The organism is Actinacidiphila sp. bgisy145 (assembly GCF_057708125.1).
This window is the reverse complement of sequence record NZ_JBYIRL010000044.1, coordinates 1-53,867: the sequence shown is the minus strand read 5'-3', so window position 1 is coordinate 53,867 and position 53,867 is coordinate 1. Positions and strand designations below refer to the sequence as shown.

58 protein-coding genes, 1 pseudogene and 1 riboswitch (1 of these 60 running past the window's edge) are annotated in these 53,867 nt (G+C 74.7%); of the genes and pseudogenes, 36 read left to right on the top strand and 23 right to left on the bottom strand.

The features are described from left to right. Positions 1-296: the 5' end (the start) of an ABC transporter substrate-binding protein gene (locus AC3ERT_RS30710; protein ID WP_435178075.1), read on the bottom strand. Its footprint begins 754 nt before the window's first position; only the first 296 of its 1,050 coding nucleotides appear in the window; it begins with the start codon at positions 294-296; its stop codon lies off the left edge, out of view. Positions 297-774: 478 nt separating this feature from the next. Between AC3ERT_RS30710 and AC3ERT_RS30705 the strand changes: the two genes are divergently transcribed. Further along, the gene (locus tag AC3ERT_RS30705) at positions 775-1,575 is read left to right on the top strand and encodes an IclR family transcriptional regulator (RefSeq protein ID WP_435130673.1); all 801 of its coding nucleotides are present in this window, start codon (positions 775-777) and stop codon (positions 1,573-1,575) included. Positions 1,576-1,614: 39 nt separating this feature from the next. Here AC3ERT_RS30705 and AC3ERT_RS30700 read toward each other — a convergent pair whose 3' ends face one another. From AC3ERT_RS30700 to AC3ERT_RS30690, 3 genes are all read right to left on the bottom strand, one after another. After that, entirely contained in the window at positions 1,615-1,869 is a 255-nt protein-coding gene (locus tag AC3ERT_RS30700) for a DUF6480 family protein (protein WP_335972311.1), read from the bottom strand. Between the two features lie 209 nt (positions 1,870-2,078). Further along, positions 2,079-3,281 (bottom strand): SPFH domain-containing protein, encoded by a 1,203-nt coding sequence (locus tag AC3ERT_RS30695; RefSeq protein WP_435130674.1) that lies wholly within the window; start codon positions 3,279-3,281, stop codon positions 2,079-2,081. A 90-nt stretch (positions 3,282-3,371) separates the two neighbouring features. Then, entirely contained in the window at positions 3,372-3,605 is a 234-nt protein-coding gene (locus AC3ERT_RS30690) for an NfeD family protein (protein WP_335972313.1), read from the bottom strand. 295 nt (positions 3,606-3,900) lie between these two features. On the opposite strand from AC3ERT_RS30690, the gene nhaA reads away from it, so the two are divergent. Then, positions 3,901-5,892, top strand: coding sequence for a Na+/H+ antiporter NhaA (gene nhaA, locus AC3ERT_RS30685; RefSeq protein WP_435130675.1), 1,992 nt, complete (start codon positions 3,901-3,903; stop codon positions 5,890-5,892). Between the two features lie 75 nt (positions 5,893-5,967). Here nhaA and AC3ERT_RS30680 read toward each other — a convergent pair whose 3' ends face one another. Next, positions 5,968-6,195, bottom strand: a complete 228-nt coding sequence (locus AC3ERT_RS30680; protein WP_335972315.1) for a DUF6296 family protein — start codon at positions 6,193-6,195, stop codon at positions 5,968-5,970. A 93-nt stretch (positions 6,196-6,288) separates the two neighbouring features. Between AC3ERT_RS30680 and AC3ERT_RS30675 the strand changes: the two genes are divergently transcribed. The 7 genes from AC3ERT_RS30675 to nicT all read left to right on the top strand — a co-directional run bounded on the left by AC3ERT_RS30675 (position 6,289) and on the right by nicT (position 13,617). After that, complete coding sequence (locus AC3ERT_RS30675) at positions 6,289-7,194, top strand: NAD-dependent protein deacetylase (protein ID WP_435178073.1); 906 nt, start codon at positions 6,289-6,291, stop codon at positions 7,192-7,194. Between the two features lie 374 nt (positions 7,195-7,568). Beyond that, positions 7,569-8,936: a bifunctional o-acetylhomoserine/o-acetylserine sulfhydrylase gene (locus AC3ERT_RS30670; protein ID WP_335972317.1), complete on the top strand. Its 1,368-nt coding sequence runs from the start codon at positions 7,569-7,571 to the stop codon at positions 8,934-8,936. 2 nt (positions 8,937-8,938) lie between these two features. Further along, on the top strand, positions 8,939-10,177 hold the full coding sequence (metX, locus tag AC3ERT_RS30665; RefSeq protein ID WP_435178071.1) for a homoserine O-acetyltransferase MetX: 1,239 nt from the start codon (positions 8,939-8,941) through the stop codon (positions 10,175-10,177). Further along, positions 10,176-10,331: riboswitch (cobalamin riboswitch) on the top strand. It overlaps the preceding gene by 2 nt. A gap of 39 nt (positions 10,332-10,370) precedes the next feature. Then, positions 10,371-10,589 carry a CbtB domain-containing protein gene (locus AC3ERT_RS30660; protein ID WP_435130679.1) on the top strand — a complete coding sequence of 73 codons (219 nt, stop codon included), beginning with the start codon at positions 10,371-10,373 and terminating at the stop codon, positions 10,587-10,589. A gap of 27 nt (positions 10,590-10,616) precedes the next feature. Then, the gene (locus tag AC3ERT_RS30655) at positions 10,617-11,483 is read left to right on the top strand and encodes a CbtA family protein (RefSeq protein ID WP_435178069.1); all 867 of its coding nucleotides are present in this window, start codon (positions 10,617-10,619) and stop codon (positions 11,481-11,483) included. A gap of 48 nt (positions 11,484-11,531) precedes the next feature. Next, positions 11,532-12,371, top strand: a complete 840-nt coding sequence (locus AC3ERT_RS30650) for a (2Fe-2S)-binding protein (protein WP_435178067.1) — start codon at positions 11,532-11,534, stop codon at positions 12,369-12,371. 172 nt (positions 12,372-12,543) lie between these two features. Further along, the gene (gene nicT, locus AC3ERT_RS30645) at positions 12,544-13,617 is read left to right on the top strand and encodes a Nickel transporter NicT (protein ID WP_335972995.1); all 1,074 of its coding nucleotides are present in this window, start codon (positions 12,544-12,546) and stop codon (positions 13,615-13,617) included. A gap of 10 nt (positions 13,618-13,627) precedes the next feature. Here the strand turns inward: nicT and AC3ERT_RS30640 are convergent, their stop codons facing one another. The 3 genes from AC3ERT_RS30640 to AC3ERT_RS30630 form a co-directional block, all read right to left on the bottom strand. Next, a complete protein-coding gene (locus AC3ERT_RS30640; protein WP_435178065.1) occupies positions 13,628-14,491 on the bottom strand; it encodes a putative protein N(5)-glutamine methyltransferase in 864 nt (287 codons plus the stop codon). 192 nt (positions 14,492-14,683) lie between these two features. Continuing rightward, positions 14,684-17,212: a glycoside hydrolase family 2 protein gene (locus tag AC3ERT_RS30635; RefSeq protein ID WP_435178063.1), complete on the bottom strand. Its 2,529-nt coding sequence runs from the start codon at positions 17,210-17,212 to the stop codon at positions 14,684-14,686. Positions 17,213-17,404: 192 nt separating this feature from the next. Then, on the bottom strand, positions 17,405-17,971 hold the full coding sequence (locus AC3ERT_RS30630) for a TetR/AcrR family transcriptional regulator (protein ID WP_335972323.1): 567 nt from the start codon (positions 17,969-17,971) through the stop codon (positions 17,405-17,407). A gap of 139 nt (positions 17,972-18,110) precedes the next feature. Here AC3ERT_RS30630 and budC point away from each other — a divergent pair, with 139 nt between their 5' ends. The 8 genes and pseudogenes from budC (at position 18,111) to AC3ERT_RS30590 (ending at position 25,274) form a co-directional block, all read left to right on the top strand. Next, complete coding sequence (gene budC, locus AC3ERT_RS30625; protein ID WP_435178061.1) at positions 18,111-18,878, top strand: meso-2,3-butanediol dehydrogenase; 768 nt, start codon at positions 18,111-18,113, stop codon at positions 18,876-18,878. A gap of 22 nt (positions 18,879-18,900) precedes the next feature. Further along, positions 18,901-19,866 (top strand): alpha/beta hydrolase fold domain-containing protein, encoded by a 966-nt coding sequence (locus AC3ERT_RS30620; RefSeq protein WP_335972325.1) that lies wholly within the window; start codon positions 18,901-18,903, stop codon positions 19,864-19,866. Between the two features lie 101 nt (positions 19,867-19,967). Continuing rightward, positions 19,968-20,414, top strand: a pseudogene (locus tag AC3ERT_RS30615) (glutaminase); the annotation flags it as partial. 88 nt (positions 20,415-20,502) lie between these two features. After that, the gene (locus tag AC3ERT_RS30610) at positions 20,503-21,360 is read left to right on the top strand and encodes a glutaminase (RefSeq protein ID WP_435178059.1); all 858 of its coding nucleotides are present in this window, start codon (positions 20,503-20,505) and stop codon (positions 21,358-21,360) included. Between the two features lie 111 nt (positions 21,361-21,471). Next, positions 21,472-22,569 (top strand): baeRF3 domain-containing protein, encoded by a 1,098-nt coding sequence (locus AC3ERT_RS30605; protein WP_435178096.1) that lies wholly within the window; start codon positions 21,472-21,474, stop codon positions 22,567-22,569. 241 nt (positions 22,570-22,810) lie between these two features. Beyond that, entirely contained in the window at positions 22,811-23,251 is a 441-nt protein-coding gene (locus AC3ERT_RS30600) for an XRE family transcriptional regulator (protein WP_335972327.1), read from the top strand. 207 nt (positions 23,252-23,458) lie between these two features. Next, positions 23,459-24,061, top strand: coding sequence for a ParH-like protein (locus AC3ERT_RS30595; RefSeq protein ID WP_435178057.1), 603 nt, complete (start codon positions 23,459-23,461; stop codon positions 24,059-24,061). After that, complete coding sequence (locus AC3ERT_RS30590; protein WP_435178055.1) at positions 24,054-25,274, top strand: MAB_1171c family putative transporter; 1,221 nt, start codon at positions 24,054-24,056, stop codon at positions 25,272-25,274. The genes AC3ERT_RS30595 and AC3ERT_RS30590 overlap by 8 nt, the downstream gene beginning before the upstream one ends. Before the next feature lie 158 nt (positions 25,275-25,432). Here AC3ERT_RS30590 and AC3ERT_RS30585 read toward each other — a convergent pair whose 3' ends face one another. Next, positions 25,433-26,026, bottom strand: coding sequence for an SRPBCC family protein (locus AC3ERT_RS30585; protein WP_435178053.1), 594 nt, complete (start codon positions 26,024-26,026; stop codon positions 25,433-25,435). A gap of 238 nt (positions 26,027-26,264) precedes the next feature. Here AC3ERT_RS30585 and AC3ERT_RS30580 point away from each other — a divergent pair, with 238 nt between their 5' ends. Beyond that, positions 26,265-26,729: a universal stress protein gene (locus AC3ERT_RS30580; protein WP_335972331.1), complete on the top strand. Its 465-nt coding sequence runs from the start codon at positions 26,265-26,267 to the stop codon at positions 26,727-26,729. Between the two features lie 93 nt (positions 26,730-26,822). Here AC3ERT_RS30580 and AC3ERT_RS30575 read toward each other — a convergent pair whose 3' ends face one another. Next, positions 26,823-27,419: a winged helix-turn-helix domain-containing protein gene (locus AC3ERT_RS30575; RefSeq protein WP_335972332.1), complete on the bottom strand. Its 597-nt coding sequence runs from the start codon at positions 27,417-27,419 to the stop codon at positions 26,823-26,825. A gap of 118 nt (positions 27,420-27,537) precedes the next feature. Continuing rightward, positions 27,538-27,666: a hypothetical protein gene (locus AC3ERT_RS30570; RefSeq protein WP_335972333.1), complete on the bottom strand. Its 129-nt coding sequence runs from the start codon at positions 27,664-27,666 to the stop codon at positions 27,538-27,540. Between the two features lie 163 nt (positions 27,667-27,829). Between AC3ERT_RS30570 and AC3ERT_RS30565 the strand changes: the two genes are divergently transcribed. Continuing rightward, positions 27,830-27,973: a hypothetical protein gene (locus AC3ERT_RS30565; RefSeq protein ID WP_335972334.1), complete on the top strand. Its 144-nt coding sequence runs from the start codon at positions 27,830-27,832 to the stop codon at positions 27,971-27,973. A gap of 103 nt (positions 27,974-28,076) precedes the next feature. Here AC3ERT_RS30565 and AC3ERT_RS30560 read toward each other — a convergent pair whose 3' ends face one another. Further along, complete coding sequence (locus AC3ERT_RS30560; RefSeq protein WP_335972335.1) at positions 28,077-29,306, bottom strand: acyl-CoA dehydrogenase family protein; 1,230 nt, start codon at positions 29,304-29,306, stop codon at positions 28,077-28,079. 217 nt (positions 29,307-29,523) lie between these two features. Here AC3ERT_RS30560 and AC3ERT_RS30555 point away from each other — a divergent pair, with 217 nt between their 5' ends. The 7 genes from AC3ERT_RS30555 to AC3ERT_RS30525 all read left to right on the top strand — a co-directional run bounded on the left by AC3ERT_RS30555 (position 29,524) and on the right by AC3ERT_RS30525 (position 37,030). Then, positions 29,524-30,171, top strand: a complete 648-nt coding sequence (locus AC3ERT_RS30555; RefSeq protein WP_335972336.1) for a TetR/AcrR family transcriptional regulator — start codon at positions 29,524-29,526, stop codon at positions 30,169-30,171. A gap of 253 nt (positions 30,172-30,424) precedes the next feature. Beyond that, on the top strand, positions 30,425-31,663 hold the full coding sequence (locus AC3ERT_RS30550) for a Mur ligase family protein (RefSeq protein WP_335972337.1): 1,239 nt from the start codon (positions 30,425-30,427) through the stop codon (positions 31,661-31,663). A gap of 89 nt (positions 31,664-31,752) precedes the next feature. Further along, positions 31,753-32,481, top strand: coding sequence for a type 1 glutamine amidotransferase (locus AC3ERT_RS30545; RefSeq protein ID WP_335972338.1), 729 nt, complete (start codon positions 31,753-31,755; stop codon positions 32,479-32,481). A gap of 216 nt (positions 32,482-32,697) precedes the next feature. Further along, positions 32,698-33,723 (top strand): 6-phosphofructokinase, encoded by a 1,026-nt coding sequence (locus AC3ERT_RS30540; protein WP_335972339.1) that lies wholly within the window; start codon positions 32,698-32,700, stop codon positions 33,721-33,723. Positions 33,724-33,822: 99 nt separating this feature from the next. Next, positions 33,823-34,803 carry a cytochrome c oxidase assembly protein gene (locus AC3ERT_RS30535; RefSeq protein WP_335972340.1) on the top strand — a complete coding sequence of 327 codons (981 nt, stop codon included), beginning with the start codon at positions 33,823-33,825 and terminating at the stop codon, positions 34,801-34,803. 15 nt (positions 34,804-34,818) lie between these two features. Further along, entirely contained in the window at positions 34,819-35,694 is an 876-nt protein-coding gene (locus AC3ERT_RS30530) for a hypothetical protein (protein ID WP_435178050.1), read from the top strand. A 289-nt stretch (positions 35,695-35,983) separates the two neighbouring features. Then, positions 35,984-37,030 (top strand): NAD-dependent epimerase/dehydratase family protein, encoded by a 1,047-nt coding sequence (locus tag AC3ERT_RS30525; RefSeq protein WP_435178048.1) that lies wholly within the window; start codon positions 35,984-35,986, stop codon positions 37,028-37,030. Between the two features lie 42 nt (positions 37,031-37,072). Here the strand turns inward: AC3ERT_RS30525 and AC3ERT_RS30520 are convergent, their stop codons facing one another. Next, a complete protein-coding gene (locus tag AC3ERT_RS30520) occupies positions 37,073-37,888 on the bottom strand; it encodes a DUF1707 SHOCT-like domain-containing protein (protein WP_435178046.1) in 816 nt (271 codons plus the stop codon). Between the two features lie 163 nt (positions 37,889-38,051). Here AC3ERT_RS30520 and AC3ERT_RS30515 point away from each other — a divergent pair, with 163 nt between their 5' ends. Continuing rightward, positions 38,052-38,900: a TIGR02452 family protein gene (locus AC3ERT_RS30515; protein ID WP_435178044.1), complete on the top strand. Its 849-nt coding sequence runs from the start codon at positions 38,052-38,054 to the stop codon at positions 38,898-38,900. A gap of 134 nt (positions 38,901-39,034) precedes the next feature. Beyond that, positions 39,035-39,532, top strand: a complete 498-nt coding sequence (locus AC3ERT_RS30510; protein ID WP_435178094.1) for a YbaK/EbsC family protein — start codon at positions 39,035-39,037, stop codon at positions 39,530-39,532. Positions 39,533-39,539: 7 nt separating this feature from the next. Here AC3ERT_RS30510 and AC3ERT_RS30505 read toward each other — a convergent pair whose 3' ends face one another. The 7 genes from AC3ERT_RS30505 to AC3ERT_RS30475 all read right to left on the bottom strand — a co-directional run bounded on the left by AC3ERT_RS30505 (position 39,540) and on the right by AC3ERT_RS30475 (position 44,487). Continuing rightward, entirely contained in the window at positions 39,540-40,337 is a 798-nt protein-coding gene (locus AC3ERT_RS30505) for an urease accessory protein UreD (RefSeq protein WP_435178042.1), read from the bottom strand. Next, the gene (ureG, locus tag AC3ERT_RS30500; RefSeq protein ID WP_335973001.1) at positions 40,334-41,011 is read right to left on the bottom strand and encodes an urease accessory protein UreG; all 678 of its coding nucleotides are present in this window, start codon (positions 41,009-41,011) and stop codon (positions 40,334-40,336) included. The genes AC3ERT_RS30505 and ureG overlap by 4 nt, the downstream gene beginning before the upstream one ends. Positions 41,012-41,042: 31 nt before the next feature. Then, positions 41,043-41,747, bottom strand: coding sequence for an urease accessory protein UreF (locus AC3ERT_RS30495; protein WP_435130756.1), 705 nt, complete (start codon positions 41,745-41,747; stop codon positions 41,043-41,045). A gap of 6 nt (positions 41,748-41,753) precedes the next feature. Continuing rightward, on the bottom strand, positions 41,754-43,475 hold the full coding sequence (locus AC3ERT_RS30490; protein ID WP_335972347.1) for an urease subunit alpha: 1,722 nt from the start codon (positions 43,473-43,475) through the stop codon (positions 41,754-41,756). After that, positions 43,468-43,812, bottom strand: a complete 345-nt coding sequence (locus AC3ERT_RS30485) for an urease subunit beta (RefSeq protein WP_335973009.1) — start codon at positions 43,810-43,812, stop codon at positions 43,468-43,470. The genes AC3ERT_RS30490 and AC3ERT_RS30485 overlap by 8 nt, the downstream gene beginning before the upstream one ends. Positions 43,813-43,826: 14 nt before the next feature. After that, positions 43,827-44,129, bottom strand: coding sequence for an urease subunit gamma (locus tag AC3ERT_RS30480; protein WP_335972348.1), 303 nt, complete (start codon positions 44,127-44,129; stop codon positions 43,827-43,829). 67 nt (positions 44,130-44,196) lie between these two features. Further along, positions 44,197-44,487 carry a type II toxin-antitoxin system Phd/YefM family antitoxin gene (locus tag AC3ERT_RS30475; protein WP_335972349.1) on the bottom strand — a complete coding sequence of 97 codons (291 nt, stop codon included), beginning with the start codon at positions 44,485-44,487 and terminating at the stop codon, positions 44,197-44,199. A gap of 57 nt (positions 44,488-44,544) precedes the next feature. On the opposite strand from AC3ERT_RS30475, the gene AC3ERT_RS30470 reads away from it, so the two are divergent. From AC3ERT_RS30470 to AC3ERT_RS30460, 3 genes are all read left to right on the top strand, one after another. Next, on the top strand, positions 44,545-45,210 hold the full coding sequence (locus AC3ERT_RS30470) for an ATP-dependent Clp protease proteolytic subunit (protein ID WP_335972350.1): 666 nt from the start codon (positions 44,545-44,547) through the stop codon (positions 45,208-45,210). A gap of 6 nt (positions 45,211-45,216) precedes the next feature. Next, positions 45,217-45,555, top strand: a complete 339-nt coding sequence (locus tag AC3ERT_RS30465) for a hypothetical protein (protein ID WP_435130701.1) — start codon at positions 45,217-45,219, stop codon at positions 45,553-45,555. Positions 45,556-46,092: 537 nt separating this feature from the next. Beyond that, positions 46,093-46,590, top strand: coding sequence for a C40 family peptidase (locus AC3ERT_RS30460; protein ID WP_435178039.1), 498 nt, complete (start codon positions 46,093-46,095; stop codon positions 46,588-46,590). 71 nt (positions 46,591-46,661) lie between these two features. On the opposite strand, the gene AC3ERT_RS30455 is transcribed toward AC3ERT_RS30460, so the two are convergent. Beyond that, positions 46,662-47,330 (bottom strand): ADP-ribosyltransferase, encoded by a 669-nt coding sequence (locus AC3ERT_RS30455; RefSeq protein ID WP_435130702.1) that lies wholly within the window; start codon positions 47,328-47,330, stop codon positions 46,662-46,664. Positions 47,331-47,454: 124 nt separating this feature from the next. Here AC3ERT_RS30455 and AC3ERT_RS30450 point away from each other — a divergent pair, with 124 nt between their 5' ends. Continuing rightward, a complete protein-coding gene (locus AC3ERT_RS30450) occupies positions 47,455-48,144 on the top strand; it encodes a GNAT family N-acetyltransferase (RefSeq protein ID WP_435178037.1) in 690 nt (229 codons plus the stop codon). Between the two features lie 9 nt (positions 48,145-48,153). Here the strand turns inward: AC3ERT_RS30450 and AC3ERT_RS30445 are convergent, their stop codons facing one another. After that, positions 48,154-48,582 carry an ATP-binding protein gene (locus AC3ERT_RS30445; protein ID WP_335972355.1) on the bottom strand — a complete coding sequence of 143 codons (429 nt, stop codon included), beginning with the start codon at positions 48,580-48,582 and terminating at the stop codon, positions 48,154-48,156. Between the two features lie 284 nt (positions 48,583-48,866). Between AC3ERT_RS30445 and AC3ERT_RS30440 the strand changes: the two genes are divergently transcribed. Both AC3ERT_RS30440 and AC3ERT_RS30435 read left to right on the top strand, forming a co-directional pair. Then, on the top strand, positions 48,867-49,721 hold the full coding sequence (locus AC3ERT_RS30440; protein WP_335972356.1) for a helix-turn-helix domain-containing protein: 855 nt from the start codon (positions 48,867-48,869) through the stop codon (positions 49,719-49,721). Continuing rightward, positions 49,718-49,966, top strand: a complete 249-nt coding sequence (locus AC3ERT_RS30435; protein WP_335972357.1) for a DUF397 domain-containing protein — start codon at positions 49,718-49,720, stop codon at positions 49,964-49,966. The genes AC3ERT_RS30440 and AC3ERT_RS30435 overlap by 4 nt, the downstream gene beginning before the upstream one ends. On the opposite strand, the gene AC3ERT_RS30430 is transcribed toward AC3ERT_RS30435, so the two are convergent. Further along, positions 49,941-51,113 (bottom strand): 8-amino-7-oxononanoate synthase, encoded by a 1,173-nt coding sequence (locus tag AC3ERT_RS30430; RefSeq protein WP_435178091.1) that lies wholly within the window; start codon positions 51,111-51,113, stop codon positions 49,941-49,943. The two genes, AC3ERT_RS30435 and AC3ERT_RS30430, sit on opposite strands and share 26 nt — an antisense overlap. A gap of 243 nt (positions 51,114-51,356) precedes the next feature. Here AC3ERT_RS30430 and bioB point away from each other — a divergent pair, with 243 nt between their 5' ends. Continuing rightward, the gene (gene bioB / locus AC3ERT_RS30425) at positions 51,357-52,580 is read left to right on the top strand and encodes a biotin synthase BioB (protein WP_435130704.1); all 1,224 of its coding nucleotides are present in this window, start codon (positions 51,357-51,359) and stop codon (positions 52,578-52,580) included. Then, a partial coding sequence (locus AC3ERT_RS30420; protein WP_435178035.1) for an adenosylmethionine--8-amino-7-oxononanoate transaminase occupies positions 52,573-53,867 on the top strand: 1,295 nt, incomplete at its 3' end. The genes bioB and AC3ERT_RS30420, both read left to right, overlap by 8 nt.

Genomic DNA, 53,867 nt, shown 5'->3' with positions numbered 1-53,867 from the left:
AGGATGGACTGCCGCTCCTCGATCCAGGTCAGCGCGATCACCCGGGTCGCCTCGCCGCGTGAACGCGCCCACAGCGCGGGGACGTTGCCGCCTTCGCGGAAGAGCGCGGCGAGTTCGTGGGTGAAGTGGCTGAGCGGCAGCCCGTCGCCGTCCTTGTCCGCGGCGGCGTCGCGCAGCGAGCGTACGGCGATGCCGTCGGGGGCGAACTCGGCCGCCAGGGTGCCCCGGTCGGCGGCGATGCCGGTGGCGGTGGGCACGGGGCAGCGGGTGAACCAGATCTCGTCCGTTGCGGACATGGGGGCTCCAGGCGGGAGTTGGGCGCGGGAGGCGGCGGACCTGGGCACGGCGTGCACGGGCCTGCGGGGTGCTTCGGCGGGGGGTGCGGCGGGGGCGCCGCGGGGGTCTGACGGGGGGCGCGCGGCCGGGCTCGGCCGGGGGCCGGGCGGCCCCGGGGCACCGCAACGCGGGAAGGGGTACGGCAGCCGGGGTCAGCGACAGCTGGCGCCGCGGGACCTGCCGAGGTCCAGGTACAGCCGCGCGCACAGGGTCGGGCGGAAGGCGCTGAGCAGGCCGGACGTACTGGTCACGGGTGGCTCCCTTCCGTCTTGGGTGTGCGGCGTGCGGTCTGCAACGGAGGCTGGCACACCGATGCCGCCGCGGGCAACATTTCCCACGATGTGGGATGCGGTTGTCGGCGAGAGTTCACCGCGGGAGACATGGCGCAATGTTCCGGCAACAGTTGCCAGATGGTGGCAGCCTCCGCATGCTTGGGCCATGACGACGGATGCGCGCCCCAAGGCCGCCGACGCGCCCCCAGGAGCCCAGGCGGTCACCCGCGCGCTGCGGCTGCTGCACTGCTTCCGGGACAACGCGGGCGAGCTGAGCGCCTCCCAACTCGCCCGCCGGATGGACCTGTCGGTGTCCACCGCGCACCGACTGGCCCGCACCCTGGTGGCGGCCGGCTTCCTGGAGCAGGACGCGCACACCGCCCGCTACCGGCTCGGCCCGTCCGTCGCCGAACTGGGCCAACTCTCCCTGCACCAGCGGGGGATGCACCTGGCCGAGCCCGAACTCGACGCGCTGGCACGGGCCACGGGCACCACGGCCGACCTCGCGATCCGCAGCGGCGACCACGCGGTGATCCTGGTGGGCAGTTCGGTGAACCCGACGGCGGGCCTGGGCCTGCGCCGCCCGCTGCACTCCACCGCCCTGGGCAAGGTGCTGTTGGCGTGGGCGCCCCCGGGCGGCCCCGACCTCGCGGCGCTGCCCCCGCTGCGGGCGCACACCGACCGCACCATCACCGAACTGGACACGCTGCGCGCCGAGTTGGACCGGGCGAAAGCGGCCGGCTATGCGCTCAACGACGGCGAGTCGGCGTACGGGGTGCGCACCGCGGCCGTACCGGTGCTGGACGCCGACGGGCACGCGCACGCCGCGCTCGCGGTGCGCTCCACGCCCGACGTGCTCACCGACGCCCGGCTGCCCTGGTTCGTCGCCCGTGCCCGGGCCTGCGCCGCGGCGCTCGAGGTCCTGCTGCTGCCGCCCGCGCAGCGCCGCTCCGCACTGGCCGACTGACCGGTCAGCCCCGAGCGGCGGGCGGGCCGGGCGGACCGGTCAGCTCGACGGCCAGATGATCATCTGGAGCGCCCAGCCCAGCAGCCCGGCGACGAAGAGCACCACCACCGCCATGATCAGGCTGATCGGCAGGGCGCCCCACCCGCGGCTGAGCGCCTCGCGCTCCGGGCCGTCCAGGTCCGAGACCCCCGACTCCGCCGGCGGCGTCTCGCCGGGCCGCGGCCGGGCGTCCCCGGAGATGCTCAGCCCCTCGTCGGCCACGTGCGGGTTGCCGTGGGCAGTGGTGGTCGCCATGTCGCCGCTCCGTCCGGTCGCGCGGGTCCGCGGGAGGGACCCCGGGAAGGTCGTACCCCCAGGCGCGTACCCCGTGAAAGCCGGACAAACCTCACGAAGTCCACCACCGGGCGCCGTACCGCGCGCCCCCGCGAACGGGTACGGCGCCCGCCCCTCCCCCGTGCAGGGGCGGGCGGACGCCGTACCCGTGGCGCCGGCAGCTCGGCAGCTCAGTCGATGTCGACCGGACCGTCGGACGACGACGAGGAGGACGAGGAGGACGCGCCGCGCCCGCCCTTCCCGCCGACCTGCCCGCGCAGCGCCAGCCCGGCGCCGGGCGCCTCGCCGCCCTGCTCGCCGCCGAGGTTCTTGCGGACCGAGTCCAGGATCGTCAGCCCCTGGCTGACCAGCCCCGCCGCGATCTCGCTGAGGCCGTCCGCGCCGTTGAGCACATTGACGTTGGCGCCGGACAGGCCCGCCGACGCCTCCTTGACGATCTGCGGCAGCTGGTCGATGAGCATCCGGTCCAGCGCGACCCGGTCGTGCGACGCCGCCGCGGCGGCCTGGATGCGCATCCGCTCGGCGTCGGCCACGGCCAGCACCCTGATCCGCTCCGCCTCGGCCTCGGCCGGCTTGACGATCTCCGCGACCAGCTGCTGCTGGCGCAGCTCGGCCGCGCGCAGCGCCAGTTCGGTCTGCGCGGCGAGCACCTCCTGCTGGGCGTGTGCCTGGGCGAGCGGCCCCGCCTGGGCGGCCTGGGCCTGCGCCCGGTCCACCTCGGCGTTGTACTCCGCCTGCACGACCGCGGTCTGCCGCGCGTACTCGGCCTGGTTGCGCGCCGCGACCTGCTGGGCCTCCACCGACGCCTGGGTGGCCTGGGCCTGCGCGATCTGCGCCTGCCGCTGGATGGCGGCCTTGTGCGGCGCCGACATCGCGTCGATGTATCCGGTGTCCCCGTCGTCGATCGACTGGATCTGGAGCGAGTCCACCGTCAGCCCGATCTTGGCCATCTCGGACTTGGAGGTCTCCAGCACCTCCGTGGCCAGCTTCTGCCGCTCGGTGACGATCTCCTCGACCGTCATCGAGCCGATGATCGACCGCAGGTGGCCGGCGAAGATCCGGCCGGTCAGGACCGCCATCTGGTCCTGGTCGGACAGGAAGCGCTGCCCGGCGTTGACGATGCTCTCGTGGTCGTTGCCGACCTTGAACGCGATGACCGCCTTGACCGTCAGCGCGATGCCCTGCCGGGTCACGCACTTCTCGGAGACCTCCGCCTCGCACATGGCGAGGGTCAGGAACCGGGTCTTGCGGAACACGGGGAGGACGAACTTGCCGTGGCCGGTCACCACCCGGAAGGGGGCGCCTCCCAACCCCCGCCGGCCGCCCGAGATGAGCATCGCCTCATCGGGCGCGGGTACGCGATATCCCAACATCCATAGTCCCCTTCTGTGCGCGGCCGAACCGGCGCCCCGGGTGCGCACCCGCGCGGCCCACGCGCGGCACGTGCCCCCGTCGCACCCGGCTCAGCCCGCCGGTGCGTCTACTCCGTCGAGCCACTGGATGACATCGACCTGGCGGCTGCCGCGGGATTCCACCACGAGCACGGTCGCCCCCTCGGGCAGGGGTTCGTCCGACCAGGCGAGAAAGGTCTCGGAGCCGCCTCTGACCCGCACCAGGACCTCGCCGGGACCGGCGGGTCCCCGGGTGCCGATCAGCAGTTCCCCCGTGCGGCCGATCACGGCGTCGTCCCGTGCCATCCCCGGCCGCCCCCTTGTCGTCGTGGTGGTGCGAATTCCGACCGTGACCATCCTCCCACCTGGGACCCCCCGGGGATCACCAGCGGTCGCTACGGAATACGCGCGCCGCGCCCGCGCGGTTCCCGCCCGGAGCCGGCAGTTGCCGCCAGCCCGCCGCGGGCGGCTGGAATGATCGGCGGGCCCGGCCGGTTCGGGTGTCTGGCGCACCGGATGCCGCCGGCGCGGTGTGCGCGTGCCGGACGGCACCCGGACGTGCCAGGGTGAGATCAGCGCAGTTCACACAGTGGGAGGCTGGATGTTCCGGAGCTTCAGGGCTCCCTCGCCGGATGATCCGGACCGGTCGCGGGAGCAGGACCGCCCGGATCTGCCGGACGCGGCGGACCGGGCCGGTCCGCCGGACCAGGACGACGACGCGGACCGCAGCGAGCGCGACCGCGACAGCACCGCGTCGCCCTGGGCGTACATCCGCACCGAGACCGGCAGCGCCGCGGTGCTGCTCGCCGCGACCGTCGCGGCGCTGGTGTGGGTCAACGCGGCGCCGGGCGACTACGCCTCGGTGTGGGCGACCCGGCTGTCGGTGCAGTGGGGCGGCCACGGCGTCGACCTGGACCTGCGCGAGTGGGTCAACAGCGGCCTGATGACGCTGTTCTTCCTGGTGGTGGGGTTGGAGGCGCGGCGCGAGTTCGACATGGGCGAGCTGCGCGACCGGCGCCGGATCGCGCTGCCGCTGCTGGCCGGGGTCAGCGGCATGGTCGTGCCGGTGGCGATCTACCTCGCGGTGAACTCCGGCGGGCACGCCGGCCACGGCTGGGGCGCCGCGATGTCCACGGACACCGCGTTCGCGCTGGGCATGCTCGCGCTGCTCGGCGCGCGCTTCCCGCGCCGGCTGCACACCTTCATCCTCACCGTGGCCGTGGTCGACGACTTCGTGGCGCTCGCGGTGATCGCGGTCGCCTACAGCGAGCACATCTCCTGGACCCCGCTGGCGGTCGGCATCGGCCTGCTGGCGGTGGTGGCCGTGATCCGGCGGGCCGGGGTACGGCGCGGCGGCCCGTACGCGGTGCTCGGGATCGCGGCGTGGACGGCGTTCGTGCACTCCGGGGTGGACCCGGTGGTGGTCGGCCTGGTGATCGGCCTGCTGGCGTTCGCGTATCCGGCGCCGCGCGAGGCGCTGGAGCGGGCCAGCGGCCTGTTCCGGTCCTTCCGCGAGCAGCCCACGCCCGAGCTGGAGCGGGAGGCGCGGCTCGGCCTGGCCTCCGCGCTGTCCCCCAACGACCGGCTGCAGCGGCTGTGGCACCCCTGGTCCAGCTATGTGATCGTGCCGCTGTTCGCCCTCGCCAACGCCGGGATCGAGATCAACGGCTCGCTGCTGGCGCGGGCGTACACCTCCCCGATCACGCTGGGCATCCTGCTCGCCTACGGCCTGGGCAAGCCGATCGGCATCGTGGGCTCCACCGCGCTGGCCACCCGGCTCAGCCGGGGCCGGATGCGCCCGCCGGTCGGCTGGGGCGCGGTGACCGGGGGCGGCACCATCGCCGGGATCGGCTTCACCGTGTCGCTGCTGATCGCGACGCTGGCGTTCACCGGCCAGCAGCTGGACGAGGCGAAGATCGGGGTGCTCAGCGCGGTGGTCTTCGCGATGCTGAGCACGTCCGTGGTCGCGCTGGTCACCTCGCGGCTGCCGGCGGCCCGGCGGGCGCGGGCGCTGCTGGGCACCGCGCAGTCGGTGGTGGACCTGGCCGAGCCGGTCGACCCGGAGCTGGACCATGTGCGCGGCCCGCTCAACTCGCCGGTGACCGTGGTCGAGTACGGCGACTTCGAGTGCCCCTACTGCGGGCAGGCCGAGGGCGTGGTGCGCGAGCTGCTCGCCGACTTCGGGGACGTGCGCTACGTCTGGCGGCACCTGCCGCTGACCGATGTGCACCCGCACGCGCAGCTCGCCGCGGAGGCGTCGGAGGCGGCCGCGCTCCAGGGCGGTTTCTGGGAGATGCGGGACCTGCTCATCACCAGCCAGGACGAGCTGGGCGTGAAGGACCTGCTCCGGCACGCGGACCGGCTGGGACTGGACGTGGACAGGTTCCGGCACGCGCTCAAGGCCCGCAAGGGCGCCGCGCGGGTCGCGCGGGACGTGGAGTCGGCGGACCTGAGCCGGGTCTCCGGCACGCCGACGTTCTTCATCAACGGCCGCCGGCACCACGGCGCGTACGACATCGCGAGCCTGTCCGCGGCCGTGGTGGCCGCGCGCGACCGGGCGGTGCTGGTGGACGGCGCCGGGCGCCAGGGGTGAACGGCGGCGGCATGCCGACGGCCGGGCCGGGCACGGCGCTGTTGCCGTGCCCGGCCCGGCCGTCGGGGGCGGGCCTCAGGCCGCCCGGACCGCGTGCGGCGGCACCGGTTGCTGGTGGCCGCCACTGGCCATCATCCGGACCTCGCCCTCGGCGCTGATCTCGGCACGCACGATGCCGGTCTCGTCCTCGTAGACGGGGTAGCCGCCCGCGCCCGACGCGTCGGTGCGGTGGACGACGACGACGTCGTCCTCGACGGCGGGGGCCTGGAAGACCAGTTCGTAGACGGCGGGGTACTCCTCCATGGGCACACACCTCCCCAGGGCAGTACTCCATCATCCCGCAGATCGGCGGTTTCCGCCTCCCGGGGCGGGCCGCCGCGGACGTAGGCTGCCGGCATGGACACCGGCGTGGGCGCAGTCACGGGCACGGACGCGGGCACCGGCACGGACGCAGGGATCGGCGCCGAGGCCCTGGCGGCGCTGGCGCCCCTGCTGCCGCTGGTGTCGCGCGGCGGCGTCGTGGTGCTGAGCGGGGCGGGGCTGTCCACGGAGTCGGGCATCCCCGACTACCGCGGCGAGACCGGCCGGCGGCGGCGCGGCAGCCCGATGACGTACCAGGAGTTCACCGGCAGCGCGGAGGGCCGCCGCCGGTACTGGGCGCGCAGCCACGTCGGCTGGCCGTCGATCGCCGGGGCCCGGCCGAACGCGGGCCACCGGGCCGTGGCGCGGCTGGCCGCGGCCGGGCTGGTGACGGGCGTGGTCACGCAGAACGTGGACGGGCTGCACGCCGCCGCGGGCACGGCCGACGCGGTCGAGCTGCACGGCAGCCTGCACGCGGTGGTCTGCCTGGACTGCGGGGCCCGCGGGCCGCGTACGGACCTGGCCGAGCGGCTGGACGCGGCGAACCCGGGATTTCGCGCGCTCGCGGCCCGGATCGCCGCCGACGGGGACGCGGAGCTGCCCGCCGAGCACGTCGCGTCCTTCCGCCCGGTCGGCTGCGCGGTGTGCGGGAGCGGCGTGCTCAAGCCCGACGTGGTGTTCTTCGGCGAGCAGGTGCCGCTCCCCCGGGTGCACGCGAGCTACGCGCTGGTGGACGCCGCGTCGCTGCTGCTGGTGGCCGGCTCCTCCCTCACGGTGATGTCGGGGCTGCGGTTCGCGCGCCACGCGGCCAAGCACGGCACCCCGGTGGCCATCGTCAACCAGGGCCCCACCCGGGGCGACGACCTGGCCGCGCTCCGCCTCGACCTGCCGCTCGGCCCCGCTCTGACCGCGCTGGCCGACCGCCTCGCCCCGGCCGGCTGAGCAGACCCGCGCGCTGGCCCGGGGCGGGCCGGGGGCGGCGAATACCAACGCCGTGTTAAGCCTGCGCCGCAGCCGGGACAGCCGCGCCCGGCCGTGCTTCCATGGGCCGCATGACCCCGTTCGTGAAGCGCCGCCACGTGGACTACGCGCGCGTCACGACCACGGGGTGTCCCGGCGCGCGCTGACGTCCGCCGCACCGCCGGACCGTCGCCGTACGCCTCGCGCCGTACGCCTCCGCCGTCGTCAACGCCCCGCCCCGCCCCCGGTGTCCACCCCCGGGGGGTACGGCCCCGCGGGCGCCGGTGGCGTACCCGCGCGCACCTCCGCAGGACACCCGCAGCGCCACCCGTACGCGCCCCAGCACAGGGAGAACCATGACCGAGCAGCAGCCCGTCGACGCCGTGACCGCCGGGCACACGCCCGAGACCGCCGTCGCCGCCGCCACCGAGGAGCCGAACTGGTCGTTCGAGACCCGGCAGGTCCACTCGGGGGCGGTGCCCGACCCGGCGACCGGGGCGCGGGCGGTGCCGATCTACCAGACGTCGTCGTACGTCTTCCGCGACACCCAGCACGCCGCGGACCTGTTCGCGCTGGCCGAGCCGGGCAACATCTACACCCGCATCCACAACCCGACCCAGGACGTGTTCGAGCAGCGGATCGCCGCGCTGGAGGGCGGGGTCGCCGCGGTGGCGCTGGCGTCCGGCCAGGCCGCGGAGACCCTGGCGATCCTGACGCTGGCGGGCGCCGGCGACCACGTGGTGGCCGGCTCGTCGCTGTACGGCGGGACGTACAACCTCTTCAAGCACACCCTGCCGCGGTTCGGCGTCGAGGTGTCCTTCGTCGACCCGGACGACGTCGCCGCGTGGCGGGCGGCGGTGCGGCCGAACACCAAGGCGTTCTTCGCCGAGACGCTGGGCAACCCGCGCGGCAACGTGCTGGACGTCCAGGCCGTGGCGGACGCGGCGCACGCCGAGGGGGTGCCGCTGATCGTGGACAACACGGTGCCGACGCCCTTCCTGCTCCAGCCGCTGCGGCACGGCGCGGACGTGGTGGTGCACTCGGCGACGAAGTTCCTCGGCGGCCACGGCACCACCATCGCCGGTGTGGTCGTGGACGGCGGCAGCTTCGACTTCGGGGCGCACGCCGACCGCTTCCCGGACTTCTCCGCGCCCGACCCGAGCTACCACGGCCTCCAGTACTGGCCGGCGCTCGGCCCCGGCGCCTATGCGGTCAAGCTGCGGGTGCAGCTGCTGCGCGACCTCGGCCCGGCGCTGTCGCCGCACTCGGCGTTCCTGCTGCTCCAGGGCGTCGAGACGCTGTCCCTGCGGCTGGAGCGGCACTCCTCGAACGCGCAGGAGCTCGCGGAGTGGCTCCAGGCCCGCGACGAGGTCGCGGCGGTGCACTACCCGGGCCTGCCCTCCAGCCCCTGGTACGAGGCCGGGCAGCGCTACCTGCCGCGCGGTGCGGGCGCGGTGCTCGCCTTCGAACTGCGCGACGGCGCACAGGCCGGCCGGCGGTTCGTGGACGCGGTGCGGCTCTTCAGCCACCTGGCGAACATCGGCGACGTGCGCAGCCTGATCATCCACCCGGCCTCCACCACGCACAGCCAGCTCGACGAGGCGCAGCTCGCGCAGACCGGTGCGACGCCCGGCCTGGTGCGGCTGTCGGTCGGCATCGAGAACGTCGCGGACCTCAAGGCGGACCTGGAAGCAGGGTTCCGAGCGGCCAAGGGCGCGTCCTGACCGTGCCCGGCACGCCGCCGGTCCCCGGCGCCGGATCGCCCGCCGGCGCCGCCCCGGAACCCGCCGGCGGGGTCCTCCCGCCGCCCGCCTCCGGGGCGTGGCGGCCGGGGGACCCGCCCGGGCGGCGGCGCTGGCACCGCGCTCCGGGGCCGCTCCGGCTGGAGGCGGGCGGCGAACTGCCGGAGGTGCGGCTGGCGTACGAGACGTGGGGCCGCATCGCGCCCGACGGGTCGAACGCGGTCCTGGTGCTGCACGCGCTGACCGGGGACAGCCACGTCGCCGGTCCTGCCGGGCCCGGCCATCCCACGGCCGGCTGGTGGGACGCGCTGGTCGGGCCGGGCCGGGCGCTGGACACCGACCGCTTCTTCGTGGTGGCGCCCAACGTGCTGGGCGGCTGCCAGGGCAGCACCGGCCCGGCCACCGCCCGGCCGGACGGGCGGCCGTGGGGCGGCGCCTTCCCGTTCCTGACCCAGCGCGACCAGGTCGCGGCCGAGGCGGGCCTGGCGGACGCGCTGGGCATCGACCGGTGGGCGCTGGTGGTCGGCGGGTCGATGGGCGGCATGCGGGCGCTGGAGTGGGCGGCCGGCCGCCCGGAGCGGGTCGGCGCGCTGCTGCTGCTCGCCTGCCCGGCGGCGGCCAGTGCCGAGCAGATCGGCTGGGCGTCGGTGCAGTTGCGGGCGATCCGGGCCGACCCGGCCTGGCGCGGCGGCGACTACCACGGCGCCGGGCCGGGCGGCGGCCCGCACGCCGGTCTCGGCCAGGCCCGCCGGCTGGCGCACCTGACGTACCGCAGTGAGCCGGAACTGCGGGCGCGCTTCGGCCGGGACCCGCAGCGCGGTGAACTGCCCTGGCACGGCGGCCGGTACGCGGTGGAGTCGTATCTCGACCACCACGCGGACAAGCTGGTGCGCCGGTTCGACGCGGGCAGCTATGTGGTGCTCACCGAGGCGATGAACGCCCATGACGTGGGGCGCGGGCGGGGCGGCACCGCGGCGGCGCTGCGGCGGGTCACGGCGCCCGCGCTGGTGGCCGGGGTCGACTCCGACCGGCTCTACCCGACCGCGCAGCAGGAGGAGTTGGCGGCGGGCATCCCGGGCGCGGACCGGACGCGGACGATCCACTCGCCGTACGGGCATGACGGCTTCCTCATCGAGGTGGATCAAGTGGCGGCGCTGGTCGGGGAGTTGATGCCGCCTCCGGCGGCGCGGCGGCCCCCGCGCGGTGTGGCGGGAAGCAGGTGACATGCGTTGACGTGCCGGTTCGCCCGCCCGTACGCTGGTCGTTCGTGATGGTGTGAGGAAGCCGGTGGAACTCCGGCACGGTCGCGCCACTGTGTACCGGTCGCCTCTGGGGGCGTCCGGGAGTCAGATACTCCGCCGTCACGCCGCCCCACTCGAACCGAGGGACGCTGTATCCCCGAAGGAGGCCCCACCCGTGAGTTCTGTGTCCACCCCTTCGTCGACCGAGGCCACGCCGGTCGTCCTGCCCGTCTCCAAGGCGGTGCTCTGGCTGGTCGGCAGCGCGCTCCTGGCGCTGGCCGCCTACTACTTCATCGGCGTCGACCAGGGCGCGGTGTCCGTCTTCGGCCGGGACATGCACATCCACGAGTTCGTGCACGACGCGCGGCACTTCCTCGGCTTCCCCTGCCACTGACGACAACAGGCAGGCGGACAACTCGACATGGAGAAACGACTCGTACTGCGCGGCGTGCTCGCCGGCGCGATCGGCGGGCTGCTCGCGTTCGTCTTCGCGCGGATCTTCGCCGAACCGCAGATCAACCGGGCGATCAGCTACGAGAGCGGCCGGGACGCGGCGCAGAACGCCCTGGACAAGGCCGCGGGCCTGCCGGTCTCGCCGGACGGCCCCGACCTGTTCAGCCGCACCGTCCAGGCCGATGTCGGCATGGGCGTGGGCCTGATCCTCTTCGGTGCCGCCATGGGCGCCCTCTTCGCGGTGGTCTACACGGTGTGCCTGGGGCGGGTCGGCGGCGTCCGGCCGCGCACGCTGGCGCTGCTGGTGGCCGGCGGCGGCTTCCTCGGCTTCTACCTGGTGCCGTTCGTGAAGTACCCGGCGAACCCGCCCGCGATCGGGCACGAGGACACCATCAAGGCCCGCACCGGGCTCTATCTGGTCATGGTGGTCTGCTCGATCACGCTGCTCGCGCTGGCGGTGTGGCTGGGGCGGAAGCTCCAGGGGCGGTTCGGCACGTGGAACGCCACGCTGCTGGCCGGTGCGGCCTTCGTGGTCGCCATCAGCGTGGTGATCGGCCTGCTGCCCGCGCTCGGACACCTGGCCGCCAACCGCGAGCAGTACGGCAACCACGCCACGGAGACACCTCAGCCGCTGACCGACCCGGCGGGGCGGATCGTCTACCCGGGCTTCCCTGCGGACGTGCTGTTCCGGTTCCGCTTGTACTCGGTGGCCGCGCAGCTGCTGCTGTGGTCGGCGATCGCGCTGGTCTTCGGGCCGCTTTCGGAGCGGGTGCTGAGCGCCTCGCCGACCGGCCGCGCCGCGCGGGCGCCCCGGGTCGGCCCGGTGGAGGCGTGAGGGGGCGCCTCGGCGCGCCATCCCGCCCTGCCGCGGCAGGGTGGCGCCGTGCACGGCGATGAGACGAGAGCGGCCCTGGCGGAGCTGGGGCCGTTCTTCGCGGTCGAGAGCGCTGCGGCGGCCGACGCGGCCGGCGGCGGCTCCGGCTGGCGGTCGATGGCCGAGCTGGCAGACGGCAGCGGCGTGCTGGCCGCCCGCGTGGCCGCCGTACGCGGGGTGCTGGCCGCGGGCGGCGGGCAGCAGCCGGACGCGGTCGAGGAGCGGGTGGCCGCGTCCGTGACCCACCTGGGCCTGGTGGCCCGGCTGCTCTCCCCCTACCTGGCGCTGGCCGTGCTGTACGGACACGTGCCCGGCGCCGTACGGCTGTCCGACCTGCGCTGGCAGCCCGCCCTCGGCGGCCCCTACCCGCTGGCCCTGCCGGGGCTGCCCGGCCGCGCGGCGGACCCGCCCGCCCCGGCGGAGACCGGGCCTGCGGAGACCGGCGGGGTCGCGGACCTCGGCAGGGTGGCGGGCCTCGGTGGGGTCGCGGACGCGTTCGCGGCGGCGGTCCTCTCCGGCCCGGTCCGCGAACTGACCGCGGCCTGCGCGGACTTCCGCGTCTCCCCGCACGTCCTGCGGGGCAACACCGCCTCCGCGCTCGCCGGCGCCGCCCGCATGGTCGCCGCGGCCCGCCCGGAGGCCGCCGCGCGGGCCCGCGCGCTGACCGGGCTGCTGACGGCCGGCGGCCCGCTGCGCGGCGCCGGGCATCTCACCCCGGCGGACGCCGGCGGGGGCCACGGCGCCTTCCGGCGGCGCAGCTGCTGCCTGATCTACCGGGCCGCGCCGGGGCACGCCGGGGCGCTGTGCGGCGACTGTGCGCTCTCCCGTGTGCCGGTGCGCCCGGGATGAAGCAGGTCAAAGCGTTGCGGGCATGAGGACCCGGTCTTGTTGCGAGCAACTTGCAACAAGTAATGTGTCGCATCGAGGTGTCCCGCCCCCGGTCGCAAAGGACGCAACGTTGACCTCCATCATCCAGACCCGCCCCGCCGCGGGGTCCCGCCTCCAGCGGATATCGGCGTCGATGTCGCGTGCCGAGTGGACCCGGCTGGGCGGTATGGCCGGCTTCATCGTGGCGCTGCACGTCATCGGCTGGTTCACGCTCGCGGTGATCGTCGCCCCGCACCACTACCGGACGGGCACCGGCGTCTTCGGGGTCGGCATCGGCGTCACCGCCTACACGCTCGGGATGCGGCACGCCTTCGACGCCGACCACATCGCCGCGATCGACAACACCACCCGCAAGCTGATGGGCGAGGGCAAGCGGCCGCTGTCGGTCGGCTTCTGGTTCTCGCTCGGCCACTCCTCGATCGTCTTCGGGCTGTCCTTCCTGCTCTCCTTGGGCATCCGGTCGCTCGCCGACCCGGTGGCGCACGACAACTCCGGGCTGCACGACGTCACCGGCTGGATCGGCACCACCGTCTCGGGCACGTTCCTGTACGCGATCGCGCTGGTCAACCTGCTGATCCTGGGCGGCATCTGGAAGGTCTTCCGGCGGATGCGGCACGGCGAGTTCGACGAGGCGGCGCTGGAGGACCAGCTCAACAACCGCGGTCTGATGAACCGCCTGCTGGGCCGGCTGATGAAGTCCGTGAGCAAGCCGTGGCAGATGTACCCGATCGGCCTGCTCTTCGGGCTCGGCTTCGACACCGCCACCGAGATCGCGCTGCTGGTGCTGGCCGGCTCCGGCGCCGCCTCGGGCCTGCCCTGGTACGCGATCCTGTGCCTGCCGGTCCTCTTCGCCGCCGGGATGTGCCTGCTGGACACCATCGACGGCTCGTTCATGAACTTCGCGTACGAGTGGGCGTTCTCCAAGCCGGTCCGCAAGGTCTACTACAACCTCACCATCACCGGCCTGTCCGTCGCGGTCGCCCTGATCATCGGCACCGTCGAACTGCTCGGCCTGATCTCCGACAAGGCCGGTCTGCACGGCTCCTTCTGGGACTGGATCGGCGGGCTGGACCTCAACATCGTCGGCTACGTCATCGTCGGCCTGTTCTTCCTCACCTGGGCCGTGGCCCTGGCCGTCTGGAAGTACGGCAACATCGAAGAGAAGTGGTCCACCGGCCTGCGCACCGCCGACGCCGGCCCGGAGTAGGGCCCGCCGCTCAGGGCCGCTCCCGCGGTGACCGGTGCGGGGCGGGCCCGGGGTGCGGGCGGGTGGCCAGCAGCACGGTGGCCTCCAGGTCGGGGTCGTGGGCGGTGGCCGCGGTCAGGCCGCCGGCGCGCAGGGCGCGCAGGGCGGCGGGGACCTGGGCCCGGCTGGCCTCGGAGAGCAGGGTGCCGCCCGGCGCGAGCCAGGTGGCGGCGTCGCGGGCGACGCGGCGCAGCAGGTCCAGGCCGTCGGCGCCGCCGTCGAGGGCGAGCGGTGCCTCGTGGTCGCGGGCCTCGGCGGGCAGCAGCGGGATGTCGCCGGTGGGCACGTAGGGGACGTTGGCGGTGAGGATGTCCACCCGGCCGCGCAGGGTGGGCGGCAGGGCCGCGAACAGGTCGCCCTGGTGGACCTGGCCGCGGGCGGCCGCCAGATTGCGGCGGGCGTAGCGCACGGCGGCGGGGTCGAGGTCGGCGGCGTGGAGTTCGACGCCGGGCGCGGCCGCGGCGAGTGCGGCGCCGACCGCCCCGGACCCGCAGCACAGGTCCAGCACGACCGCGCCGGGGCGCAGCAGCGCGGCGGCGCGGGCGAGCAGGAACTCGGTGCGGCGGCGCGGCACGAACACCCCGGGGCCGACCTCGATCCGCAGGCCGGCGAACCCGGCCCAGCCGACGACGTGTTCCAGGGGCAGGCCGCCCGCGCGGCGCGCCACCATCGCGGCCAGCTCCTGCGGGGTGGCGGCGGCCTCGGTCAGCAGGCCCGCCTCCTCCTCGGCGAAGACGCAGCCGGCGGCGCGCAGTTCGGCGGCGGTGTCGGCCGGGTGCGGCCAGCCGGGGCGGCTGCCGGTGCCGGGGCGGGGCGCGAAGCGGGGTTCGGACATGGGTGGCGGTGCCTTTCGGGAAGCGTGGCGCTCCCTGGGGCCGTGCCGTCGCGCGGGGCGTCGACGTCAGCGGGCGCGGCCGTGCGGTGGGAGCGAGCGTGGTGTCCTGCTGCGGTTGATCGGTCCCACCTCCTCGGCTCGTCGCGGGGCGCGCTGCGGCCGGACCCGGTCCGCGGCGCCGTGCCGGACAACCTACCGTACGACCGCGGCGTTGACGGTGTGCAGGGCGGCGGTGGCGGCCTCGGCGGTGGGGTCGGGCCAGCCGTGCACGGTGAAGGTGGCGTGCTCGCCGGGCAGCAGCGTGGTCAGGCCGCGGTCGGTGTGCGCGGCCGGGCCGAGCCGGTCGGCCTGGAGGAGCAGGTCGCGCAGCAGGGTGCGGGCGGTGACGGTGATCTCGACGGCGGGCACGGCGGGTACGGCGGTGTCGGGGCCGCCGGTGTCCTGGTCGCGGACGGTCAACGAGAGGTCCCACTGCGGGCGCGGGTAGGCGAAGTCCTTGTCCCGGGCGGGGAACCAGTACGCGCGCGCCGCCCCCGGCTCGGTGTCCGTGTCGCCGCCCCGCTCGGCGTTCGGCTCGGCGTCCGCGGTGAGCAGTTGCGCGGTGCTGCCCGCCGCCGGCCGCAGCCGCGGCGGCACCGGCAGGTCGGCGACGGTGCGGGCGGCCGCGGTGAAGGGCAGCCGGACCTCCGCGAGCGCCTCTCCCTCGACGGTGGCCCGGCGCAGCAGCACGCTTCCGGACCAGGCCCGCGCCGCCTGGTTGACCACGGCCAGCACCAGAGCGCCGTCCCCGCTGCCCCCGCTGTCCCCCGCGCGCTCCTGGAAGGTCAGCAGCCGGTCCGCGTACAGCCGCTTCAGCTCGTGGTAGAGCGGCTTGGGCCGCCCGTCGCCGTCGATGGCGGCCCAGGACGTCACCGGCCAGCAGTCGTTGAGCTGCCAGACGACGGTGCCGGCGCAGCGCGGCCAGTGCGCGCGCCAGTGCTCGACACCAGTGGCCACGGCACGTGCCTGGTTGACCTGGGTGAGGTAGTGCCAGGTGTCGAAGTCGGCCGGGACGGGGAAGTGCCGGGCCAGGCCGCGGGCGAGTTTGCCGTTGCCGTCGGCGGCCTTCTGGTGGTGGAGCATGCCGGGCGAGTCCGGGGTGAGCGGTGTGTCGCCGATGGCGCGGCGCACCGTCGCGTAGGCGGGCGGGGCCTGCCAGCCGAACTCCGCGACGAACCGCGGGACGCTGTCGCGGTAGTCGGTGTAGTCGGTCCGGTTCCACACGTCCCAGGAGTGGGCGGTGCCGTGGCCGGGGTCGTTGGGGTGGTGCCGCCAGGAACCGGACCAGGGGCTGCCGGCCCAGTACGGGCGGGTCGGGTCGGTCTCGGCGACGACCCGGGCGAGGAGGCCCAGGTAGTAGCCCTCGCCCCAGGAAGCGCCGGCGAGTTCGGGCTCCCAGTCCCAGTCGCGGAAGGCCCACAGGTTCTCGTTGTTGCCGTTCCACAGCACCAGCGAGGGGTGCGGGGCGAGCCGGGCGACGTTCTCCCGGGCCTCGGCCTCCACCTCGGAGCGCAGCGGCTGCTCCTCGGGGTAGGCGGCGCAGGCGAAGAGGAAGTCCTGCCAGACCAGCAGGCCCAGCTCGTCGCAGGCGTCGTAGAAGTCGTCGCTCTCGTAGATCCCGCCGCCCCACACCCGCACCAGGTCCACCCCGGCGGCCGCGGCCTGGGCCAGGCGGGCGCGGTAGCGCGGGGCGTCGACCCGGCTGGGGAAGGCGTCGTCGGGAATCCAGTTGACGCCTCGGGCGAACAGGGCGGTGCCGTTGACCCGCAGGGTGAACGCCGAGCCGTGCGCGTCGGGCGCGGTGTCCAGTTCGACGGTGCGGAAGCCGATCCGCCGCTGCCAGGTGTCGAGCGGCTCGGCGCCGTCCAGGACGGTCACCTCGCAGGCGTACAGCGGCTGTTCGCCGTAGCCGCGCGGCCACCACAGCCGGGCGCCGGGCACCTCGCAGCCGACGGTGAGGCGGTCGGTGCCGGGTGCGGCGGTGGCCTCGGCGACGCTGTCGCCGACCCGCAGCCGTACGGTCAGCGGCCGGGCGGCGCCGGCGGCGGTCCGCTCCAGCTCGATCCGCGCCTCGACGCGGCCGGTGCCCTCGGCGACGGTGACCTGCGGCACCACGCCGGCCAGCCGCGCGGTGGACCAGCGCTCGATCCGCACCTGCTTCCACATGCCGGCGGTGACCAGGGTCGGCCCCCAGTCCCAGCCGAAGGAGCAGGCCATCTTCCGGATGTACTGGAAGGGTTCGGGATAGGCGTTGGGGCGCGCGCCGAGCAGCGCGCGGACCCGTTCGGCCTCGGTGTACGCGGAGGTGAAGGCGACGGTCAGCGGGGTGTCCGCGGCCGTGTCGAGCGCGTCGGTGACGTCGAAGCGGTACGCGCGGTGCATGTTGCGGGTGCGGCCGAGCACCCGTGCGCCGAGCCGGACCTCGGCCACGGTGTCCAGCCCGTCGAAGACCAGGTCGGTCCGCTCGTGTCCGGGCGCGGCCGGCGGCAGCGCCGTCTCGTAACGCCAGTCCGCGCGCCCGACCCACGCCACCTCGGTCTCGTTGCGGTCCAGGTACGGGTCCGGGATCACCCCGGCGGCCATCAGGTCGGTGTGCACGCACCCCGGCACCGTCGCGGGCACGCTGCCCCGGCCGGGTACCGTCAGCGCCCAGCCCTCGGCGACCGGCGTGGCGTCCTTCATCCCTGTTCCCCTGCCTGCTGCTGACCGTCCCGGCGACCGCTGCACCGGCGGCGCCCCTGTCCGGCGCGCATTAAACGGTAAAGCACGGCGGGCGGCCGGCAACAGGGGTGGGCCGGTGCACCGGCCCTGCCGTACCGAACCGGTTCAGTCCGGGCGCGGCGTCGGCGCGGCCGCTGCGAGCGGCCCGGGTGCCTACTTCAGCGCGGCGGCCGCCAGCCGCAGTTCGCGGAAGGCGAGGTCGATGTGGTCGCCGAGGGGGACCGACCCGTCCTGCATCCAGCGGTGGGTGGCCGCGGCGAAGGTGTCCATGCCGACCTGGGCGAGCAGCGGCGCGGTCCGGGCGTCGACCCCGCGGCCGCGCAGCGCGCCGGTCAGGGCGTCGACGAGCAGGGCCCGTTTGGCGAGGGCGCGTTCGCGCAGCGCCGGGGTCTCGTCGATCAGGTGCGCGCCCCGCTCGGTGACGGGCCGGTTGCGTTCGAAGAGCGGCACCGAGTCGCGGAAGGCGGCGCGCAGGGCCGGCAGCGGCTTGGTGCCGTGCGGGACCTGGGCGACGGCTCGGGTGAGGACGTCGCGCAGTTCGCTTTCGCCGTCGAAGAACATCTCGCGCTTGTCGGAGAAGTGCCGGTAGAAGGTCCGCTCCGTGACCCCTGCCCGTGCGGCGATGGCCTCGACGGTGACCTGGTCGAAACCGTGCTCGGCGAACAGGTCGAGCGCGGCTTGCAGCAGCCGCCGGCGTGCCGCTTCTCCGCTTCTTGGCATGGCGACACTCTACCGCCCGGTGTCGGCACCTGCCGGTTTTTGCGTCAGACCCTGACACCATGTAGCGTCAGAATGCGACGCTAAAACAGTCAGACTCTGACGCTAAAAATGTCTGGCATGAGACGTGAGGGAGGTCGCCATGGAGCAGCGGTTCGACGGCAGGACCGTGGTCGTCACGGGCGCGAGCTCGGGGATCGGGGTGGGCATCGCCCGGCGGTTCCACGAGGAGGGGGCGTGCGTGGTCCTGGCCGCCCGGCGCCGGGACCGGCTCGACGCGCTCGCGGCGGAGCTCGGCGGGGAGCGGGCCCTGGCCGTGACGACGGACGTCACCAGCCGCGACGACATGGACGCGCTGGCCGAGGCCGCCGCGGAGCGGTTCGGCGGCATCGACGTGCTCGTGTCCAACGCGGGCCTGGGGCTCGGCAAGGAGTTCGAGGAAACCACCGCCGCGGACTGGCGCCTGGTGATGAGCACGGACGTGGACAGCTGCTTCCACGGAGCGCAGGCCGTCCTGCCGCACCTGAAGCGGAGCGGCGGCAGCATCGTGCAGATCGCCTCGGCGTCCGGGATGGGCGGCGACCGGATGCTCACCGCCTACAACGCGGCGAAGGGCGCGGTGGTGAACTTCACCCGCGGACTCGCCTTCGACCTGGGGCGGTTCGGCATCCGCGTCAACACCGTGGCCCCGTCCCTGACGCTGGGCGCTGAGCATGCCGGGCGCCCGGAGGCCGCGCGGCTGGTCGAGCGGTTCAACGACCGCCGCGCGCTGGCCGGCTACAGCACCCCGGCCGACATCGCCGCCGCGGTCGCGTTCCTCGCCTCCCCCGACGCCCGCTTCATCACCGGTGTCCTGCTCCCCGTCGACGGCGGCATCACCGCCGGCAGCGGCCAGCCTCCCCTGTTCTGAACTCCGGAAAGGACCACGCCCCGTGACCTACGACCTCGACCCCGAACTCGCCGCCGCGCTGGCGGCCCTGCCCAAGGGCCCCAACGGCGCGCTGCTCGACTTCTCCGACATCCCCGCCTGCCGCGCACAGGCGCAGGCCGCGAGCGCCGGGCTGCCGATACCCGATCCCGACCCGCGCGTCACGATCGAAACGCTCGCCGTCCCCCGCGGCGACGGCACCGCACTCGACGTCGTGCTGTTCTCCCCCGTGCCGGCCGACCGGCCGCGGCCGGCGCTGCTGTACTTCCACGCGGGCGGGCAGGTGCTGGGCAGCGCCCACGACCGCGTCGCCCACGCGTACGCCGCCGCCATGGCGCTCGAACTCGACATCGTGCTGGCCGTGGTCGACTACCGGCTGGCACCGGAGACCCAGGCGCCGGGGGCCGCCGAGGACGGCTACCTCGCCTACACCCACCTGGTCGCGCACGCCGCCGGCCACGGCATCGCCCCCGACCGGATCGGGCTGGCCGGCGCGAGCGGCGGCGGGGCGCCCGCCACCGCGACGGCGCTCATGGTCCGCGACCGCGGGGACCGCCGGCCGCGGCTGCTGTCGCTGAACTACCCGATGCTCGACGACCGCGGCGCGACGGCCTCCAGCCGCGAGATCGTCGACCTCGGGGTCTACGACCGCCGGGAGAACGCGTACGCGTGGGCCGCGGTGCTCGGCGACCGCGTCGGCACCGCGGACGTGCACCCCTACAGCGCGCCCGGCCGCGCCACGGACGTCGCCGGGCTGCCGGACACCTTCGTCGCCGTCGCCCAGTACGACGTCTTCCGCGACGAGAACATCGACTTCGCCCGCCGCCTGATCGCCGCCGGTGTGCCCGTCGACCTGCACCTCTACGCGCACACCTACCACGCCTGGGACGTGTTCGCCCCGGCCTCGGCCCTCGCGGGCACCTTCGTCCGCACCTGGCACGACTACCTCCGCCGCCACCTCCACGGCTGAGCCCGTCGGCCGCGGCACGGGACCCGGGGCCGCCGCCGCGGCACGGCTGCCCGTCGCGGTCCCGCGTTGCGGCCCCGCTGTGCCGCGCCAAGCATGGACGCATGGCCGACGCGGCACCGTTCGACGTGATCAGCGCGGGCCTCGCCGAGGTGCACCGGCAGCTGCTGCCGGTCACGGACGGCGAGGTCGCCTCGTACATCCCGCAGCTCGCGCTCGCCGACCCGGGCGACTTCGGGTTGGCGCTGGTGAGCATGGACGGCCACCGGTACCGGGCCGGGCGCGCCGGGGTGCCGTTCTCCCTCCAGTCGGTGTCCAAGCCGTTCGTGTACGCGCTGGCCCTGGCGGAACTCGGGCTGGAGGAGGTGCGGGCTCGGGTGGGCCTCGAGCCGAGCGGCGACGCGTTCAACGCGATCAGCCTGGAGCGCGGCACGGGCCGCCCGGCGAACCCGATGATCAACGCGGGCGCGATCGCCACCACGAACCTGGTGTCGGCCGGCAGCCCGCAGGAGCGGTTCGGCCGGGTGCTGGAGGGCCTGAGCGCGTTCGCCGGGCGCCGGCTGGACGTCGACGAGGAGGTCTACCGCTCGGAGTCGGCGACCGGCGACCGGCGACCGCAACCGCGCCCTGGCCTACCTGATGCACGCCGCCGGTTCGCTGCGCACCGAACCGCGGGCCGCGGTGGAGACGTACTTCCGGCAGTGCGCGGTGCGGGTGGACACGGTGGACCTGGCCGTGATGGCCGCGACGCTGGCCACCGGCGGCGTCAACCCGGTGTCGGGGCGGCGCGTGGTGCCCGAGCCGGTCGCGGTGCAGGTGCTCGCGGTGATGGCGACCTGCGGGATGTACGACGCGGCGGGCGACTGGCTGGTACGGGTGGGGCTGCCCGCCAAGAGCGGCGTGTCGGGCGGCCTGGCCGCGGCGAGCCCGGGCCGGTTCGGCATCGCCTGCTACAGCCCGCCGCTGGATTCGACCGGCAGCCCGGTGCGGGCGGTGGCGGCGCTGCGCGAGATGTCCCGCCGGTTCGGGATGCACCTGATGCACGTGCCCGCGCCGGGCCCGGCGACGGTGACCGCGTGCACGACGGCGGAGCACTGGCCGGCGGGCGCGGACCGGCCGCCGGCCGAGCGGGAGCTGCTGGCCCGCGAGGGGAGGCGGATCGCGCTGGTGGCCGCGCGGGGCGAGCTGGACTTCACGGCAGTGGAGCGGGTGCTGTGGGCGCTGGCGTCGGTGGCGCCGCAGCAGCCGGGGTGGCTGGTGCTGGACCTGGCGGAGGTGCTGTGGGTGCGGCCGCCGGCCCGCGCGATGCTCGAAGCGGCGCTGGAGCGGGTCACGGCCGCCGGGCACCGGGTCGGCGTGGTGCCGGGCGCGCAGGCCTACGGGCACGGCGGGCTTGCGTCGGGCGCCCAGGTGTGCGGCAGCCGCGCGGAGGCGGTCGCGTGGGCCGAGGACTGCTTGGTCGCCTCCTCCGCTGGGCTGCGGAAGCCGCCCGATTGATATATCCAGGTAGTGACGGAAATGTCGGAAGCGGACGACTGCTGGAAGACGGCCAGACGGTTCGGGGGCCGCGTCTTCGCAAGCCGCCGGAAAGGTCATCCCATGCCCTCCATGCACCAGCCGCTGACTCCTGCCGCGCTCGCCGACCTGCGCCGCCCGCGCAAGTACCCGGCGGTCTCGGTGCTGCTGCCCACGCACCGCCGCGAACCGGACAACGCGCAGGACGCCGTACGGCTGCGCAACCTCCTGGAGGAGGCGAAGAACGCGGTGCACAGCGACCCCGAGGTGGCCAGGGCGGACCGGATCGACGTGATCGGGCGGCTCGACCAGGCGCTGGCGGAGGTGGACCTGGTGTACGCCGAGGACGGTCTGGCGATCTTCGCCGCGCCCGGCGAGCACCACGTCTGGTCGCTGGACCGGCCGGTGCCGGAGCGGGTGCTGCTGGCCCAGACCTTCCTGACCCGCAACCTGGTCGCCGCCTATGCCGCCAGCCGGCCCTTCTGGGTGCTGGCGCTGTCCGCGGACGTGGCGACGCTGTGGAGCGGCGGCCGCCAGCACACCCCGCACCAGGAGGCGGGGCCGTTCCCGGTGCGCCGCGAGCCGATCGACTTCGACCCCGAGCACCAGGAGCAGATCGGCGACACCCCGAGCATCTTCAACGACGAGGACACCCGGACCTTCCTGCGGCAGGTCACCGAGGCGGTGGGGGCGGTGCAGGCGGCCGACCCGCGCCCGCTGTACCTGGTGGCCGAGCCGGAGGCGGTCAGCGCCCTGGACGAGGTCGGCCCGGTGGCCAGGGACGCGGTGGCGCACATCGGGCAGGGCGGACTCGCCGGGGGACCGGGCGAGGCGCTGGCCCGGGCGGTGGCCGACGCCGACCGCGAGCGCGACGAGCGCTCGGTCGCCGAGGTGCTCGACGACCTGGACCGGGCCCGCGGCCGCAAGGCGTTCGCCGGGGGCGTGGACGAGGTCTGGCAGTCGGTGAGCGAGGGCCGCGCGGCGCTGGTGGCGATCGAGGACGGCTACCGCACCACGGTCCGGGACGACGGCGACCACCTGGTGCCGGCCGGCACCGAGGAGCGCGGCGCCCGCGACGACATCGTGGACGAGATCGCCGAGCAGGCGCTCGACACCGGCGCCCGGGTCCGCTTCGTGCCGGACGGCCACCTCGCCGACGCCGGCCACATCGCCGCGGTCCTGCGCTACTAGGTCTCGTGTCCGACACATAGCGCCGTCCCGCCCGAAGGGCGGGGGCCGACGGAGCCTGTGCTCCCCATGGCCGGGGGCATGGGGGGCGGGATGTATCAGGCACGGCCCAGGCCGCCGCACGGCGGGCGGGCGTCCGCTTGCGGCCGGGTGGCGACAGAAGCGGTCCGGACAGCGGTGCCAAGTGGCGGCCCCCGCGCCTATCATGAGATTCCGGTTCTCGGCGGGGGCGGTGGAATCAGGCATGGTTGACGGGGACGGGTCGGCGCGCGGCGCGGCGACCCTCGCGGAGAAGATCGACGCGCTCTTCCGCGTGGTGCGCCGGTCGGGCCGGGAGGCGTACACGCACGAGGAAGTGGCGCGCGCCTGCCGGGAGGCGACCGGGGAGAGCTTCTCGACCACCTACCTCTGGCAGTTGCGCACCGGGCGGCGGACCAATCCGACCAAGCGCCACCTGGAAGCGCTCGCGCAGTTCTTCCGGATTCCGGTCGCGTACTTCTTCGACGACGACCAAGGCGCCCGGATCGCCGCCGAGTTGGAGCTGCTCGGCGCGCTGCGGGACGCCGGGGTGCGCAGCGTCGCGCTGCGGGCGGTGAACCTCTCGCCGGAGGGCATGGACACGATCAGCGACATGATCGACCTGATCGCCCGGCGCGAGGCGGACCGCAACCGCAACTCGCCCTAGGAGCAGCCGGGTTCGGGGCGAACGGGGAGCAGGGACCAACGGGGAGCAGGGCAGAACGGGGCAGAAGGGTTGACGGGATGCCACGGGTGCGGGTCCGGGAGCAGGTGACCGCCGGAACCGCACCGGGGCGTCTTGGAGCTTTCCGGACCGGGCGCGAGAGCGGACCTGGGCGGCGCGCGAGCGCCGGCCGCAGGCGGCGACAGGGGGATGGTGCACGTGAGAGCGCGGGCTGCCGTACATGACGCGCTGTGGGAGAAGTACCGCCGGGCCATGGGCTCGGGCGAACTGCCCCGGCCGTTCGATGAGATGGCGCTGATCGCACGGCTCGCCGAGCGGCGCGGCCGGCCGATTGAGCTGATCCCGGTCGACGCGCTGCCGAACCTGCCGTGCGGGCTGCTGATGGTCACCGACCACGCCGACTGCATCGTCTACGCCACCGACACCAGCGTGCTGCACCAGCGGCACATCCTGCTCCACGAGGCCGCGCACCTGGTGTGCGGGCACGACGGGGCCGGGCCGGGCGCCGGCGACGCCGCGGACCCGGGCGCCGGCGACGCCGCGGACCCGGGCGACGCCGCCACCGCCGGGTCCCGGGCGCTGCTGCCGCACCTGCCGGACACGCTGGTGCGGCGGGTGCTGGGCCGTACCGTCTACACCGAACCGCAGGAGCACGAGGCGGAGTTGCTGGCGTCGCTGATCTGCTCGCGGGCCGCGCGGGAGGCCCGTACCCCGCCGCTCGCGGAGGGCCAGCAGCGCCGGCTGGGCTCGCTGTTCGGAGTGCCGCGGGCCCGGGGCCGATCGCGTGGTTGACGCGGGGACGTACACCGCGGGCGGGCTGCTGCTCGCCTTCGCCTGCTACCGGATGGTGGTGGTGCGGCTCGGCGGGCCCGACCCGGACCCGGCCACGCGCTACGTCGGCTGGTTCGCGCTGTCGATGGGCGCGGCGCTGCTGGTGCTGGCGCCGGCCACCGTACGGGCGGTGCACCGGTTCGGGCCGGCGCCGCGGGTGGCGGCGCTGCTGGGCACCGAGTTGAAGATGGGCGCGCTGACGGTGCTGGCGCTGATCGCCCGGGCGCTGGCCGAGCCGGGGCGGCCGCAGCGCGAGGCGGAGCGGCGCTCGGCCCGGCAGGCGCTGGCGGCCGGTGTGCTGCTGGCCGCGCTGTTCCTGCCCGCGGGTGTCCGCGAGCACAACGGCACCGGGTACGTCACCGGCACCGCGGGCCGCTGGCTGCTGGCGGGCTACGACGTGCTGTTCGTGGGGTACTCGCTGCGCTGCCTGGCCCTGTTCGGCACCCTCCTCGGCCGCCACACCCGCGGGATGCCGCCCAGCGCGCTGCGTACGGGGCTGCGGCTGATGCGGGTGAGCGGCGCGGTCGGCGCGGCCTGGACGCTGCTGTTGCTGTGGGACGCGGTGCGGGTGCTGCGCTCGGGCCGGCAGGACACCGCCGAGCACCGGATGGCGGCGGTGCTGGCGCTGGCGTGCGTCCTGCTGGCGGTGGGCGGGGCGACGGCCAGTACGTGGGAGCGGGCGCTGACCGCGCCGGTCCGGCTGGTGCGTGCCGCCCGCTCCTACCGCGCCCTGGAGCCGCTGTGGTCGGCACTGTACGAGGCGCACCCGGGCATCGCGCTGCGGCCGCCGCGCCCGGACCGCTGGCCGGCGCTGCGGGACGTGCAGTTCGCGCTGTACCGGCGGGTGATCGAGATCCACGACGGTCGGCTGTCGCTGCGGCCGTACTACCCGGCGGACGCCCGGGCGTGGCTGGCCGCGCGGACGACCGCGGGGGCGGAGGCGCTGCCGGACGCGCTGTCCAGGGCGCCGTCCGACGCGGCTGTGGAGGCGGCGGCGCTCGCGGCGGCGGTGGAGGCGCGGCGCGCGGGGCACAAGCCGGTGCCGCGGCGGCCCGCGGTGGCCGCTGCCGTGCCGCCGCGCACCGGGACGATCGACGGGGACGTGGCCTGGCTGACGGCGGTGGCGCAGGCGTTCGCCCTGCTCACGGCGTCCGGCGGGCGCGACCGGCCATGAACGCGGACATGAGCCCGGACACGGACTCGGACATGGACCCGGGCGTGAAAGAGCCCCGGCCGGGACGGGGGGACCAGGCCGGGGCAGTCGCGGTGTGACGCCGCGGACACATCATGTTCACCGATGTTCACCGCATCGCCACATGAATACTTTAACACTCAATGAGCGTAGTCGAAGCCAGTGGGCGCGGCCTCGGCCCGCGCGGGGGGCGCGGCGGGCGCGGCCGGCTCCCCCGTCCGCGCCGCGGGCTGCTCGGTGCGCGCCGCGGCGGCCGCGTCGACCCCGGTGGCGATCATCGCCGACAGCGGCTCGACGGCGGTGCGGTTCTCACCCAGCAGTTCGCGCAACTTCAGGCCGTCGGCGGGCAGGTCCCGCCGCCACGCCATCGCCACCAGCGGCCCGAGCAGCGCGAGCGCGGCACTGAGCGAGCTGGTCACCGACAGCCGTACCAGGGTGCCGTCGGCGTGCGGCAGCAGGTCGAAGCCGAAGTGCGGGACCTGGGTGCCCAGCGGGCCCCACATCCGCTGGCCGCGGAACGCTATCCGGCGGCCCGGCTCGAAGTCCGCGCAGACCAGGTGGTGCGGGCGGCGCCGCCCGGGAAAGCGGTAACGGTAGACCGCGCCGGGCCCCGGCGCCACATGCCCCGGCTCCACCGAGGACACGCCCGAACTCCACAGCGCGAGGTTGCGGGCATCGGCGAGGAAGTCGAAGACCTCCGTAGGTGTACGCCGCACGAACACGTTCGTGGACACGCAAGGCATCGCTGACCTCCCCGGTAGCGGCGTGGACCCGGTAGCGCCGCGGACGGCCGCCGCGGGCGGACGCGGACCGCGGAGAACGGTGCGCTTGCCTCGGGTGGCCGTCTGCTTCACTCCACTTCCACAGCGTGCCCCGCAAAAGCGCACATGTCGTGGCGATGCGGCCGATCGAGTGAGAACGCTGCGTGCACGGGGGTGATCAACGTGTGCCGTAAACCGATAGCCTGACCTGGTGGAAGAGCAGCAACTGCCGACCCGTTTCGAGCGCGGCACCGACGGCCCGAAGGTGATCGTCGCCGGACTCGACGGTTCGGACTCGTCCTGGCGGGCCGCGGCGTACGCGGGCGGTCTGGCCCGCCGGCAGCATGCCCTGCTCGCGCTCGTCTACGTGCAGCCGTACATCGCGGGCGGCGCCGCGCTCGGGGTGCCGGTCTCCGAGGCGGACACCGGGGTCGCCGAGCAGCTGCTCGCCGAGATCCGCGCCTCGGTGGAGCGGGTGCGCGGGGCGTTCACGGTGCGCTGGGAGTTCCACACCTTCCGCGGCGACCCCTACAACGGGCTGGCGATGGCCGCCGACCAGCTCACCGCCGACGCCGTGGTGGTCGGCGCCTCCGAACGGGCCGGGCACCGCCTGGTCGGCTCGGTCGCGGTGCGCCTGGTGAAGTCCGGCCGCTGGCCGGTCACGGTGGTGCCGTAGCCCGCGGGGCGCGTACGGCGCGGGTCCCGGTCGTACGCGGACGTACGGCCGGGACCCGGTGGTGTTCTGCTGCTGCCCTCCCCCGCACAGGGCTCAGCGGGCGGCCTGCGCGGGCGCGTACTTGTAGCCCACCCGGCGCACCGTCACGATGCTGCCGCGGTGCGCGGCGCCCAACTTCCGCCGCAGCCGGGCGATGTGGACGTCCACGGTGCGGCCGTCGCCGACATGGCCGTAGCCCCACACGGTGGTGACGAGCTGGTCGCGCGAGTGCACGCGGTGCGGGTGCGCGACCAGGTGGGCGAGCAGTTCGAACTCCAGGTACGTCAGGTCCAGCGGGCGGCCGTCGACGGCGACGGTGCGGCGCTCGCCGTCTATCACCACCGGTGCGGTGGGCGCGCCGCGCTCCGCTGCCGCCGGGGCGGCGGCGTACGGCTGCGGGTCGGCGGCGGGCACCGGCTGCTCGGCGGTCGCCTGCTCGGCCGGGACCAGCACCAGGTAGCCGACCATCGGGGCGCCGCCGGGCACCGCGGGCAGCACATGGCCGGGCGCCGGCAGCCAAGTGGCCCCCGGCGGCAGGAAGTCGGGCGCGGGCGGGACCTCGTCGGGCCGCACCGCGCGCAGCCGCTGCCGGGCGGCGGACGGCGCGGGGACGGCGGTGGGGGCGGACGGGATGTGCGAGACGTTCGACATGGTTTCGGCTCTTTCGCGCGAGAGGTCGGAGAGGACTTCCGTATGCGCGGTACCGGAAACGTGCTGCCGCTGCCGACGGCACCCGGCGTGCGGCCGGGTGCGGTGCGGGTGCGTGGAGTCAGCGGGCGACGTGGTTCCGCGCGGGGATCGCGCGGCAACACCAGCGGTCGAAGTGGTGCTCCTGCCGGGACGGCCAGAAGGGCTCGAGGTCGTCGCGACCTGTCCCGGTGTCAGTGATGCTGGCCATGCGCCTATTGAACCAGACCTCGTGCCCTTCGTGTGAGGGTCCGGTGAGGTCCGGAACGTGTCCGCGGTCACTCCGGCCGCGGACACGTTCCGGCTCGGCGCCCCCTGCGGCGGGGCGGCGCACCGCCGGGGCTACGCTGAGGCGTCGAGTCGAAGGAGTCGCCATGCAGTTCCACCACGCGCTCACCACCACCCTGGCGGTCAGCAATTCCCCCGGGCCCGGACCGGTGATGCGCACCTTCATCGTGGTCGCGGTCGTCGGCGCCGCCCTCCTCGGCTGGTTCCTCCTCCGCGGCTACCGGGACTGAAGGTGCTCGCCCCGGGAAGAGCCGCACATACCCAGGGGCGCGGGGAACTGCGCGACCAGCCCATCACCGCGGGAAGGTCCGGGACCCACCGGCCGGGGCAGCCTCAGCGGATCGGCACCCCGGAAAGCGTGCGGGCGATGACGAGGCGCTGGATCTCGCTCGTACCCTCGAAAATCGTGTAGATCGCGCTGTCGCGGTGCATCCGCTCGACGGGGTACTCACGGGTGTACCCGTTGCCCCCGAGGATCTGGATCGCCTGCGCCGTGACCTTCTTCGCGGTCTCGCTGGCGAAGAGCTTGGACATGGAGCCCTCCGCCGAGGTGAAGGGCCGCCCGGCGGTTGCCATCCAGGACGCCCGCCACACCAGCAGCCGCGCGGCGTCGATCTGCGTGCGCATGTCCGCCAGTTGGAAGGCGACCCCCTGGTTGTCGATGATGGGGCGCCCGAACTGCTCGCGGCCCTTGGCGTACTCCAGCGCGTACTCGTAGGCGGCGCGGGCGGTGCCGACCGCCATCGCGCCGACCGCCGGGCGGGACGCCTCGAACGTGGCCATCGCCGCGTTCTTCACCCTCTCCCCGTCCCCGGACCTCGCCCGCTCCCGGGCGCGCGCCAGCCGCTCGTCGAGCTTCTCCTTGCCGCCGAGCAGGCAGTCCCCGGGCACCCGCACGTCCTCCAGGACGACCTCGGCGGTGTGCGAGGCGCGGATGCCGTGCTTCTTGAACTTCTGCCCCTGCGACAGCCCCGCGGTGCCGGGCGGCACGATGAAGGAGGCGTGCCCCTTGGTGCCGAGTTCGGGGTCCACCACGGCCACCACCACGTGGACGTTGGCGATGCCGCCGTTGGTCGCCCAGGTCTTGGTGCCGTTGAGCACCCACTCGTCGGTGGCCTGGTCGTAGACCGCGCGGGTGCGCATCGAGCCCACGTCGGAGCCGGCGTCCGGCTCGGAGGAGCAGAAGGCGGCGACCTTCACGTCACTGGCGTCGCCGTACATCTGCGGCACCCAGGTGCCGATCTGCTCCTCGGTGCCGTTGGCGAGCACCCCGACGGCGGCCAGGCCGGTGCCCACGATGGACAGCGCGATGCCCGCGTCGCCCCAGAACAGCTCCTCCATGGTCATGGGGATGCCCAGGCCGGTCGGGTCGAAGAACTGCTGGGCGTAGAAGTCCAGCGAGTAAAGGCCTATCTTGGCCGCCTCCTGGATGATCGGCCAGGGCGTCTCCTCGCGCTCGTCCCACTCGGCGGCGGCCGGGCGCATCACGTCGGCGGCGAAGCCATGGATCCACTCGCGCACGGACTGCTGTTCGTCGTTGAGTTCGAGCGTGAAGTCGCCCATCGTCACCCTCCACGGACTTGTTACTTGCGGTAACGGCAGTCTGTTACCGTGCGGTAGGGAATGTCAACTCGCAGACCGCACAGCGGTCGGGCGCCGCCAGGGTGTTACGTTGCGCGCAGAAACCCGCAGCACACGCGCTGTGCGGACGAGTTGATCAGACAAGCAGCGGACCACCTGCGCCGGGGCACCCGAGCGCGGCAGGCCACCGGGAGGCACCGTGGAGACCGGGCATCGGCAGGACCAGCGGACCGCCACACAGCGGCGCCGCAACGAACTGCTGGAGGCCGCCGACCGCGTGGTGCTGCGCGAGGGGCCCGAGGCGTCGATGAACGCGATCGCGGCCGAGGCGGGCATCACCAAGCCGATCCTCTACCGCCACTTCGGCGACAAGTCCGGCCTCTACCGCGCGCTCGCCAAGCGGCACACCGACGCGCTGCTGGCCACCCTGCGCAGCGCGCTGGACTCCCCCGGCGACCGCCGCGACCGGGTCGAGGCGACCCTGCACGCCTACCTGTCGGCCATCGAGAGCCGGCCGCAGGTCTACCGCTTCCTCATGCACCCGGCCGAGACGCCCGCGGCGGACGGGGAGAAGGGGTTCGACGTCGGCCGCCACCAGGCGCCGCTGCTGCGGCGGATGGGCGAGGACCTCGGCGACGTCATCGCCGAGCGGCTGGACCTGGGCCCCGACACCCGCGAGGTGGCCCGGGTGTGGGGACACGGCATCGTCGGGATGATGTACGCCGCCGGGGACTGGTGGCTGGGCGAACGCCCCTGCTCCCGGGACCAGCTGGTGCGGACGCTGGCCGATCTGCTGTGGGGCCGGCTCACCCTGGCCGGCGACCGGGCCGGCAGCCGCGGGCTGTAGGCGGACCGCCCCCGGGCCGCCCATCCCCGGCCGCCCGCTCCGGGCCGCCCACTCCGGACAGACCGCCCCGGGCAGACCCGCACCGGTCCCCGGCCTGTCCCCTGACCGACCCCGACCGACCCCGGGCCGGCCGCGCACGGCCATCCGCGTCGCTCCGAGGACCGCGCGCCCCGCCGGGCGCCGCGGCGGTCAACTCCCCCGCCTGGAAGTCGATAGGCTGGCGCCGGGCGCAAGTCGAGGAGGAAACAACAGGATGGCAGGCAACTCTGAGCCGCTGACGCCGCGGGCGAAGCTCGCCGTGACGGCGGGCAAGGCCGCGGCCGCGGTCTCCCGCGTCGCAGGCAAGGGCAGTGGATCGGTGATCGGCGGCAAGGTCGCGCTGAGGCTCGACCCCGACCTGCTCGCGCGCCTCGCCCGCCACCTGGACGTCGTACTGGTGTCGGCGACCAACGGCAAGACCACCACCACCCGCCTGCTCGCCGAGGCGCTGCGCGCCGGCGGACCGGTGGTGTCCAACGCGCTCGGCGCGAACATGCCCGCCGGCATCACCTCGGCGCTGGCCGGCGGCTCGGACGCGAGGTTCGGCGTCATCGAGGTGGACGAGAAGTACCTCGCCGGAGTGGCGCGCGACGTCACCCCGAAGGCGATCGCGCTGCTCAACCTCTCCCGGGACCAGCTCGACCGCGCCGCCGAGACCCGGATGCTCGCCGAGAAGTGGCGCGAGGGGCTGGCCGGCTCCGACGCGATCGTCGTCGCCAACGCCGACGACCCGCTGATCGTCTGGGCCGCCTCCTCCAGCCCGACCGTGGTGTGGGTGGCCGCCGGGCAGGCGTGGAAGGACGACGCCTGGTCCTGCCCGTCCTGCGGCGGGGTGCTCCAGCGCCCGTCCGACGACTGGTACTGCGGCGAGTGCGGCTTCCGCCGCCCGACCCCGACGTGGGCGCTGTCCGGCGACCACGTGGTGGACCCGTACGGCGTCGCGTGGCCGATCCACCTCCAACTGCCCGGCCGCGCCAACAAGTCCAACGCGGCGGTGTCCACCGCGGTCGCCGCGGCCTTCGGCATCGACCCCAAGGTCGCGCTGGAGCGGATGTACAAGGTGCAGGCGGTCGCCGGGCGCTACGACGTGGTCACCTACCAGCAGCGCCAGGTGCGGCTGCTGCTGGCGAAGAACCCGGCGGGCTGGCTGGAGACGTTCTCGCTGATCGACCAGCCGCCGGCGCCGGTCGTGCTGTCGGTCAACGCGCGCGGCGCCGACGGCACCGACACCTCCTGGCTGTGGGACGTGGACTACACCCGGCTGGCCGGGCACCCGATCATGGTGCTCGGCGACCGGCGGCTGGACCTGGCGGTCCGCCTGGAGGTGGCCGGCCTGGACTTCCGGGTCTGCGCCGACCTGGACGAGGCGGTGCGCAGCGCGCCGCCCGGCAGGATCGAGGCGATCGCCAACTACACCGCCTTCCAGGACCTGCGCCGCAAGGTCGGAAACTGAACGGGCAGGCGGGACCCGCGCACGACCCCTGGTCGTCGCAGGCCCGGCCCCAGACCCGGTCCCGACAACGGACCCGAGGAGAAGCACGCATGAGTGATTCCAGCCTGCGCCTGGTGTGGGTCTACCCCGACCTGCTCAGCACCTACGGCGACCAGGGCAACGCACTGGTCGTGGAGCGCCGCGCGCAGCAGCGCCGGGTGCCGGTCACCCGCGTCGACGTCCGCTCCGACCAGCCGATCCCGACCTCCGGCGACATCTACCTGGTCGGCGGCGGCGAGGACCGTCCGCAGCGGCTGGCGGCCGAGCGGCTGCGCCGCGACGGCGGGCTGAACCGGGCGGTGGCCAACGGCGCGATCGTCTTCTCCGTCTGCGCGGGCTACCAGATCCTCGGCCACGAGTTCGTCAACGACCTCGGCCGCCCCGAGCCGGGCCTGGGCCTGCTGGACGTGGTGAGCACCCGCGGCGAGGGCGAGCGGTGCGTCGGCGACGTGCTGGCCGACATCGACCCGCAGCTCGGGCTGCCGCAGCTGACCGGTTTCGAGAACCACCAGGGCGTCACGCACCTCGGGCCCGCCGCCCGCCCTCTCGCCCGGGTTCGGGTCGGCCGCGGCAACGGCACCGGCGACGGCACCGAGGGCGCCTTCAACGACACGGTCTTCGGCACCTACATGCACGGCCCCGTCATGGCCCGAAACCCACACATCGCGGACATGTTGATCAAACTGGCCCTGGACGTCAACGCGCTGCCGCCGGTCGACGACCAGTGGTACGACGCCCTGCGCGAGGAGCGGATCGCCGCGGCGGTGCAGCCTGCCTGAGCGCTCCCGGGTTGCGGTCTCCGGCCGTCCTGCGCGACATCGTGGCTGGTCGCGCAGTTCCCCGCGCCCCTGTCTGTGCGGCAGCCTCCGTGTGGAGAGCGAGCCGCACAGACGGGACGAGCCTGACTGGAGGGTCCGGGCGCCGGGTAAGCTGAGCCGTGATCCATCCGGACGAAGGGGTCCGGCCGCCTGGTTGAGTTGCAGGAGTAGCGAGCGATGCGAATTGGTGTCCTGACCAGCGGCGGCGACTGCCCCGGGCTGAACGCCGTCATCCGTTCCGTGGTGCACCGCGCCGTGGTGGACCACGGTGACGAGGTCATCGGCTTCCACGACGGGTGGAAGGGCCTGCTGGAGTGCGACTACCGCAAGCTCGACCTCGACGCGGTCAGCGGCATCCTGGCGCGCGGCGGCACCATCCTCGGCTCGTCCCGGGTCCAGCCGGCCCACCTGCGCGGCGGCGTGGAGCAGGCCCGCGGCCATGTCGCGGACCTCGGCCTGGACGCGATCATCCCGATCGGCGGCGAGGGCACCCTCAAGGCGGCCCGGCTGCTGTCGGACGCGGGGCTGCCGATAGTCGGTGTGCCGAAGACGATCGACAACGACATCGCCTCCACCGACGTCACCTTCGGCTTCGACACCGCCGTGACCGTGGCCACCGAGGCGCTGGACCGGCTGAAGACCACCGCCGAGTCGCACCAGCGGGTGCTGATCGTGGAGGTCATGGGCCGGCACACCGGGTGGATCGCGCTGCACTCGGGCATGGCGGCCGGCGCGCACGCCATCGTGGTGCCGGAGCGGCCGTTCGACGTGGAGGAGCTGGCCGACGTGGTCGGCAAGCGCTTCGAGGCGGGCAAGAAGTTCGCGATAGTGGTCGTCTCCGAGGGGGCCAAGCCCCGCGAGGGCACGATGGACTTCACCGCGGGCGCCACCGACGTCTACGGGCACGAGCGCTTCACCGGCGTCGCCAACCAGCTCTCGGTGGAGCTGGAGGAGCGGCTCGGCAAGGAGGCCCGCCCGGTGATCCTCGGCCACGTCCAGCGCGGCGGCACCCCCACCGCGTACGACCGGGTGCTCGCCACCCGCTTCGGCTGGCACGCGGTGGAGGCGGTGCACCACGGCCGGTTCGGCATGATGACGTCGCTGCGCGGCACCGACATCAACCTGGTGCCGCTGGCGGAGGCCGTCGAGCAGCTCAAGACGGTGCCCGCCGAGCGGTACACCGAGGCGGAGTGCGTGCTCTGAGCCCCGCGCCCGGCGCGCCTCGCCGCCCACGCCCCCGGTCGGACCGCCGACCGGGGGCGGTTCTAGTCTGGTGGGGCACCTCGGGTGAAGGAGTGACAGATGGATCACGGCAGTTCGGCGTTGCTGGCCATGCCGGGAATGCCGGGTATGGACGCGGAGCTTCCGCCGTTCACGCTCGGCCGGGCGCTGGCCTTCGGCGGTGATCCGTTCTTCCTGGTGCTGTGCGTGCTGATGCTGGCGCTGTACGGCTGGGGCGTGGCGCGGCTGCGGCTGCGCGGCGACCGCTGGGCGCCGGGCCGGACGATCGCGTTCGCGGCGGGTGTGCTGACCATCGGCGTCACCATGTGCACCAAGCTCAACGACTACGGCATGGCGATGTTCAGCGTGCACATGGTGCAGCACATGGTGCTGAGCATGCTCTCGCCGATCCTGCTGCTGCTGGGCGCGCCGGTGACGCTGGCGCTGCGGGCGCTGCCGACGGCCGGGCAGGGCCGCACCGGCCCGCGCGAGGTGCTGGTGAAGGTGCTGCACAGCCGGGTGGTGCGGGTGGTCTCTCACCCGGCGTTCACCATCCCGCTGTTCGTGGCGAGCCTGTACGGGCTGTACTTCACACCGATCTTCGACGACCTGATGCGCAGCCAGGCCGGGCACATCGCGATGATGGTGCACTTCCTGGCGGTCGGCCTGGCGTTCTTCTGGCCGATCATGGGCGTGGACCCGGGCCCGCACCGCTCGGGGTACGTGATGCGGATGCTGGAGCTGTTCGCGGGCATGCCCTTCCACGCGTTCTTCGGGATCGCGCTGATGATGGCGAGCGAGCCGATGGTGTCCACCTTCAAGCACCCGCCGGCCTCGCTCGGGGTGCAGGCGCTCAGCGACCAGACGGCGGCCGGCGGCATCGCCTGGGCGTTCAGCGAGATCCCGTCGGTGGTCGTGCTGGTGGCCCTGCTGTTCCAGTGGTACACCTCCGAGAAGCGGCAGGCGCGCCGCACCGACCGGGCCGCCGACCGCAACGGGGATGCGGAGCTCGTCGCGTACAACGCCTATCTGGCGTCGCTGGAGGCGCGCAGCCGCGGCTGACGAAGGGGGCCGCGCGTGGGCGGGCTGGTGAGAGTGGCGGGCGGGGCGCTGGAGTTGCCCGGCGGGGCCGTGGTGCGCTTCATGCGGACGCTGCGGCTGCCGGAGTCCGGGACCCATCCGCTGCCGCCGGGGCTGGGTGCCTTTCCGCTGCGGGCGGCGGCGGACGGCCCGGACGGTGTGGTCGACCAGGGGCCGGACGGCGGCGGGGTGCTGCTGCCGGTGCTCCAGCGGGAGGCGGTGTGGCTGGGGTTCGCTGCTTCCGCGCCGGTCGCCCTCCAGGTGCGGGCCGGGGCGGTGTGCGCGGTGTCGGGGCGCCCCTGGAGCGGCCGGCTGGCGCAGGACCCGCAGAACTACCTGGTGCTGCCGCGGCAGCCGTGGCTGGACGGGATCAGCTCCGGGCGGGGCACCACCCGGCAGTTCGTGGCGACACCGCCGGGGCCGGGACCGGCCGCGGCGGCGGCGGGGGCCCGGCTGCAGTTGCAGGTCTTCGAGTTGCGCGCGCACGCCCGGGCCCGGGCGGGAGCCGCGCAGGACCGGGCGGGCTGGGGCGCGGCCCGGCCCGGCGGCCGGTCCGGGCCGGTGCCCGGGGTGCCGCTGGCTGCGCCCGCGCCGGGCGAGGCGGTGCGGGTCGACGCGGCCGCGACGGGCCTGGGTGCGGGCGGGCGGATGCGGCAGGAGGTCTACCCCGACCCGCGGCCGCTGGACGACTGGCGGGACGAACCGTCCGCGCGGGTGTGGGTGCACCTGGTCTCGGCGGCGCGCTGGGAGCAGGTCACCGGGCGCCCGGCCCCCGACTCCCCGGTGGACCGGGCGGCCTACGCCTCGGCGGGCCTGCCATGGTTCGCGCACTACGACGAGGACGCCCCGGACCGCCCGGACCCGGCGGCCTGACCCGGCCCCGCGCGGCGTTCCCCGGGCGGCGGCGCGGGTCAGCGCCGGGCGCGCCTCAGTCCAGGTAGCCCCAGGTACGGCACATCGGCAGCAGCGCCGCGGGGATCTCCTCCGGCGTCGGCAGCGGGCGGCTGCGCTGCACCGTGCCGGTCCTGATCGCGCCCCCGGTCCGGTGCGGCGGACGGCCGCCGCGAACGCCCGTGCGGTGGGGCCGGGTTGCGCCCAGGGCGTATCCGCGCAGGGCGAAAGGGCCTGGTGGGCCGGTCGCCTGCGGCCGTAGCGTCGCGGCATGACAGGTACCGCGTTCGTTCTCGGAGCATCAGGTCAGATCGGTCGGCGGGCCGTGCAGGCGCTCGCCGCTGATGGGTGGGAGGTGGTGGCGGCCTCGCGGGGCGGGGGCGCCGACCCGGCGTGGCCGCCGCAGGTGCGCAACGTCCGGGTGGACCGCGCGGACACCGCCGCGCTGGGCGCCGCGCTGGGCGACGGTGTCGACGTGCTCCTGGACTGCGTCGCGTACGACGGCGGCCACGCCGACCAGTTGCTGGGCCTGGCCGACCGGGTCGGTTCGGCCGTGGTGGTCTCCAGCGCCGCGGTCTACCAGGACAGCCAGGGCCGCAACTTCGACACGCAGGAGGAGCCGGACGGCGCCCCGCGCTATCCGGTGCCGCTGCCCGAGACCTGGCCGACGGTGGACGCGGGCCCGTCGTCGTACGCCACCCGCAAGGTCGAGCTGGAGCAGCGGCTGCTCGCGGCGGGCGACCGGCTGCCCTGCACGCTGCTGCGCGCCGGTGCGGTCCACGGGCCCTACAGCCCGCTGCCGCGCGAGTTGTACTTCGTCAAGCGGGCACTGGACGGCCGTACGGTGCGGGTGCTGGCGTACGGCGGCCGCAGCCGGTTCCACCCGGTGCACGTGGCGAACCTCGCCGAGTTGGTGCGGCTGGCCGCGCGCCGGCCCGGGGCGCGGGTGCTGAACGCGGGCGACCCGGCGGTGCCGACCGCGGCGGAGATCGGCGACGCGATCGACGCGGTGCTGGGCCGCAGCGTCGAGACGGTGCTCGTGGACGGCCCGCCGCCGGCGCCGACGGTGGGCGACCACCCGTGGGGGATGCCGCACCCGATGGTGCTGGACATGGCCGCGGCCGAACGGGAGTTGGGCTACCGCGCCGTCACGGCGTACGAGGAGTCGCTGCCGGAGACGGTGGCGTGGCTGACGCGGGAGCTGGCCGGCGGAGGCGACTGGCGGGAGCGCTTCCCGAAGGTGGCGGGCATGTCGGTAGGCGCGAACAACTGGTTCGACTACGCGGCGGAGGACGCCTGGCTCGACGCGCGGGGCTGACCGCGGGGCCGGGTCCCATGGACGGGCGGCGTCCCGGGGCGCTCAGGCGTCTCCGGTGTCGCGGCCGGGGCTTCCCTCCGGGCCGCGGCCCGTCCAGGGACCCCGGCCCGGTCCGCGCCCCATGTGCCGCTCCATCCGCCGCCCCATGAACTCCATCCGGGCCTCCATGTGGCGGCCCAGGTGCTCCATCCGCTCCTCCATGCGCTCGCCGAGGTGCCCGCCGAAGGCGCCGCCCATGTGGTGGCCGACCCACCACGCCCACTTCGAGCCGCGCGTGACCCGCACGTGCCCGAAGACGGAGCGCCCGGTGATCCGCACCACCGGCCCGTCGGCCTCGTCGCCTTTGCGGCGCCCGCTCTGCGACCGCTTGCCGAAGACCGCCGACCCGGTGTCGTAGACGTGGGCGTTGTCCGGGACCAGGATCTCGATCTTGCCGAAGAGCGACCTGGCGTCGATGACCACCTCGCGGCGGGTGAACATCGCCTGCCGCAGGTCGATGACGATCGCGCCGAAGCGGGCGCGCGCGGTGGTGTGCGGGGGCACCGGCCACTGGCCCGCGCGCCGCACCTTCGCGAAGAGCGCCTCGATGGGGGCGCTGTCGCCCGGCGAGACCAGCGACTCCCCCGGGGTGGGCGAGGGCAGGTCGGCGGTGAGCGGGACGAGTTCGCCGCGGGTGCGGGCGGCGTAGACCGCCTCCAGCCGCTCGGCGTGCTCGGTGACGTCGAGCCGCCCGACGGCCAGCGCGTCGCCGAGCAGCGCCGCCACCTGGTCCCGTTCGTCGTCCGAGACCCGGATGTGCGCGTCGCTGCCGGTGCTGCCGCCCGGGTCGGCCGGCTTGGGTGACGACCGATCGGACACGGGGCGACCTCCTGGCGGGACGGGACGGAACCAGGTTCACGATATATCGCGTCTTCCGGCCGCCGCAAGGTGACGGCACCGCACGCCCGCGGCCGCTGCCGCCCGCCGGCGCCGCCGATAACCGATCGCGCCGGCCGGGGAGTTGACCGTAGCGTGCGGGTCCATGAGTGCACGTCTGCGGAACATCGCCCGCGAGAACGAGCGGATCGTGGCCGAGGGCGGCTACACCGGGCCGGACGGCCGCCGGGTGGAGCTGGCCGAGCTGGTGGCGCGGGCGGCGGACGGCACGGCGGTGTACGGGCCCGGGCCGGTCGAGGTGCCGGTCGAGGAGCGGGGCGCGGTCGCGGGCGGTCCGGGTGCGCGCTGCACCGTCACCGCGGAGAGCAGCACCGCGGCGGCCGGCCGGCTGGCCGCGGCGGGCGGCGGCCCGGTCGCGGTGCTCAGCTTCGCCTCGGCCCGCAACCCCGGCGGCGGCTACCTCAACGGCGCCCAGGCGCAGGAGGAGGCGCTGTGCCGCGCCTCGGCGCTGTACTCCTGCCTGCTGCGCGCCCCGCAGTTCTACGCCCACCACCGCGCGGACCGCGACACCTTCTACAGCGACCGCGTCATCCACTCCCCCGCCGTGCCGGTCTTCCGCGCCGACTCCGGCGCGCTGCTCGCGCGTCCCTTCCTCGCCGGTTTCCTCACCTCCCCGGCGCCGAACGCGGGCGTGATCGCGCGTACGATGCCCGAGCGGGTACCGGAGGTCGGGCCGGCGCTGGCGGCGCGCGCCGAACGCGTCCTGGAGGTGGCCGCCGCGCACGGCTACCGGCGGCTGGTGCTCGGCGCGTGGGGGTGCGGGGTGTTCCGCAACGACCCGGCCGTGGTCGCGGGTGCCTTCGCGGCGCTGCTCGGTCCGGGCGGGCGGTTCGCACCCCTGGTGGACGAGGCGGTCTTCGCGGTGCTGGACCGGCGCGGGGACTCCCCCACCCGGGCGGCGTTCGCGGCCGTGTTCGCACCCGGCGCGCCGTGAGCGGCAACGGCGCCGTACCCGGCAGGAGTCGACCAGGCAGCAGCACCGGCACAGTGAGCGAGCGGGGCATGAGCGAGCAGGACACGCAGGGGCGGCAGGAGCAGGGCGCGCCCGGCACACACGAGGCGCACGGGATGTCCGGGACGTACGAGACGTACGACCGGCTGATCGCGCTGCTGGACGGGCAGGGCGCCGCCTACCGCGTCCTGGACCACGCACCGCAGGGCGCCACCGAGCTGGTGAGCGCGCTGCGCGGCAACTCCCTGGCGCAGGCGGCCAAGTGCATCGTGGTGATGGTCAAGGTCGGCAAGAAGGTGACCCGTTACGTGCTGGCCGTGGTGCCCGGCGACCGCCGGGTGGACCTGGCGGCGGTGAAGGGGCTGCTGTCGGGCACGTATGTGTCGTTCGCGTCGCGGGACATCGCCGAGCGGCTGGCGGGGAGCGTGAGCGGCACGGTGCTGCCGTTCTCCTTCGACGAGAAGCTCGAACTCGTCGTCGACCCGGAGCTGCTGGTCCATGACGAGCTGTACTTCAACGCCGCCCGCCTGGACCGGTCGCTGGCGCTGAGCACCAAGGACTACGTGCGGATCGCCGCGCCCCGCACGGAGGCGATCGCGGCGGCCGCGGACTGATCGGCGGCTACTCGGCCCCGAACCGCCGCAGGTAGCCGTCGAGCAGCCGGCGCAGCATCCGCCCGTCGGGGGCGAGCGCGGTGACGAGCAGCGCGGGGCCGGCCAGCGGGGTCAGGGCGGCGCGGCCGGAGGCGGGGGGCACGTCGGCGCGTTCGGCCGCCTGGCCGGCCAGGTCCGGTGCCACCAGCAGGAGTTGGCCGACGGCGCCGTGGCCGCCGAGGACGGCGGGCCCGGCCCAGCCGGGGGTGGCGCCGGGGCCGAAGGAGAGTTCCTGGTCGAGCAGCGGGCGCCCGTCCAGCCGTACGGTGAGGCGGCTGGACAGGCGTCCGGCCGGTTCGCCGTAGCGGCCGAGGATCTGCTCCTCGCGCAGCACCAGCCGGGCGCCGGGGGCGAGTTCGGCCCGGGTGGCGGCCTTGAGGTCGCTGCCGCGGGCGGCGATCAGCGGTTCGGGCAGCCACCGCAGTACGGCTCCGGCGCCGACGGTCAACCGCACGTCGTACGTGGCCTGTTCGCCGCCGCGGCCGGGCAGCGACACGGTGGCCGCCGACGCGCCGACGGTCAGCCGGGCGCCGGGCGCCGCCTCGGCCTCGATCCGCAGCCGGTCCCCGCCGAGCGGCGCGGTCATCGCGCCGACCACGGTCACCCGCGCCTCGCTGCCGGCCGGCCCGGTCCTGCGCAGCGCCAGCGGTCCGTCCCCGGCCAGCAGCGGCAGTGCGGTGCCGCCGCGGCCGTCGGGCTCGGCCCGTATCCGGGCGACGGCCGCCACGCCGCGCGCGCCGTGCTCCGCCGCCGCGGGTGCGCTCATGCGCGGACCGCCGTCCAGGCCGCGAGGCGCTCACCGACCCACCGGGCGACCGGGTCCACCCCGCCGGGCTGCCGGACCGAGGTGAACAGCACCGGCAGCGGGCCGCGTTGGGCCTCCGCGTCGACGGCCATCCGCCGCAGGTCCGCGCCGACGTAGGGGGCCAGGTCCGTCTTGTTGACCACCAGCAGGTCGGCCGTGGTCACCCCGGGGCCGCCCTTGCGGGGGATGTCGTCGCCGCCGGCGACGTCGATCACGAACACCTGCGCGTCCACCAGGCCGCGGGAGAAGGTCGCCGTCAGGTTGTCCCCGCCGGACTCCACCAGCACCAGGTCCAGCGGGCCGACCGACTCCTCCAGTTCCTCCACCGCCTCCAGGTTCGCCGAGATGTCGTCCCTGATCGCGGTGTGCGGGCACGCGCCGGTCTCCACCGCCACGATGTGCTCCGGCGGCAGCACCGCCTCGCGCAGCAGGAAGTCGGCGTCCTCCCGGGTGTAGATGTCGTTGGTGACCACGCCGATCGCCAGGGAGTCCCGCAGTGTCCGGCACAGCGCCGCCACCGTCGCGGTCTTCCCCGATCCCACCGGTCCCCCGAACCCGATCCGCAGGGCGCGCCCGCCGGCCTGCGCGGACGACGTGTACCGCTGGGGGAACACCTCGGGATGGTCCAGGTGCATGGTCAACCACTCGCTTTCTCGCTGGTGCGGGTCATGACGCGAAGAGCCGGACGGGCCAGGCCGCGTGGGCCTCCGCGTCGAGGTCGATCAGGGGCGCGCAGGGCGCGGGGAGGGTGTCCGGCCCTTCGCGGCAGGCGCGTTCGGCGGCCGCGGTGGCGGCGGCCGCGACGGAGTCGACCTCGGGGGCGAGGCGGCCCAGGACGGCGGCCGCGTGGAAGGGGTCGAGGCCGAGCAGCCGTACGGCGGCGAACGCCGGGGTGCTCACGCTGTCGTAGGCGCCCGCGTGGGCCGCGTCGGCGGGCGGCAGGCCGGCCGCGGCGGCGGTGAGGCCGAGCACGACGGCCTGGTGGGCGCCGCGCGGCCGGGCCGCGGCGAGCGCGTCGAGCGCGGGCGCCGGCCACACCGCCCGTGCGGCGCGCAGGAGTTGGCGGCCCAGCCGCCGGGAGGCCGCGCGCAGGGCCGCGGACGGGGTGCGGGCGTCGGCGGCCTCGTCGAGGCCGAGCGGGTCGGCCCCGGCGGTCGCCGCCGCGGCCAGTGCGGCGGCGACCTGTCCTGTGGTGTGCAGCCGGCCGCGGCAGAACTCCGCGAGACTGCCGGGGTCGCGCACCCTGCCGTCGGCCACGGCGGCCTCGACGCCGCCGGAGTGGGCGTGGCCGCCGGCCGGGAAGCGGCCGTCGGTGAGCAGCAGGAGCGCGGCCCGCGTGCCGGGCACATGGCTGGCGCGTTCGTTCGCCATCATGCCTCAGAAAAGGAAGTACCGCTGGGCCATGGGAAGTTCGGCGGCGGGTGCGGGTTCGACCACCTCGCCGTCGATCCGCACGGTGAAGGTGTCGGCGTCGACCTCGACCCGCGGCAGCGCGTCGTTCTCCCGCATGTCGGCCTTGGTGACGGCGCGGGTGCTGCCGGTCGCGGTGAACTGCTTGGCCAGGCCGAGCCGTTCGGGCAGCGCGTCGTCGATGGCGGCCTGGTTCACGAAGTTGACCGAGTTCGCGGCGGGCGCGGCGCCGACAGCGCCGAACATCGGCCGGGGCAGCACCGGTTGGGGTGTGGGGATGGAGGCGTTGGCGTCGCCCATCTGGGCGTACGCGATCTGCCCGCCCTTGATGACCAGGTCGGGCTTGACGCCGAAGAACGCGGGCCGCCACAGCACCAGGTCGGCGAGCTTGCCGGGCTCCACGGAGCCGATCTCCGCGTCGAGGCCCTGGGCGACGGCGGGGTTGATCGTGTACTTGGCGACGTAGCGGCGGGCCCGGTGGTTGTCGGCGGGGCCGTCGCCGGGCAGGGCGCCGCGGCGGCGCTTCATGACGTGCGCGGTCTGCCAGGTGCGGGTGGCTATCTCGCCGATGCGGCCCATCGCCTGGGAGTCGGAGCTGATGATGCTGATGGCGCCCAGGTCGTGCAGTACGTCCTCGGCGGCGATGGTGGTGGGCCGGATGCGGGACTCGGCGAAGGCGAGGTCCTCCGGGACGGCGGGGTTGAGGTGGTGGCAGACCATCAGCATGTCGAGGTGCTCCTCGACGGTGTTGACGGTGTGCGGGCGCGTGGGGTTGGTGGAGGACGGCAGGATGTGGGGCTGCGAGACGACGGTGATGATGTCGGGTGCGTGGCCGCCGCCGGCGCCCTCGGTGTGGTAGGCGTGCACCCCGCGTCCGGCGATCGCGGCGAGGGTGTCCTCCACGAACCCGGCCTCGTTCAGCGTGTCGGTGTGGATGGCGAGTTGGGCGCCGCTGCGCTCGCACACCCGCAGGCACGCGTCGATCGCGGCGGGGGTCGCGCCCCAGTCCTCGTGGATCTTGAACCCGACGGCGCCGCCTTGCAGTTGGCGGTGCATGGCGGGCTCGTTGACGGTGTTGCCCTTGCCGAGCAGCCCGATGTTCACCGGGTACGCCTCCAGCGCGGCGAACATCCGCGCCAGGTGCCAGCCGCCGGGGGTGATCGTGGTCGCCTTGGTGCCCTCGGCCGGGCCGGTGCCGCCGCCGACGAGGGTGGTCACCCCGGAGGCGAGGGCCTGGTCGACGAGGGTCGGCGAGATGAAGTGGACGTGCGCGTCGATGGTCCCGGCGGTCAGGATCGCGCCGTTGCCCGCGATGATCTCGGTGTCGGGGCCGATGACGAGGTCGGGGTGGACGCCGTCCATCGTCTCGGGGTTGCCGGCCTTGCCCAGCGCGGTGATCCGGCCGTCGCGGATGCCGATGTCGGCCTTGACCACGCCCCAGTGGTCCAGCACCACCGCGCCGGTGATCACCGTGTCGGGGGCGCCTTCGGCGCGGGTGGCCCGACCCTGGCCCATGGACTCGCGGATCACCTTGCCGCCGCCGAAGACGGCCTCGTCGCCCGCGGTGCCGGGCCCGCCGGCGAGGTCGCGTTCGACCTCGATGAGCAGGTCGGTGTCGGCCAGCCGGATACGGTCGCCGGTGGTGGGCCCGTAGAGGTCGGCGTATACGGCCCGGGACAGCTCAGGCACCGGTGGCTCCCTTCTCTGTGGGGCCGGCGCCGTCCAGCGGACCGGCGGTCTGCCCGCGCAGCCCCGCGACGACCCGCTGCCCGCCGATCGGCACCAGCTCCACCTCGGCCGGGATGCCCGGCTCGAAGCGCACGGCGGTACCCGCCGCGATGTTCAGCCGCAGGCCGTACGCGGCGGCGCGGTCGAACCGCAGCCCCGGGTTGGCCTCGGCGAAGTGGTAGTGCGAACCGACCTGCACCGGCCGGTCCGCTTCGTTGAGCACGGTCAGCCGGGTCACCGGGCGGCCGGCGTTGATCGGCACCCCGCCGTCGGCGGGCAGGACCTCTCCGGGAATCACCGTGGTCACCGCCCTCAGACGATCGGCTGGTGGACGGTGACGAGCTTGGTGCCGTCGGGGAAGGTCGCCTCGACCTGCACCTCGGGGATCATCTCCGGGATGCCGTCCATGACCTCCGCGCGGCTGAGCACGCCGCGCCCGGAGGCCATCAGCTCCGCCACCCCGCGCCCGTCGCGCGCCCCTTCGAGGATGTGCGCGGTGATCAGCGCCACCGCCTCGGGGTGGTTGAGCCGCACCCCGCGGGCGCGCCGCCGTTCGGCCACGTCCGCGGCCACATGGATCAGCAGCCGCTCCTGCTCATGGGGGGTCAACCGCACAGCCGCACCTCACTGTCCTCGGGGTGGTGAGAGTACGTCGGCGCGGTTACGGATACGTTAACGCCTGTTACGGGCGGTGGTCTCCGGGTTGCGGGCCGCGGTGCTCGGCGGCGATGCCGAACCGGCGGCGTTCGCCTGTGGCGGACGCGCGGCCGCCCACCGTGGAGACCGTGCTGATCACCTCGTCGTCGGCCCGTTCGTCGAGTTCCCGCAGTCGTTGCAGGTCAGCGGCGGAGACCAGGCCGACCAGCGGCTTGCCGTGCCGGGTCAGCACCACCTGCTCACCGCCGTAGACCACGCGGTTGATCAGTTCGGCGAGCTGGGCGCGCGCTTGTGTCACCGGGACGTCATGGGTCATGCTCACCATCATAACGAGATGTACGTCCTGTACATTTTGACCTGACGGAGGTGTGCGATGACCGACCGCCCGACACCCACGGCGCGCTACGTCCTGCCCGAGTTCACCGAGCGCAGCAGCAACGGCGTCCGCACCATGGACCCCTACTCCAAGCTGCTCCAGGAGCGGATCGTCTTCCTGGGCACGCCGATCGACGACACCTCCGCCAACGACGTGATGGCGCAGCTGGTCCACCTGGAAAGCGCCTCCCCCGACCTGGACATCAGCATCTACATCAACTCCCCCGGCGGCTCGTTCTCCGCGATGACCGCCATCTACGACACGATGCAGTTCGTCACTTGCGACGTGGCGACGGTGTGCATCGGGCAGGCCGCGTCGGCGGCGTCGGTGCTGCTGGCGGCGGGCGCCCCCGGCAAGCGGATGATCACACCGGGCGCCCGGGTCCTCATCCACCAGCCGTCCCTGGGCGACGTGGTGCAGGGCGACGTCTCGGACCTGGAGATCCAGGCGAAGGAGCTGCTGCGCACCCGGGAGCGGCTGGAGGCGCTGCTGGTGCGGCACACCGGGCAGCCGGCCGAGAAGGTGGCAGCGGACCTGGAGCGCGACACGATCTTCGACGCGCCGGCGGCGGTGGCGTACGGACTGGTGGACGTGGTCACCACCAGCCGCAAGACCGGTACGGGCCCGGGCGCGGGCGGCGCGCGCGGCACCGGGGCGCGGTAGGCCGCCGTGTCGCCCGAACCCCCGCCGCTGCCCGCCCTCACCCGCTCCGAGGGCGAACTCGTCGACTGCTACCTCGAACTGGTCGACCTGCTGGGCCGGATCAACCCCTCGCGCACCACCGACACGTACACCGCGCTGCGGGCCGCGCAGGCGCTCGTCGGGCGGGCGGTGGCGCTGCGCGACGCGCTCACGGTGATGCACCTGCGCGGTGAGACCGCACTGCACCACGCCACGCTCGGGCGGGCGCTGCGGGTGCTGGACGGGGAGCGGCGGGCCGCGCGGGTTACCGTCGCCGCGGCCCCCGCCGCCGATCCGGGCGGCCCGGACGGTCCCGTCCGCCCCTGAGCGGGCGGTGCGCACCTCACGGCCTGTCACCGGGTTGCCCGACACGGCGGCTTCGCCGCGTCCACCCGTCGGCGTAGCGGGAACCGCCCTGGCAGAAGTCCGCGCGATTGCGCGTGTCGGCTGGACCACCCCGGCGCGCGGCACGGTCCGCCCAGTTCAGCCGGTACGGCGGCGGGGCGCGGACGGCGCCGGGGCGGCCCGCTTCACCCGCATGTACGCACAGTGACGAATGTCACACTCTGCGTTTCTGTCCCGGCGCGGCCGTGTCGTATGCGTAACGATCCGTGGTGACGACAAGCCCCCGCCGCCGTGGCGGGGCGGTCCGTGCGGATGCCCAGTCCTGCCGACGCGCGGATGCCAGGTCGACACGAGTGCAACGGCAGGAGCGGAGGACCCAGCACGACGGCCGCTTCGCGCCCGCCCTTCCCGGTGGGCGCGCCGCCGGCCTTGGGGTGAAGCCGCCGCATGCGGCCGGGCATCTTCGCCAGCCCGAACCCGACAGGTCATCCTTCGCAGGCTGATGACGAAGGGTTGCGCATGTGTACGCCCAACCGCAGCTGCTTCCGGCCGGCCGCTTCCCGGCTCTCCCGGCTCGGCGCCGCCTCCCTGCTCACCGCGGCCGCCGTCTCCGTCCCCGCGCTCCTGCCGGGCACCGCCCAGCGCGCGGACGCCGCCACGCTGGCCGCGAAAGCGCTCAGCATCGCCGCCTCGAAGAAGGGCGCGCCCTACCAGTGGGGCGCCACCGGCCCCTACCGCTTCGACTGCTCGGGGCTGACGCAGTACTCCTTCAAGCGCGTCGGCAAGAAGCTGCCGCGCACCGCCGCGGCGCAGTACAACCGCACCACCCACATCGCGGCGCGCTCCCGCCGCGCCGGTGACCTCGTCTTCTTCCACACCGGCAGCTCGGGGGCGTCCGTCTACCACGTCGGTATCTACGCGGGTGCCGGGAACATCTGGCACGCGCCCAAGACCGGCGCCAGCGTGCGCCTGGAGCACATCTGGTCCCGGGCCGTCTGGTACGGCCGCGTCACGTGACCCGCCCCGTCCGTACCAGCCCGGCGGGGCGGTACGGACGGGGCGGTACGGGCCGGGGGGCAGCGCCCGGCTCAGCCCACCGGGACCAGCTCCGGGCCCTGCGGCTCGGGCGCGGGGACCAGCCGCCAGGGCACGTAGTACGGGTTGCGGACGCAGTCGGCGAGGATCTCGCTCTTGGTCGCCTTGTCCACCGGGCAGGCACCCACGATGAAGCGGCGGTCGATGCCGCCGGCGAAGGCCACTTCGTGCTGGCCGGCCCACTTGTGGGTGTCGCCGATCGTGGCGTTGACGTCGATCCCGCCGGGCGCGTCGACGTAGTAGTTGTAGGCCGACTTCCACTGCTTGTACAGGTCGTGGTCGTAGCTGGTGCTGACGAACGGCGAGGGCTGGTTGACCTCGACGTAGGCGGCCAGGTCGTACTGCCCGTCCTGCGGGGCCTTCGGGTGGAAGCCGTCGTGGAAGACGACGGCCGGCGCGCGCCCGTCGGCGCGGTACAGCTCCCCGCAGCTGGTGCGGTACGCCGGCGGGTCGGGCACGATGCGGTGCACGTCCACGCTGCGGTCGGCCGCGGCGTAGAGCGGGTCGTGGACGACCGGGCACAGCTCCGCCGCGGCCGCGGGTGCTTCGGGCGCCGCGCTCGGCGCGGCCGTCGCCGCCCCCGAGGAGGTCTGCGTGGCGAGCACCGCGGTCAGGGTCAACGCGCCGGCCGCGGCGAGCGACCGGACTCGGTTCATGATCATGCCCGTAGCCTGCCGCCCCGACCCCCGCCCCCGTCCGACCCTCACCCGTTCGTAGGCGCGCCCCCACCCCCCGAAGTTGACGCCCCCTCAACCCGACGTGCCGCCCCGCTGGGACAATGCGCGGATGCCCCGCCCCGCCGAACTCGCCCGCCTGCTCGCGGATGCCGCGCAGGGCCGCTTCCCGCCGCCGGACGGCATCGTGGCGTTCTGGCCGCAGCCCTCACCCCGGGACGCCGGAGTCATCGCGTTCACCGCGCACACCGTGGTCTTCGCCGACGCGGCCGTGCCCGCCGGCGCCCCGGCGGGCGGCTACCGCGGGGACCTCGGGGACCTGCTGCCGCCGGGCGACCTGTCCGCGCCCCTCGGCCCGCCGTTCCTCAGCGCCCTCGCGGCCCGCACCGGCCGCCGGGTCGGCACCACCGACGTCCTCACCGTCGCCTCCGCACTGCCGGGCCCGCCACCGCGCGTCGCCCTGCGTGCGGCCGACGCCCGCTCGCACCCCTTTGCCGCGGATGCGGCGGGCCACCGCGACGAGGTGCGCGTGTGGGCCGCGCCCGGCGGGGTTCTGGTGCTCGGGCGCGGCGTCGCCGGGCGGTGGGAGTCGGCTGTGGAGGTCGAACCGGGCGGGCGGGGGCGGGGGTTGGGGCGGGCGCTGGCGCTGGCCGCGCGCCATCTGGTGCCGGCCGGCGGGCCGGTGTGGGCGCAGATCGCGCCCGGTAACGCGGCGAGCCTGCGGGCCCATCTGGCCGCGGGGTTCGCCCCGGTCGGCGCCGAGGCGCTGCTGCTGCCCCGCGAGCGGCCGGCCGCTGGGTGAGGGGCGGGGTCAGGGGACGCGGACGGACCAGGGGAGGGTGAACCAGACGGTTTTGCCGCCGTCGCAGGTGGGGGTGATGCGCAGGCGGCCGCCGGACTCGGCGATGAGGTGGCGGACGATGGCCATGCCGCGGCCGTTGTCCTGCTGGACGGCGCCGGGCAGGCGCTGCGGCCAGCGCGGGTGGGAGTCGGTGACCCCGACGTGCAAGTGCTCGCCGCACTCCAGCCGGATGTCCACCGTGAAGTTGGGCGAAAGGCCCGAGGTGTGCAGCACCGCGTTGGTGGCGAGTTCGGAGACGGCCAGCCGTACGGAGTCCAGGGTCGGCGCGTCGGGCGGCAGCCCCCACTCGGCGAGCCGTGCGCACACGTAGGCCCGGGCCGCAGCGACCGACGCGGGGTCACTCGGCAGGGTGACGGATGCTTCCTGAAGGTCAGCCATGGTGACGCTGTTCCCTTTCCCGCCGGGTCCGGGCACCGGTCCGCACGGGATTCGTACGGCCAGGTCCGGATGCGGCTGATTCGCGCCAGAGTGTCATCCATCGTGCCGCCAATACGAGGCCGCGAGCACCTAATGCATATATCTGTCGCTCAAAACGGTGAACTCTGCTACGTGAGAACGCATTTGGTCGGCACACTGTCGTATCGCGCTGTTCGCGACGCACGGCACGCGTGCACGATGGCCACCGACGACCGCACGACTTCAGCCCAGGAGGCGCGAAACACATGGAACGAGTCCCGGCCGTACGCCGGCGCCGGCTCGGCGAGGAGCTGCGCCGACTGCGCGATCTGACCGGTCTGACCAGCGAGGAGGCCGCCCGGCTCGCCGGCTGGCACCAGTCCAAGGTCAGCCGGATCGAGACCGGCCGGAGCAGCGTCCGCCCCGAGGACGTCCAGGTGCTGCTGGACGTGTACGCGGTGCACGACCGCGACCTGCGCGACCTGCTGGGGACCCTGGCCGGCCGCGGCTACCAGCGCGGCTGGTGGCACGACTTCCGCGACGTCCTGCCCACGGAGTACCGGGACTTCATCACCCTGGAGACCGGCGCGTGCCGGGCCCGCTCGATGGAGAACAGCGTGGTGCCGGGCCTGCTCCAGACCCCCGCCTACGCCCGCGCGCTGACCCGCGACGTGATGCCGCACCTGAGCGAACGCGAGGTGGACGCGCTCGTCGACGTACGGATAGCCAGACAGGCCGTCCTGCGCCAGGACCGGCCGCTGGAGCTGTGGGCGGTGCTCGACGAGTCGGTGCTGCGCCGCGAGGTGGGCGGCCCGGAGGTGATGGCCGGGCAACTGCTGCGGCTGCACGAGGCGATGGAGCTGCCGCAGGTGCGGCTCCAGATCCTCCCGTTCACCGCGGGCGGACACCAGGGTGTGACAAATTCTTTCGTCATCTTCTCATATCCGCGCATTGCCGATCTGGACGTGGTTGTTGTCGACCATTTGACGAGTAGTCTCTACGTCGATCGGAAAGAGGACATCGCGGCGTACGGAGCAGCGTTCGCCCGATTGAGTGGCCGTTCTCTGCACAAGGAGGATTCGGCTGAGATGATCAACCGCATCCATAAGGAGTTCTCATGACCACGCTGCCCCGTTTCATTTCCTCCAGCCAGACGCTGACCGGCGCCCGTTGGCGCCGCAGCAGCCACAGCACCGCGGCGAACAACTGCGTCGAGGCCGCCCGACTGCCCTCGGGGGTGACCGCCGTCCGCGACTCCAAGGACGTCGCCGGCCCGGCGCTGCTCTTCGCCCCGCAGGCGTGGCGCGACTTCGTCCGCGACCTGGCGGCGGGGAGCCTGCTCAGCGCGGAGCGGTCCGGGCGATGACCTCCACCGCGTGCTGCACCTGCGGGCCGGTCAGGTCGCAGCGCGCGGTCAGCCGCAGCCGGGAGACCCCGTCCGGCACGGACGGCGGGCGGAAGCAGCCGACCGCCAGGCCCTCGTCCCGGCAGCGCCCCGCCCACGCCAACGCGCTGTCGGGCGAAGGCGCGCGCACGGAGACCACGCACGCGTCGGGCGCGGTGGCCTCCAGACCGCGCGCGGTGAGCAGCCGGTGGAAGTCCCGGGCCACCTGCCGGGCCCGGCCGGCCCGTTCGGGCTCGCGGCGCAGCAGCCGCAGCGCCGCCAGCGCGGCGCCCGCGGCGGCCGGCGCCAGACCGGTGTCGAAGATGAACGTCCGCGCCGCGTTGACGAGGTGCTCGATCACCGCGGCCGGGCCGAGCACCACCCCGCCCTGGGCGCCGAAGGACTTCGACAGGGTCGCGGTGCACACCACGTCGGGCGCGCCGGCGAGTCCGGCCCGGTGCGCGCTGCCGCGGCCGCCCTCGCCCATGACGCCCAGGCCGTGGGCGTCGTCGAGCAGCAGCGCCGCGCCGTACGCCCGGCAGGCCGCGGCGAGTTCGGCCAGCGGGGCCGCGTCGCCGTCGACGGAGAACACCGCGTCGCTGGCGACGAGCGCGGGGCCGCCGGGCGCGGCCGCACCGTCCTGCCCGGGCGCGCGGGCGCCGCTGAGCGCCTTGCGGACGGCCTGCGGGTCGGCGTGCGCGACCACTTCGGTACCGGCCTTGGACAGCCGGCACCCGTCGATCAGCGAGGCGTGGTTGGCGGCGTCGGAGACCAGCAGCGTGCCGGGGCCGGTGAGCGCGGTGACGGCCGCGAGGTTGGCGGCGTAGCCGGAGGCGAAGACCAGGGCGGCCTCGAAACCGGTGAACGCGGCGATCTCCGCCTCGAGTTCGGCGTGCAGCGCGGTGCTGCCGGTGACCAGGCGGGAGCCGGTGGCGCCCGCGCCCCAGGTCAGGCAGGCGTCGGCGCCGGCCCGGACCACCTCCGGGTGGCGGGTCAGGCCGAGGTAGTCGTTGCCGGCCAGGTCCAGCAGTGCCGACTCCGCGGCGCGGGGGCGCAGTTCGCGGCGCAGCCCGGCGGCGCGCCGCAGCCGGTCCTGGGCGGTGAGCCAGCCGAACGGGCCACCGGGCAGGACCTCGGGCACGGGGCCGGGGCCGCCGTCGGGGAGGGCTTCGGGCGCGCCGCCGGTGCGCCCGCCGGAGCCGTCGCCGGGCTGCCCGCCCGGCCGTTCGTGCTGCGCTGATCTGCTGTCCACGCCAGCAACGTACTCGGTGACCGGGCCCGTACCGGGTGTGGTGATGCACACATACCAGCGCGCCGATGTTGTGCGGCGCGCCATTGGCCGGGCCCGTCGCCGTAGGCGAGGATTGCGGGCATGGATCTGCTGACGGCACTGGTGGACAAGGGTCTGCGGCGCGAGTCGCCGACGCGGGACGAGGCGCTCGCGGTACTCGCGACCTCCGACGACGAACTGCTCGACGTGGTGGCGGCCGCGGGCCGGGTGCGCCGCAAGTGGTTCGGCCGCCGGGTCAAGCTCAACTACCTGGTGAACCTCAAGTCCGGCCTGTGCCCGGAGGACTGCTCGTACTGCTCGCAGCGGCTGGGCTCGAAGGCCGACATCCTGAAGTACACCTGGCTGCGGCCCGACGAGGCGGTCGCGGCGGCCACGGCGGGGGTGTCCGGCGGCGCGAAGCGGGTGTGCCTGGTGGCCAGCGGGCGCGGCCCGACCGACCGGGACGTGGACCGGGTCTCGAAGACCATCGAGGCGATCAAGGAGGGCAACGAGGGCGTGGAGGTGTGCGCGTGCCTCGGGCTGCTCTCCGGCGACCAGGCCGAGCGGCTGCGGGCCGCGGGCGCGGACGCGTACAACCACAACCTCAACACCTCCGAGGGCACCTACGCGGACATCACCACCACGCACACCTACGCCGACCGGGTCGACACGGTGCGGCAGGCGCAGGCGGCGGGGCTGTCGGCGTGCTCCGGGCTGATCGCGGGGATGGGCGAGAGCGACGCGGACCTGGTGGACGTGGTGTTCTCGCTGCGGGAACTGGACCCGGACTCGGTGCCGGTCAACTTCCTGATCCCGTTCGAGGGCACCCCGCTGGCCAAGGAGTGGAACCTCACCCCGCAGCGGTGCCTGCGCATCCTGGCGATGGTGCGGTTCGTCTGCCCGGACGTGGAGGTGCGGCTGGCCGGCGGGCGCGAGGTGCACCTGCGCAGCATGCAGCCGCTCGCGCTGCACCTGGTCAACTCGATCTTCCTCGGGGACTACCTGACGAGCGAGGGGCAGGCCGGGCAGGCCGACCTCGACATGATCGCGGACGCGGGCTTCGAGGTGGAGGGCGCGGACACCACGACGCTGCCGGCGCACCGGCGCTCCGAGCAGCAGGCCGGCGAGGCGGCCGGTGCGGGCTGCGGCGGCCACGACTCGGCGTGCGGCACGTGCGAGCACGGCGCGCCGGAACCGGTGGCGGCGGCCGCGGCTTCGGCTTCGGCTTCGGCTTCGGCTGATGCCCCGTCAGGTGCGGGCGCCCGTACGGACCTGGTCGCCGTACGCCGCCGGGGCGCGGGGACGGATCTGCCGCCCAATGCCTGAACCGCTGCCCGTGGACGTGCTGCTGGACCTGGACCGGCGGCACGTCTGGCACCCGTACGGCCCGATGCCCGGCCGGCAGGAACCGCTGGTGGTCGCGTCGGCGTCGGGGGTGCGGCTGCGGCTGGCCGCGCCCGCGCAGGGCCGTACCGAACTCGTGGACGGCATGTCGTCGTGGTGGGCGGCGATCCACGGCTACCGGCACCCGGTGCTCGACGAGGCCGCCCACGCCCAGGTGGACCGGATGAGCCATGTGATGTTCGGCGGGCTCACCCACGAGCCGGCGGTGCGGCTGGCGGCGCGGCTGGTGGAGATCACCGCGGAGCCGCTGCGGCACGTCTTCCTCGCGGACTCCGGTTCGGTGTCGGTCGAGGTGGCCCTCAAGATGTGCCTTCAGTACTGGCGTTCGCTCGGGCGGCCGGGCAAGCGGCGGCTGCTGACGTGGCGCGGCGGGTACCACGGCGACACCTGGCAGCCGATGTCGGTATGCGACCCGGATGGCGGTATGCACCATCTATGGTCCGGTGTGCTACAGGAGCAGGTCTTCGCGGACGCCCCGCCGCCAGGATTCGACGCGGAGCCGTCCGAGGCGTACACCGCCCACCTGCACGACCTGATCGGCCGCCACGCGGACGAGCTCGCCGCGGTCGTGGTGGAGCCGGTGGTGCAGGGCGCGGGCGGGATGGCCTTCCACTCCCCCGGCTACCTGCGGGTGCTGCGGGAGGCGTGCGACGCGCACGACGTGCTGCTGGTGTTCGACGAGATCGCCACCGGGTTCGGCCGCACCGGGCGGCTGTTCGCCGCCGACCACGCGGGCGTCGCCCCCGACGTGATGTGCGTCGGCAAGGCCCTCACCGGCGGGTACGTCTCCCTGGCCGCGGCCCTGTGCACCTCGCGGGTGGCCGAGGGGATCTCGCGCGGCGAGGTGCCGGTGCTCGCCCACGGCCCGACCTTCATGGGCAACCCGTTCGCCGCGGCCGTCGCGAACGCCTCCCTGGACGTGCTGCTCGACCAGGACTGGGCGACCGAGGTGAAGCGGATCGAGGCCGGGCTGCGCGAAGGGCTCGCCCCCGCGGCCGCGCTGCCCGGCGTGCGCGACGTCCGCGTGCTCGGCGCGATCGGCGTGGTCCAGCTCGACCACCCCGTCGACATGGACGCGGCCACCCGCGCCGCGGTCGCCGCCGGCGTCTGGCTGCGGCCCTTCCGCGACCTCGTCTACACCATGCCCCCCTACGTCACCGGCCCGGACGACATCGCCCGTATCTCCGCGGCTGTCGTCGCCGCGGCCAC

What these genes read in the sequence shown, in the direction of transcription:
- AC3ERT_RS30705 (WP_435130673.1), top strand. Translation starts at nt 775, where the DNA reads ATGACGACGGATGCGCGCCCCAAGGCCGCCGACGCGCCCCCAGGAGCC.
- AC3ERT_RS30700 (WP_335972311.1), bottom strand. Translation starts at nt 1,869, where the DNA reads ATGGCGACCACCACTGCCCACGGCAACCCGCACGTGGCCGACGAGGGG.
- AC3ERT_RS30695 (WP_435130674.1), bottom strand. Translation starts at nt 3,281, where the DNA reads ATGTTGGGATATCGCGTACCCGCGCCCGATGAGGCGATGCTCATCTCG.
- AC3ERT_RS30690 (WP_335972313.1), bottom strand. Translation starts at nt 3,605, where the DNA reads ATGGCACGGGACGACGCCGTGATCGGCCGCACGGGGGAACTGCTGATC.
- nhaA (WP_435130675.1), top strand. Translation starts at nt 3,901, where the DNA reads ATGTTCCGGAGCTTCAGGGCTCCCTCGCCGGATGATCCGGACCGGTCG.
- AC3ERT_RS30680 (WP_335972315.1), bottom strand. Translation starts at nt 6,195, where the DNA reads ATGGAGGAGTACCCCGCCGTCTACGAACTGGTCTTCCAGGCCCCCGCC.
- AC3ERT_RS30675 (WP_435178073.1), top strand. Translation starts at nt 6,289, where the DNA reads ATGGACACCGGCGTGGGCGCAGTCACGGGCACGGACGCGGGCACCGGC.
- AC3ERT_RS30670 (WP_335972317.1), top strand. Translation starts at nt 7,569, where the DNA reads ATGACCGAGCAGCAGCCCGTCGACGCCGTGACCGCCGGGCACACGCCC.
- AC3ERT_RS30655 (WP_435178069.1), top strand. Translation starts at nt 10,617, where the DNA reads ATGGAGAAACGACTCGTACTGCGCGGCGTGCTCGCCGGCGCGATCGGC.
- nicT (WP_335972995.1), top strand. Translation starts at nt 12,544, where the DNA reads ATGTCGCGTGCCGAGTGGACCCGGCTGGGCGGTATGGCCGGCTTCATC.
- AC3ERT_RS30640 (WP_435178065.1), bottom strand. Translation starts at nt 14,491, where the DNA reads ATGTCCGAACCCCGCTTCGCGCCCCGCCCCGGCACCGGCAGCCGCCCC.
- AC3ERT_RS30635 (WP_435178063.1), bottom strand. Translation starts at nt 17,212, where the DNA reads ATGAAGGACGCCACGCCGGTCGCCGAGGGCTGGGCGCTGACGGTACCC.
- AC3ERT_RS30630 (WP_335972323.1), bottom strand. Translation starts at nt 17,971, where the DNA reads ATGCCAAGAAGCGGAGAAGCGGCACGCCGGCGGCTGCTGCAAGCCGCG.
- budC (WP_435178061.1), top strand. Translation starts at nt 18,111, where the DNA reads ATGGAGCAGCGGTTCGACGGCAGGACCGTGGTCGTCACGGGCGCGAGC.
- AC3ERT_RS30610 (WP_435178059.1), top strand. Translation starts at nt 20,503, where the DNA reads ATGCACGCCGCCGGTTCGCTGCGCACCGAACCGCGGGCCGCGGTGGAG.
- AC3ERT_RS30605 (WP_435178096.1), top strand. Translation starts at nt 21,472, where the DNA reads ATGCACCAGCCGCTGACTCCTGCCGCGCTCGCCGACCTGCGCCGCCCG.
- AC3ERT_RS30600 (WP_335972327.1), top strand. Translation starts at nt 22,811, where the DNA reads ATGGTTGACGGGGACGGGTCGGCGCGCGGCGCGGCGACCCTCGCGGAG.
- AC3ERT_RS30595 (WP_435178057.1), top strand. Translation starts at nt 23,459, where the DNA reads ATGGTGCACGTGAGAGCGCGGGCTGCCGTACATGACGCGCTGTGGGAG.
- AC3ERT_RS30575 (WP_335972332.1), bottom strand. Translation starts at nt 27,419, where the DNA reads ATGTCGAACGTCTCGCACATCCCGTCCGCCCCCACCGCCGTCCCCGCG.
- AC3ERT_RS30570 (WP_335972333.1), bottom strand. Translation starts at nt 27,666, where the DNA reads ATGGCCAGCATCACTGACACCGGGACAGGTCGCGACGACCTCGAGCCC.
- AC3ERT_RS30565 (WP_335972334.1), top strand. Translation starts at nt 27,830, where the DNA reads ATGCAGTTCCACCACGCGCTCACCACCACCCTGGCGGTCAGCAATTCC.
- AC3ERT_RS30560 (WP_335972335.1), bottom strand. Translation starts at nt 29,306, where the DNA reads ATGGGCGACTTCACGCTCGAACTCAACGACGAACAGCAGTCCGTGCGC.
- AC3ERT_RS30550 (WP_335972337.1), top strand. Translation starts at nt 30,425, where the DNA reads ATGGCAGGCAACTCTGAGCCGCTGACGCCGCGGGCGAAGCTCGCCGTG.
- AC3ERT_RS30545 (WP_335972338.1), top strand. Translation starts at nt 31,753, where the DNA reads ATGAGTGATTCCAGCCTGCGCCTGGTGTGGGTCTACCCCGACCTGCTC.
- AC3ERT_RS30540 (WP_335972339.1), top strand. Translation starts at nt 32,698, where the DNA reads ATGCGAATTGGTGTCCTGACCAGCGGCGGCGACTGCCCCGGGCTGAAC.
- AC3ERT_RS30535 (WP_335972340.1), top strand. Translation starts at nt 33,823, where the DNA reads ATGGATCACGGCAGTTCGGCGTTGCTGGCCATGCCGGGAATGCCGGGT.
- AC3ERT_RS30525 (WP_435178048.1), top strand. Translation starts at nt 35,984, where the DNA reads ATGACAGGTACCGCGTTCGTTCTCGGAGCATCAGGTCAGATCGGTCGG.
- AC3ERT_RS30515 (WP_435178044.1), top strand. Translation starts at nt 38,052, where the DNA reads ATGAGTGCACGTCTGCGGAACATCGCCCGCGAGAACGAGCGGATCGTG.
- AC3ERT_RS30510 (WP_435178094.1), top strand. Translation starts at nt 39,035, where the DNA reads ATGTCCGGGACGTACGAGACGTACGACCGGCTGATCGCGCTGCTGGAC.
- AC3ERT_RS30505 (WP_435178042.1), bottom strand. Translation starts at nt 40,337, where the DNA reads ATGAGCGCACCCGCGGCGGCGGAGCACGGCGCGCGCGGCGTGGCGGCC.
- ureG (WP_335973001.1), bottom strand. Translation starts at nt 41,011, where the DNA reads ATGCACCTGGACCATCCCGAGGTGTTCCCCCAGCGGTACACGTCGTCC.
- AC3ERT_RS30495 (WP_435130756.1), bottom strand. Translation starts at nt 41,747, where the DNA reads ATGGCGAACGAACGCGCCAGCCATGTGCCCGGCACGCGGGCCGCGCTC.
- AC3ERT_RS30475 (WP_335972349.1), bottom strand. Translation starts at nt 44,487, where the DNA reads ATGACCCATGACGTCCCGGTGACACAAGCGCGCGCCCAGCTCGCCGAA.
- AC3ERT_RS30470 (WP_335972350.1), top strand. Translation starts at nt 44,545, where the DNA reads ATGACCGACCGCCCGACACCCACGGCGCGCTACGTCCTGCCCGAGTTC.
- AC3ERT_RS30460 (WP_435178039.1), top strand. Translation starts at nt 46,093, where the DNA reads ATGTGTACGCCCAACCGCAGCTGCTTCCGGCCGGCCGCTTCCCGGCTC.
- AC3ERT_RS30455 (WP_435130702.1), bottom strand. Translation starts at nt 47,330, where the DNA reads ATGATCATGAACCGAGTCCGGTCGCTCGCCGCGGCCGGCGCGTTGACC.
- AC3ERT_RS30450 (WP_435178037.1), top strand. Translation starts at nt 47,455, where the DNA reads ATGCCCCGCCCCGCCGAACTCGCCCGCCTGCTCGCGGATGCCGCGCAG.
- AC3ERT_RS30445 (WP_335972355.1), bottom strand. Translation starts at nt 48,582, where the DNA reads ATGGCTGACCTTCAGGAAGCATCCGTCACCCTGCCGAGTGACCCCGCG.
- AC3ERT_RS30440 (WP_335972356.1), top strand. Translation starts at nt 48,867, where the DNA reads ATGGAACGAGTCCCGGCCGTACGCCGGCGCCGGCTCGGCGAGGAGCTG.
- AC3ERT_RS30435 (WP_335972357.1), top strand. Translation starts at nt 49,718, where the DNA reads ATGACCACGCTGCCCCGTTTCATTTCCTCCAGCCAGACGCTGACCGGC.
- bioB (WP_435130704.1), top strand. Translation starts at nt 51,357, where the DNA reads ATGGATCTGCTGACGGCACTGGTGGACAAGGGTCTGCGGCGCGAGTCG.